Source organism: Amycolatopsis sp. NPDC052450, from assembly GCF_044547565.1.
GTDB lineage: Bacteria > Actinomycetota > Actinomycetes > Mycobacteriales > Pseudonocardiaceae > Amycolatopsis.
In genome coordinates, this window is record NZ_JBIUAQ010000003.1 from 155,133 (window position 1) to 211,969 (window position 56,837).

The 56,837-nt window shown below is 68.9% G+C and carries 47 protein-coding genes (1 of these 47 only partly in view); 27 read left to right on the forward strand and 20 right to left on the reverse strand.

Features of this window, described 5'->3' with window-relative positions:
• Positions 1 to 146: 146 nt before the first annotated feature.
• The 6 genes from ACIHAO_RS08070 to ACIHAO_RS08095 all read left to right on the forward strand — a co-directional run bounded on the left by ACIHAO_RS08070 (position 147) and on the right by ACIHAO_RS08095 (position 5,654).
• Positions 147 to 1,049: an ABC transporter ATP-binding protein gene (locus ACIHAO_RS08070; RefSeq protein ID WP_396555665.1), complete on the forward strand. Its 903-nt coding sequence runs from the start codon at positions 147 to 149 to the stop codon at positions 1,047 to 1,049.
• A complete protein-coding gene (locus ACIHAO_RS08075) occupies positions 1,046 to 1,777 on the forward strand; it encodes an ABC transporter permease (protein ID WP_396555667.1) in 732 nt (243 codons plus the stop codon). The genes ACIHAO_RS08070 and ACIHAO_RS08075 overlap by 4 nt, the downstream gene beginning before the upstream one ends.
• A gap of 20 nt (positions 1,778 to 1,797) precedes the next feature.
• Positions 1,798 to 2,427, forward strand: coding sequence for a hypothetical protein (locus ACIHAO_RS08080; protein ID WP_396555669.1), 630 nt, complete (start codon positions 1,798 to 1,800; stop codon positions 2,425 to 2,427).
• Positions 2,424 to 2,747, forward strand: coding sequence for a transcriptional regulator (locus ACIHAO_RS08085; protein ID WP_034320046.1), 324 nt, complete (start codon positions 2,424 to 2,426; stop codon positions 2,745 to 2,747). The genes ACIHAO_RS08080 and ACIHAO_RS08085 overlap by 4 nt, the downstream gene beginning before the upstream one ends.
• Positions 2,734 to 4,056: a DNA polymerase IV gene (locus ACIHAO_RS08090; protein WP_396555672.1), complete on the forward strand. Its 1,323-nt coding sequence runs from the start codon at positions 2,734 to 2,736 to the stop codon at positions 4,054 to 4,056. Before ACIHAO_RS08085 ends, ACIHAO_RS08090 begins: the two co-directional genes overlap by 14 nt.
• A 470-nt stretch (positions 4,057 to 4,526) precedes the next feature.
• Positions 4,527 to 5,654 (forward strand): CapA family protein, encoded by a 1,128-nt coding sequence (locus ACIHAO_RS08095; protein WP_396555674.1) that lies wholly within the window; start codon positions 4,527 to 4,529, stop codon positions 5,652 to 5,654.
• A 57-nt stretch (positions 5,655 to 5,711) separates the two neighbouring features.
• Here the strand turns inward: ACIHAO_RS08095 and ACIHAO_RS08100 are convergent, their stop codons facing one another.
• A complete protein-coding gene (locus tag ACIHAO_RS08100; protein WP_396555676.1) occupies positions 5,712 to 6,737 on the reverse strand; it encodes a family 2 encapsulin nanocompartment cargo protein polyprenyl transferase in 1,026 nt (341 codons plus the stop codon).
• Positions 6,738 to 7,222: 485 nt separating this feature from the next.
• Here ACIHAO_RS08100 and ACIHAO_RS08105 point away from each other — a divergent pair, with 485 nt between their 5' ends.
• The gene (locus ACIHAO_RS08105; RefSeq protein WP_396555678.1) at positions 7,223 to 7,987 is read left to right on the forward strand and encodes a hypothetical protein; all 765 of its coding nucleotides are present in this window, start codon (positions 7,223 to 7,225) and stop codon (positions 7,985 to 7,987) included.
• A 4-nt stretch (positions 7,988 to 7,991) separates the two neighbouring features.
• Positions 7,992 to 9,203, forward strand: a complete 1,212-nt coding sequence (locus ACIHAO_RS08110) for a DUF6923 family protein (RefSeq protein ID WP_396555680.1) — start codon at positions 7,992 to 7,994, stop codon at positions 9,201 to 9,203.
• Between the two features lies 1 nt (position 9,204).
• Here the strand turns inward: ACIHAO_RS08110 and ACIHAO_RS08115 are convergent, their stop codons facing one another.
• From ACIHAO_RS08115 to ACIHAO_RS08135, 5 genes are all read right to left on the reverse strand, one after another.
• On the reverse strand, positions 9,205 to 10,221 hold the full coding sequence (locus ACIHAO_RS08115) for an autoinducer 2 ABC transporter substrate-binding protein (RefSeq protein WP_396555682.1): 1,017 nt from the start codon (positions 10,219 to 10,221) through the stop codon (positions 9,205 to 9,207).
• 548 nt (positions 10,222 to 10,769) lie between these two features.
• Positions 10,770 to 11,990 (reverse strand): glycoside hydrolase family 88 protein, encoded by a 1,221-nt coding sequence (locus ACIHAO_RS08120; protein ID WP_396556048.1) that lies wholly within the window; start codon positions 11,988 to 11,990, stop codon positions 10,770 to 10,772.
• 94 nt (positions 11,991 to 12,084) lie between these two features.
• Entirely contained in the window at positions 12,085 to 13,470 is a 1,386-nt protein-coding gene (locus ACIHAO_RS08125; protein WP_396555684.1) for an FAD-binding oxidoreductase, read from the reverse strand.
• 149 nt (positions 13,471 to 13,619) lie between these two features.
• Positions 13,620 to 14,855 (reverse strand): hypothetical protein, encoded by a 1,236-nt coding sequence (locus ACIHAO_RS08130; RefSeq protein WP_396555686.1) that lies wholly within the window; start codon positions 14,853 to 14,855, stop codon positions 13,620 to 13,622.
• Positions 14,856 to 14,991: 136 nt separating this feature from the next.
• The gene (locus tag ACIHAO_RS08135) at positions 14,992 to 17,943 is read right to left on the reverse strand and encodes a BTAD domain-containing putative transcriptional regulator (protein ID WP_396555688.1); all 2,952 of its coding nucleotides are present in this window, start codon (positions 17,941 to 17,943) and stop codon (positions 14,992 to 14,994) included.
• Positions 17,944 to 18,086: 143 nt separating this feature from the next.
• Between ACIHAO_RS08135 and ACIHAO_RS08140 the strand changes: the two genes are divergently transcribed.
• Together ACIHAO_RS08140 and ACIHAO_RS08145 are read left to right on the forward strand one after the other, a co-directional pair.
• Positions 18,087 to 18,743 carry a hypothetical protein gene (locus ACIHAO_RS08140; RefSeq protein WP_396555690.1) on the forward strand — a complete coding sequence of 219 codons (657 nt, stop codon included), beginning with the start codon at positions 18,087 to 18,089 and terminating at the stop codon, positions 18,741 to 18,743.
• Between the two features lie 43 nt (positions 18,744 to 18,786).
• Positions 18,787 to 20,358, forward strand: a complete 1,572-nt coding sequence (locus ACIHAO_RS08145) for an alkaline phosphatase D family protein (RefSeq protein WP_396555692.1) — start codon at positions 18,787 to 18,789, stop codon at positions 20,356 to 20,358.
• Between the two features lie 494 nt (positions 20,359 to 20,852).
• Here ACIHAO_RS08145 and ACIHAO_RS08150 read toward each other — a convergent pair whose 3' ends face one another.
• Together ACIHAO_RS08150 and ACIHAO_RS08155 are read right to left on the reverse strand one after the other, a co-directional pair.
• Complete coding sequence (locus ACIHAO_RS08150) at positions 20,853 to 21,857, reverse strand: winged helix-turn-helix domain-containing protein (RefSeq protein WP_396555694.1); 1,005 nt, start codon at positions 21,855 to 21,857, stop codon at positions 20,853 to 20,855.
• Between the two features lie 54 nt (positions 21,858 to 21,911).
• Positions 21,912 to 23,090, reverse strand: a complete 1,179-nt coding sequence (locus ACIHAO_RS08155) for a glycoside hydrolase family 105 protein (protein WP_396555696.1) — start codon at positions 23,088 to 23,090, stop codon at positions 21,912 to 21,914.
• Positions 23,091 to 23,264: 174 nt separating this feature from the next.
• Between ACIHAO_RS08155 and folP the strand changes: the two genes are divergently transcribed.
• Positions 23,265 to 24,131, forward strand: a complete 867-nt coding sequence (folP, locus tag ACIHAO_RS08160; RefSeq protein WP_396555698.1) for a dihydropteroate synthase — start codon at positions 23,265 to 23,267, stop codon at positions 24,129 to 24,131.
• 15 nt (positions 24,132 to 24,146) lie between these two features.
• On the opposite strand, the gene ACIHAO_RS08165 is transcribed toward folP, so the two are convergent.
• On the reverse strand, positions 24,147 to 24,710 hold the full coding sequence (locus tag ACIHAO_RS08165) for a dihydrofolate reductase family protein (RefSeq protein WP_396555700.1): 564 nt from the start codon (positions 24,708 to 24,710) through the stop codon (positions 24,147 to 24,149).
• A gap of 141 nt (positions 24,711 to 24,851) precedes the next feature.
• On the opposite strand from ACIHAO_RS08165, the gene ACIHAO_RS08170 reads away from it, so the two are divergent.
• Positions 24,852 to 25,571 (forward strand): TetR/AcrR family transcriptional regulator, encoded by a 720-nt coding sequence (locus ACIHAO_RS08170; RefSeq protein ID WP_396555702.1) that lies wholly within the window; start codon positions 24,852 to 24,854, stop codon positions 25,569 to 25,571.
• Positions 25,572 to 25,577: 6 nt separating this feature from the next.
• Here ACIHAO_RS08170 and ACIHAO_RS08175 read toward each other — a convergent pair whose 3' ends face one another.
• Positions 25,578 to 27,098 carry a sensor histidine kinase gene (locus tag ACIHAO_RS08175; protein WP_396556050.1) on the reverse strand — a complete coding sequence of 507 codons (1,521 nt, stop codon included), beginning with the start codon at positions 27,096 to 27,098 and terminating at the stop codon, positions 25,578 to 25,580.
• A 215-nt stretch (positions 27,099 to 27,313) separates the two neighbouring features.
• Here ACIHAO_RS08175 and ACIHAO_RS08180 point away from each other — a divergent pair, with 215 nt between their 5' ends.
• The 4 genes from ACIHAO_RS08180 to ACIHAO_RS08195 all read left to right on the forward strand — a co-directional run bounded on the left by ACIHAO_RS08180 (position 27,314) and on the right by ACIHAO_RS08195 (position 31,076).
• Positions 27,314 to 28,375 (forward strand): ABC transporter substrate-binding protein, encoded by a 1,062-nt coding sequence (locus ACIHAO_RS08180; RefSeq protein WP_396555704.1) that lies wholly within the window; start codon positions 27,314 to 27,316, stop codon positions 28,373 to 28,375.
• A 16-nt stretch (positions 28,376 to 28,391) separates the two neighbouring features.
• Positions 28,392 to 29,174 carry an ABC transporter ATP-binding protein gene (locus ACIHAO_RS08185; RefSeq protein WP_396555706.1) on the forward strand — a complete coding sequence of 261 codons (783 nt, stop codon included), beginning with the start codon at positions 28,392 to 28,394 and terminating at the stop codon, positions 29,172 to 29,174.
• Positions 29,161 to 30,054 (forward strand): ABC transporter permease, encoded by an 894-nt coding sequence (locus tag ACIHAO_RS08190; RefSeq protein WP_396555708.1) that lies wholly within the window; start codon positions 29,161 to 29,163, stop codon positions 30,052 to 30,054. Before ACIHAO_RS08185 ends, ACIHAO_RS08190 begins: the two co-directional genes overlap by 14 nt.
• Before the next feature lie 89 nt (positions 30,055 to 30,143).
• The gene (locus ACIHAO_RS08195; protein ID WP_396555710.1) at positions 30,144 to 31,076 is read left to right on the forward strand and encodes an acyl-ACP desaturase; all 933 of its coding nucleotides are present in this window, start codon (positions 30,144 to 30,146) and stop codon (positions 31,074 to 31,076) included.
• Between the two features lie 247 nt (positions 31,077 to 31,323).
• Here the strand turns inward: ACIHAO_RS08195 and ACIHAO_RS08200 are convergent, their stop codons facing one another.
• Positions 31,324 to 32,961 (reverse strand): DEAD/DEAH box helicase, encoded by a 1,638-nt coding sequence (locus ACIHAO_RS08200; protein ID WP_396555712.1) that lies wholly within the window; start codon positions 32,959 to 32,961, stop codon positions 31,324 to 31,326.
• Between the two features lie 276 nt (positions 32,962 to 33,237).
• Here ACIHAO_RS08200 and ACIHAO_RS08205 point away from each other — a divergent pair, with 276 nt between their 5' ends.
• Together ACIHAO_RS08205 and ACIHAO_RS08210 are read left to right on the forward strand one after the other, a co-directional pair.
• Entirely contained in the window at positions 33,238 to 34,575 is a 1,338-nt protein-coding gene (locus ACIHAO_RS08205; protein ID WP_396555714.1) for a serine hydrolase domain-containing protein, read from the forward strand.
• 24 nt (positions 34,576 to 34,599) lie between these two features.
• The gene (locus tag ACIHAO_RS08210) at positions 34,600 to 36,330 is read left to right on the forward strand and encodes an acyl-CoA dehydrogenase (protein ID WP_396555716.1); all 1,731 of its coding nucleotides are present in this window, start codon (positions 34,600 to 34,602) and stop codon (positions 36,328 to 36,330) included.
• A 388-nt stretch (positions 36,331 to 36,718) separates the two neighbouring features.
• Here the strand turns inward: ACIHAO_RS08210 and ACIHAO_RS08215 are convergent, their stop codons facing one another.
• Complete coding sequence (locus ACIHAO_RS08215; RefSeq protein ID WP_396555718.1) at positions 36,719 to 39,091, reverse strand: Tex family protein; 2,373 nt, start codon at positions 39,089 to 39,091, stop codon at positions 36,719 to 36,721.
• 161 nt (positions 39,092 to 39,252) lie between these two features.
• Between ACIHAO_RS08215 and ACIHAO_RS08220 the strand changes: the two genes are divergently transcribed.
• Positions 39,253 to 40,746: a chitinase gene (locus ACIHAO_RS08220; RefSeq protein ID WP_396555720.1), complete on the forward strand. Its 1,494-nt coding sequence runs from the start codon at positions 39,253 to 39,255 to the stop codon at positions 40,744 to 40,746.
• Positions 40,747 to 40,883: 137 nt separating this feature from the next.
• Here ACIHAO_RS08220 and ACIHAO_RS08225 read toward each other — a convergent pair whose 3' ends face one another.
• The 3 genes from ACIHAO_RS08225 to ACIHAO_RS08235 form a co-directional block, all read right to left on the reverse strand.
• A complete protein-coding gene (locus tag ACIHAO_RS08225; protein ID WP_396555722.1) occupies positions 40,884 to 42,551 on the reverse strand; it encodes a GMC oxidoreductase in 1,668 nt (555 codons plus the stop codon).
• A complete protein-coding gene (locus ACIHAO_RS08230) occupies positions 42,548 to 44,005 on the reverse strand; it encodes a flavin-containing monooxygenase (RefSeq protein WP_396555724.1) in 1,458 nt (485 codons plus the stop codon). Before ACIHAO_RS08230 ends, ACIHAO_RS08225 begins: the two co-directional genes overlap by 4 nt.
• Before the next feature lie 130 nt (positions 44,006 to 44,135).
• On the reverse strand, positions 44,136 to 45,236 hold the full coding sequence (locus tag ACIHAO_RS08235) for a winged helix DNA-binding domain-containing protein (RefSeq protein ID WP_396555726.1): 1,101 nt from the start codon (positions 45,234 to 45,236) through the stop codon (positions 44,136 to 44,138).
• A 78-nt stretch (positions 45,237 to 45,314) separates the two neighbouring features.
• Between ACIHAO_RS08235 and ACIHAO_RS08240 the strand changes: the two genes are divergently transcribed.
• Positions 45,315 to 46,343, forward strand: a complete 1,029-nt coding sequence (locus tag ACIHAO_RS08240; protein ID WP_396555728.1) for an AraC family transcriptional regulator — start codon at positions 45,315 to 45,317, stop codon at positions 46,341 to 46,343.
• Here ACIHAO_RS08240 and ACIHAO_RS08245 read toward each other — a convergent pair.
• Positions 46,270 to 46,935 (reverse strand): TetR/AcrR family transcriptional regulator, encoded by a 666-nt coding sequence (locus ACIHAO_RS08245; RefSeq protein WP_125796024.1) that lies wholly within the window; start codon positions 46,933 to 46,935, stop codon positions 46,270 to 46,272. The genes ACIHAO_RS08240 and ACIHAO_RS08245 overlap by 74 nt on opposite strands.
• A 125-nt stretch (positions 46,936 to 47,060) precedes the next feature.
• Here ACIHAO_RS08245 and ACIHAO_RS08250 point away from each other — a divergent pair, with 125 nt between their 5' ends.
• Positions 47,061 to 47,339: a hypothetical protein gene (locus tag ACIHAO_RS08250; protein ID WP_396555730.1), complete on the forward strand. Its 279-nt coding sequence runs from the start codon at positions 47,061 to 47,063 to the stop codon at positions 47,337 to 47,339.
• 12 nt (positions 47,340 to 47,351) lie between these two features.
• On the opposite strand, the gene ACIHAO_RS08255 is transcribed toward ACIHAO_RS08250, so the two are convergent.
• Genes ACIHAO_RS08255 through paaI form a run of 3 tightly spaced genes read right to left on the reverse strand, consistent with a single transcriptional unit; the run spans position 47,352 to position 49,614 of the window.
• On the reverse strand, positions 47,352 to 47,945 hold the full coding sequence (locus ACIHAO_RS08255; protein ID WP_126737382.1) for a TetR/AcrR family transcriptional regulator: 594 nt from the start codon (positions 47,943 to 47,945) through the stop codon (positions 47,352 to 47,354).
• The gene (gene paaK / locus ACIHAO_RS08260) at positions 47,942 to 49,225 is read right to left on the reverse strand and encodes a phenylacetate--CoA ligase PaaK (protein WP_396555732.1); all 1,284 of its coding nucleotides are present in this window, start codon (positions 49,223 to 49,225) and stop codon (positions 47,942 to 47,944) included. The genes ACIHAO_RS08255 and paaK overlap by 4 nt, the downstream gene beginning before the upstream one ends.
• Positions 49,222 to 49,614: a hydroxyphenylacetyl-CoA thioesterase PaaI gene (gene paaI / locus ACIHAO_RS08265; protein ID WP_396556052.1), complete on the reverse strand. Its 393-nt coding sequence runs from the start codon at positions 49,612 to 49,614 to the stop codon at positions 49,222 to 49,224. Before paaI ends, paaK begins: the two co-directional genes overlap by 4 nt.
• Positions 49,615 to 49,833: 219 nt before the next feature.
• On the opposite strand from paaI, the gene paaZ reads away from it, so the two are divergent.
• The 6 genes from paaZ to paaE are packed head-to-tail and all read left to right on the forward strand — an operon-like array spanning position 49,834 to position 55,530.
• Complete coding sequence (gene paaZ, locus ACIHAO_RS08270) at positions 49,834 to 51,864, forward strand: phenylacetic acid degradation bifunctional protein PaaZ (protein ID WP_396555734.1); 2,031 nt, start codon at positions 49,834 to 49,836, stop codon at positions 51,862 to 51,864.
• Positions 51,861 to 52,823, forward strand: a complete 963-nt coding sequence (gene paaA, locus ACIHAO_RS08275; RefSeq protein WP_396555736.1) for a 1,2-phenylacetyl-CoA epoxidase subunit PaaA — start codon at positions 51,861 to 51,863, stop codon at positions 52,821 to 52,823. The genes paaZ and paaA overlap by 4 nt, the downstream gene beginning before the upstream one ends.
• A complete protein-coding gene (gene paaB / locus ACIHAO_RS08280) occupies positions 52,820 to 53,104 on the forward strand; it encodes a 1,2-phenylacetyl-CoA epoxidase subunit PaaB (protein ID WP_005168080.1) in 285 nt (94 codons plus the stop codon). The genes paaA and paaB overlap by 4 nt, the downstream gene beginning before the upstream one ends.
• Position 53,105: 1 nt before the next feature.
• The gene (gene paaC, locus ACIHAO_RS08285; protein ID WP_396555738.1) at positions 53,106 to 53,963 is read left to right on the forward strand and encodes a 1,2-phenylacetyl-CoA epoxidase subunit PaaC; all 858 of its coding nucleotides are present in this window, start codon (positions 53,106 to 53,108) and stop codon (positions 53,961 to 53,963) included.
• On the forward strand, positions 53,957 to 54,445 hold the full coding sequence (gene paaD, locus ACIHAO_RS08290) for a 1,2-phenylacetyl-CoA epoxidase subunit PaaD (protein WP_396555740.1): 489 nt from the start codon (positions 53,957 to 53,959) through the stop codon (positions 54,443 to 54,445). Before paaC ends, paaD begins: the two co-directional genes overlap by 7 nt.
• On the forward strand, positions 54,445 to 55,530 hold the full coding sequence (paaE, locus tag ACIHAO_RS08295; protein WP_396555742.1) for a 1,2-phenylacetyl-CoA epoxidase subunit PaaE: 1,086 nt from the start codon (positions 54,445 to 54,447) through the stop codon (positions 55,528 to 55,530). Before paaD ends, paaE begins: the two co-directional genes overlap by 1 nt.
• A 61-nt stretch (positions 55,531 to 55,591) precedes the next feature.
• Here paaE and ACIHAO_RS08300 read toward each other — a convergent pair whose 3' ends face one another.
• Positions 55,592 to 56,837, reverse strand: the 3' portion of a protein-coding gene (locus tag ACIHAO_RS08300) for an ABC-F family ATP-binding cassette domain-containing protein (protein ID WP_396555744.1). Its footprint extends 326 nt past the window's final position; only the last 1,246 of its 1,572 coding nucleotides appear in the window; its start codon lies beyond the right edge, outside the window; the stop codon is at positions 55,592 to 55,594.

Below are 56,837 nucleotides of genomic sequence, written 5' to 3' on the forward strand. Positions count from 1 at the left end.
ACCCCCCACTCCGCCCCCGACCTGGCTCGCCCCCCTGCCCCCCCCAGGTCCCCCTCCCCGCACTTCTGGGGTTTCCGCTACAGGGGACTTTGTGTTACAAAGTGCAAGTGAGCTTTGTGGTTCAGAGTGCTCGAAGGGGGAAAGTCATGGCGGACGCGTTCAGCCTCGAAGGGCTGGTGAAGCGCTTCGGTGACGTCTTGGCCGTCGACGACGTCAGCGTGCGGGTCGCGCCGGGGGAGGTGGTGGCGCTGCTCGGGCCGAACGGCGCGGGCAAGTCGACCACCATCGACATGCTGCTGGGGCTGACCAGGCCGGATTCGGGCCGGGTGCGGGTCGCCGGGCTCGGCGCGGCCGAGGCGATGGACCGGGGGATGGTCGGCGCGATGGCGCAGAACGGGACCCTGCTGAGGGACGCGACGGTCGCCGAACTCGTCGGCCTGTTCGCCTCGCTGCACCGGAATTCGCTGTCCGTCCGCGAGGTCCTCGAGCGCGCCGGAGTCACCGAATACGCGAATCGCCGCTGCGGGAAGCTCTCCGGTGGCGAGCAGCAGCGGGTGCGGTTCGCGCTCGCGCTGGTCGGCGATCCCGGCCTGCTGGTGCTCGACGAGCCGACCGCGGCCATGGACGTCGACGGGCGGCGCCGGTTCTGGGCGTCGATGCGCGAGTACACCGGGACGGGCCGCACGGTCCTCTTCGCGACGCATTACCTCGCCGAAGCCGAGGACTACGCGGACCGCGTCGTGCTCATGCGGCACGGTCGCGTCGTCGCGGACGGCCCGGTCGGCGAGGTGCGGGCCGCGGTCGCCGGACGGGTGCTGCGTGCCGTCGTCCCGGACGCCACCGAAGCCGCGCTGGCCGCGTTGCCCGGGGTGTCGCGCGCGGTACTCCGAGCCGGGCACGCGGAACTGGGGTGCGCCGATTCCGACGCCGCCGTCCGCGGCTTGCTGCGCGAGTTCCCGCTCGCCTCGAACATCGAAATCACCGCTGTGGGACTGGAAGAAGCCTTCATCGCGCTGACCGCCGATGCGGCCGAAGGAGCTTTGAAATGAACCTGAACTACCTGGTGCTGGAAATCAAACGCATCGTCCGCAGCCCCCAGTTCGCGTTGTTCACCATCGGCATGCCACTGGCGATGTTCCTGTTGTTCGGCGGGATCTTCGGCGCTCAGGAGATCGCTCCCGGGATTTCGACCGCGACCGTGACCATGGTGAACATGGCCGCGTACGGCGCCATGACCGCCGCGCTGTTCACCGGCACCCGCGTCGCCACCGAGCGCACCGACGGCTGGCAGCGCACCTTGAGGCTGACGCCGCTGCGAGCGCCGGGCTATCTGGGGGTCAAGGTGTCGGCGGGGATGTTCGTCGCGTTGCCCGTGCTGCTGGTGATCTTCGCGGCCGGGATGATCCGCGGTATCCGGCTCGAAACCGGGCAGTGGCTGACGATCTTCGGCACGCTCTGGCTCGGGACGCTGCCCTTCGCGGTGCTGGGCCTGATGATCGGCCTGTTCGGCAAGGGCGACACGGTCCAGGCGGTGACCGGCGCGCTGATGCTGCCGCTGGGCATGTTCGGCGGATTGTGGATCCCGCTGCAGGTCCTGCCCGGCTGGATGAACACCGCCGGGCACCTCATGCCGACTTACTGGCTCGGTGAAATCGGCCGCGCGCCGGTGCTCGGCGGATCGGGCACGGTGACCGCCGCCGGAGTGCTCGCGGCGTGGCTGGTGGTGCCCGCGCTCGTGGTGATGGCGAGGTTCCGGCTCGACACGGCGAGACTGTGAACCCGTGTTAGTTTTCCGAGGTGGTGGAGGATGAACGGGACGACGACGCGCGGTCGATGACGCCCGAGGAGTCGCTCGCGCTCATCGCCGCGCAGTCGGAGAAGACCCGGCGTGAGATCGGGCCGAATCCCGCGGTGCTGCTGGCCGTCTGGGGACTGGTGTGGCTGTTCGGTTTCGGGCTCGTCTACGTCTCCGCCCCGCCCACCGCGCTGACGCCGATGTGGGCCGCCGCGGTGATCGCCGGCGCCGGTTTCCTCGGGGCCATGGCGTATTCGGCGGTCTACGGCATCCGGGCGGGCCGCGGCGTGCGCGGGCCGTCCCGGCTCGTCGGGGCGATGTACGGGTGGAGCTGGATGATCGCGTTCGGCGGGCTGACGGTGGTGAACACCGCGCTGATCCGCCTCGGCCTCGACACCGAGCTGATCCCGTTGCTGTGGTCGGGGACCGCGCTCATGCTGACCGGGCTGATGTACCTCGCCGGCGGGATGCTGTGGCAGAGCAGACTGCAGTACGGCCTCGGCGTGTGGATCATCGCGTGCGGCGCGGCGAGTGTGCTGGCCGGGGGACCGTACAACTTCCTCGTGCTGAGCGTCGCGGGCGGCGGTGGCTTCCTGGTGGCGTCGCTGGTCTTCCTGGTGCGGGCGCGATGAGCGAAGACGGGCTGCCCCAGCTCGATCCGGTGATACACGCGCAGGCGCGGCTGCGGGTCACCGTGGCGCTGTCGAGCCTCGGGCCGGGCGACAGCATCACTTTCCCGCGTTTGCAGCAACTGCTGGACATGACACCGGGCAACCTGTCGACGCATCTGCGCAAACTCGAGGACGCCGGCTACGTCGAGATCACCAAGGCCTTCGAACACCGCACACCGGTGACGCTGGTCGAACTGACCACCCGGGGCCGGGCCGCGTTCGAGGAGTACACGAAGGCCCTGCACCGTCTTCTCGAGGTTCCGGGCGATGGGCGCGCATGACCGGTGGGTCATCCACCTCGACATGGACGCGTTCTACGCCTCCTGTGAACAGCTGACCCGCCCGACCCTGGCCCAGCGTGCCGTGCTGGTCGGCGGAGCGGGCCCGCGCGGCGTGGTCGCCGGCGCGAGTTACCAGGCGCGCGAACACGGGATCAAATCGGCGATGCCGATGTCGCAGGCCCGGCGGCTGCTGCCGCCGACCGGGGTCATCCTGCCGCCTCGGTTCAAACTCTACGAACTGCTGAGCACCCAGGTGTTCGACCTCGTCGCCCAGTACGCGCCGGTGCTGGAACGGATCTCCCTCGACGAGGCCTTCGCGGAACCGCCTTCACTCGCCGGGGCTTCCTCGGACGAGGTGCGGGAATTCGGTGCGCGCCTGCGGGAGCACATCCGGTCCGAAATCGGCCTGGTGGCGTCGATCGGGGCGGCGTCGGGGAAACAGGTCGCGAAGGTCGCCTCGGATCTGGCGAAACCGGACGGGCTGCTCGTCGTCGACCAGGGCACCGAACGCGATTTCCTCGCGCCGCTGCCGACCAGGGTGCTGTGGGGGATCGGCCCGGTGGCGGAAGGGAAACTGCGCGCGATCGGCGTCCGGACACTGGGCCAGCTGACCGCGCTCACCGACGCCGACGCGGTGTCCACTCTGGGCAGCGTGGTCGGCAGGGACCTGCGGCGGCTGGCCACCGGCGTCGACGACCGGCCGGTGTCCGACCGCGCGGAACTCAAGCAGGTCAGCGCGGAGACGACCTTCGACCGCGACCTGATCGACCTGGTGAGCCTGCGCCGCGAGGTCCGCGACCTCGCCGTGCACGCCCATCGGCGGCTCGTCAACGCCGACCGGGTCGCGCGGACGGTGGTGGTGAAACTGCGGCACACCGACTTCAGCACGGTGACCCGCTCGGAAACGATGGCCTCGCCGACCGACGAATTCGACCAGCTCGCCTCCATGGCGGAACGACTGCTGATCGACCCGACCGAATTCGGCGGAGTACGGCTCGCCGGGGTCGCGTTCTCCGGGCTTTCGGTGCCGCATCAGGATCCGCTGTTCACCCTCTCCGTCCCGGCTTCGGACGTGCCCGTGGTCTCGCGCGCCCCGGCTCCGGCGCCGGTTCCCGTGGTGTCGTCGAGCTGGCGACCCGGCGACGACGTCGTGCACGAGGCGTATGGAACCGGATGGGTGCAGGGGGCCGGGCACGGGCGGGTGACCGTCCGGTTCGAGACGCGGTCCAGCGGGCCGGGCGTGGCGCGGACCTTCCCGCAGGAGGATCCGGCGTTGCGCAAGGGGGAACCCGGGGACTGCCTGCTCTGACCGGTTCACGCGTGAGTGGCTCTTTGCGAGCCGGCGGGTGCTCCCGATGTGGCATCGGGGACGTTGAGTGACCCCAATGTCACATTGGGGGCACCTCTCTGCCGCGAGTGTGAGCCGCAAGCGCGCTGCTCGGCAGGCCCGTCGCCCTCGGCTTCTGATGAAAGGCAGGTAAAGCGGTGACGCTGAGTGAGGGGTGTGTGGAAATAGGGACGTTGAGTGTCCCTATTTCCACACACCCCTCCCGTAGCGGGCATCTCACGTCACGGCCCCGCACGGATGGCCGGCTCAGCCGCGGTCACCCAGAACGCCAGCATGACGAAACCGATCAGACCTGACCGGGAGAGCACAGTCATGGCGGAGATGATCCCAGGACCGCCGTGAACCGGGTGGCCGCGGTGACTTCGGGTGAGTGCCTTACCCGATCGGCGTAAGGCAGGATGGGAAGAACTGTCACCCGATCGAGGGAATCGATGTTCAGCTCCCGCGCCCGTCAGACCACCGCCCTCCTCGGCGCCGCCGTCCTGCTCGCCGCGTGCAGCACCACGCCTGACCAGCAGGAACAGCCGCCCGCCGCCGAGGCGCCGCCGTCGAGCCAGGCGCCGGCGGGGTCGTTCACCGTGGTCGCGACCGGGGACGTGCTGATCCACCCCGCGCTGACCGACCAGGCCAAGGAAGACGGCGACGGCAAGATCGACTACCGGCCGCTGCTGGCCGGGATCAAACCGCTGATCTCCGGGGCCGACCTCGGCATCTGTCACCTCGAGACCCCGCTCGCGCCGAAGGGCGGCCCCTACAGCGGGTACCCGTCGTTCAGCGCGCCGCCCGAGATCGTCGCCGCGCTCAAGGACACCGGGTACGACAACTGCTCGACGGCGTCCAACCACACGATCGACCAGGGGGTCGCCGGCGCGACCCGGACCCTCGACGAACTCGACGAGGCGGGGATCAAGCACACCGGTTCGGCCCGTTCGGCCGAAGAGGCCAAGAAGCCGCTCATCGTCGACGTCAACGGCGTCAAGGTCGCCCAGATTTCGTTCTCCTACGGGTTCAACGGGATCAAGGTGCCCGCGGGCAAACCCTGGCTGGTCAACCAGATCGACGCCGAAGACGTGATCGCCGAGGCCAAGGCCGCGCGGAAGGCGGGCGCCAAGGTCGTCCTCGCGAGCCTGCACTGGGGCACCGAATACCAGCACGACCCGACCGCCGAGCAGCGCACACTGGCGAAGAAGCTCCTCAACGACGACTCGATCGACCTGATCATCGGCCACCACGCGCACGTCGTGCAGCCCTTCGAGCGGATCAACGGCAAATGGGTCGCCTACGGCCTCGGCAACAGCGTCGCCCGGCATTCGGAGCCGAAGGGGTCGACCGAACAGGGCGCCGCCGCGCGGTTCCGGTTCGTGCGGGACGGCGAACGCTGGAAGGTCGACAAGGCCGAATACGTCCCGACGCTGGTCCAGCTCGGTCCGCCGATCCGGCTGCTCGACCTGACCGCGGGCCAGGGCGGGAACGCCGGCGCGGAAGCGCTCAAGGCCACCGACGAGGTCGTCCTCAGCCGCGGCGCGGGTGAACAGGGGCTGACCCGGCCCGGACGCTGACCCGGCGGGACAAGGATGGGCTCTTCCCAGCCCACCCTTGCCTCCCCGCGCCCGCCGTCAATATCGTCGCCGCACCACCAGTTTCGCGAGGGCCGCGAGTTCGGCGCCTGGGCCGGGCACCGGATTCGAGACGGCGAGATGATGCAGCGCGCCGGTCAGGAGCGCGTCGGCCTGCTCCTGACTCCACGTCCGGCCGCCCGCCCGTTCCACCAGCTCCGCCGCGTGGGGCAATTCCGCGGCGTCGAGGTTTTCCTTGCGGTACAAGGCATCCAACTCTCGACCGGCGTCCGTTCCGGAGTGGAGCGCGGCCACCACCGGCAAGGACTTCTTCCGGTTGGAAAGATCCGAGTGGACCGGTTTCCCGGTCACCGCCGGATCGCCCCAGATCCCGAGGAGATCGTCGATGTGCTGGAACGCCAGCCCGAGTGCCCTCCCGTACTCGGTCAGCCGGTCGACCTGATCCTGCCTCCCTTCCCCGGCGAGCGCGCCGAGCGTGCAGGACGCCCCGAGCAACGCGCCGGTCTTCCCCTCGGCCATGCGTACGCATTCGGCGGTGTCGACGTCACCGCGTTCCTCGAACTTCAGATCCGCGCTCTGTCCCTCCAGCAGGTCGATCACGGCCGTGCTGAGCACGCGCAGCGCGGTCTGCCCGAACGGGGACAGCACCTCGAAGGCCCGGCACAGCAGGGCGTCCCCGGCGAGGATCGCCGCGCCGGTACCGAAAACGGTCCAGGCCGTCGGGCGGTGCCGCCGGGTGGTGTCGGAGTCCATCACGTCGTCGTGCAGCAGGGAGAAGTTGTGCACCATCTCCACCGCGACCCCGACCGGGACGGCGATTTCGGCGTCCCCGCCGACGGCCTGCGCCGACAACAACGCCAGCGCGGGCCGTAGTGCCTTGCCACCGTCCGAAGTGGACGGTCGACCGTGTTCGTCCCACCAGCCGAAGTGGTAGCCGGCGATGAGCCGCATCGACTCGGGCAAACCGTCGACGGCCTCGCGCAGTGCCGGGTCGAGCAGGTTCCGGCTCCAGCTCAGCACTTCGACGGCGGGCCGGGCACCGGTATGGGTCTCGATGGTCGTCAACGGACTCCCTTTCGGTCTCGCAGTCGACGGGATGACACAACCGGGGGTCGACCAGGTGAACTGCCGCAACTCAATTCGTGGATACCCATTCGAGTGGAGTGGGTGCAAAGTCAACATAGCAAGCGGTAATGCCCGGACAAACAACTCGATCGGGTCTACGAAGAGGTTCACCTGTTTGCCGGACTGCTCCGGACGCGCCACTCCGGGGCGGCCGTTCGGGTGCCCGAGCTACGGGAAATGTCGGTATACGGTCACGTCGGTGACGTCTCGTGGTGACTGCTCACCCGGTCGTGAAGCCGCGTTCTCCGACTGGTGACGGCCCTTTCCTGGGTGTGTCGGAAATCGTTTCGCATTACGGGAAATTGGGCCGAGAAGGTGATGATCAACTTCGGCTCATCCGCCACCGGTATGAATTGATTCAAGTAGCCTTTTCCACTCGTCTCGGCGTGAACTAGTTTCAGCACTCTGCGCACGGAAGGAGTCGAATGGGTATTTACCTGACCGGCATCGCTTGGGTCGTCGGCGCGGCGGCCTTGGCGGGATTCGTCGGCTACCTCGTCCGCCGGTTCGGCTGGGACGAAGGACGGCCGGACAACAACGACGCCGCCGGCCAGGTGTTCACCATCGTCGGCGGCCTGCACGCCGTCATGGTGGCGTTCATCCTGATCTCCCTCTTCGACTCCGCGAGCGCCGCGCGCGAAGGTTCGTATCACGAGGCGGACAGCCTGGTCGCGACCGTCTGGGCCGCCGACTCCCTGGGGACCGAGGTCAAGGACGAGGTGCGGAAGCTGAGCGCGGAGTACATCGCCACGGTCGAACAGAAGGAATGGCCGCCGATGGCGGGCGGTAAGGAGACCGTCCCCGACATCGGCTGGACGCAGCTCGACCAGTTGCGCAAGGCGATCGACAAGGCTCCCACGGACGACGACTGGATCCGCGAGCGCAAGACCGAGGCGTCCACCCAGCTCTGGCAGGTCTACGAGGCCCGGCAGGAGCGGCTCAACGCGGTCGAGGGCGGCAAGGTCGGCGGCGTGGTCTGGTTCGCCCTGATCCTCGGCAGCCTCATCTCGGTGCTGCTGCCCAACCTGTTCGGCGGTACCCGGCTGGCCGCGCACCTGGTGATCGTGTCGACGCTGGCGGGCACGGTCACGCTGCTGCTGTTCGCGATCTACCAGCTGCAGAACCCGTTCGGCGGCGGCGTGGGGATCCCGCCCGACGCCTTCACCGCCGCGCTGGCGCGGATCTCTTGAGCCGGTGCGCACCGTGGACGGTGTGACGCGGACGGCGGCGACGGTGGCCGTCGCGGGGCTGGTGGGGGCGTCGGCGCTGCTGGCCCCCATGGCCGCGCGCGCCGCCGAGTCCTGCCTGGTGGTGCAGGCGGAGACCGCGTCGCACGGGAAGTCAAAGCTGCGCTGGATCGACGTCGGCTCGGGGGCCACGTCGAGAGTGACCGATTCGGGGTACCGGCTCAACGCGCTCGGCTACTCCGCGACGCGGGACCGGATCTTCGGTGTCGCCGAAGGACTCAGCCGGGGCGCGCACGCCGTCACGATCGATCGTGACGGCGACATCCAGGACCTCGGCCCGATCACCCGCGCCGGGAACCGGCTGCCGGTGTGGAGCCCGGTCGCGGGGGTGACCGCCGGCGCGATCGGCGGGAATTCCTGGTACCTGCTCAGGAACGGCACACTGTACACAGTGGATTTGACGCCGGGGGAGCGGTACCTGCGGGTGATCAAGACGGTGTTCCTGCGGCCGATCACCCTCGCCCACGACGTCAACGACTTCGCGTACCACAACGGACTGCTCTACGGCGTTTCCACCACCTGGCGCGGAAAAGGCGCCGTGATCACCATCGATCCGGCGTCCGGCAAGGTCCGCGAAGCCGAAGACGCGCGTTTCCCGCCTGCCGACGTCTACGGCTCGGTCGTGCTCGGCCGCGACGGTGCGCTGTACGCCACGGCGAACCGGATCGGCGGGCGCAGCGTGCTCTACCGGCTGGACCGGAGCGGGCAAGTGACCGTGGTGCGTTCGGGACCGCCGCTGGCGGGTTCGGACGCCGCGGGCTGCCTCACCGCCGTCGAGCTTCCCGAGCCGCCGAAACCGGAACCGCCCAAGCCGACACCGACGCCTACGCCGACCCCGGCTCCCACGCCTACTCCGTCTCGCACCCCGTCTCCCAGCGCGACTCCGTCGCCGAGCCCGTCCCCCAGCTCCAGCCCCGGTCCGACGCCGACACCGACTCCTTCGTCGAGTCCGGCGCCCACTCCCCCCGCGAAGGTGGTCCCGCCGCCCGTCGCCGTGCCGAAGCCGTCTCGTTCGGCGTCGCCGAGGGAACAGAAGGAAGAGGCGGCGGAGACCGATGCGCACGCCCGAACGAAGGAGAAACGACGGTGGGGCTTGACCGCGCTGGTGCTGATCCTCGGTGGTGGCGCGGCGGCGGGTGCCGTCCGGCGGGCCCGGTGAGTCAGTACTTGAACTGGTCCACGTTCTCGCGCGTGATCAGCAGCGGGTCGCCCAGCAGCACGGTCTTCGTGTCTTCCTCGTACTTGATCGCCGGGAGTTCGAGATTGACCTTGTTCGACGGGCCGAGCGGTTTGCCCTCGGCGATCTGCTTACCCGCCCAAGCGGTGAGATAGCCGAGCGATTCGACGTTCCACAGCACCGAAAGCGACGACGAACCGTCCAGCAGGTACGGCTTGATCGCCTGCGGCGTCCCTACCCCGACGGTGAAGACGCGGCCGATCTTCTGCTGCGAACGGACCGCCTCGGCGACCCCGGGCGCGGACGTCGTGCACTCGCCGACCAGACCGGTGAGGTCCGGGTACTTGGTCATCAGCTCTTTGGCGAGCGTGGTGGCGGTGTCCTTGTCCTCGCCCGCGTAGACCGTCTCGACCAGCTGAGCTCCCGGATACTGCGAAGCGGTATAGGCACGCTGGACGGCGATCCACGCGTTGAGGTTCTCGGCGGTCTCGCCACAGGAGACGATCGCGTACTTGCCCGCGTTCCCCATCTTCTTCATCAACGCGTCGGTGAGCGCCTTGCCGATGCCCTCCGGGGTCGCCTGGTTGACGAACAGTTCGCGATCGGTGCCGGGCGCGTCGGTGTCCGAAGTGATCACATGGACGCCTTTGGCCCGCGCGTCGGTGATCGCGGGGGCGATCGCCCTGGGATCGTTCGGCGCGATCGCGATGACGTCCACCTGCTGGTCGACGAGACCGCGGACGATCGAAACCTGCGCCGCGGGGTCCACCGTGGCCGGACCCGTCGAAGACCATTCGACACCGAGCTGCTTCGCCGCGGCCTGCCCACCGGTGTTCATCGCCTCGAAATACGGGATGCCCGCGACCTTCGGCACGAACGCGATCCGGATCGGCTTGGCCGCCAGCCCCGCCGGTTCCTCACCGGTGCAGCCGGTCAGCCCGAACACCATGCCCAAAACGAGCACAGTGGCAACGACGAGCGTCTTCGTCGGCCCTCGCATCTCCACCCCATAGTCACGGAACTACCTGAACCCAGCCGATCGGTCTGCGCGCGGTGGAGACCTCCGGCGAAACTAGGGTCTCCGGTTACCCCGGTCAACCGGATGAGCGCAAAGGGTTACTGAAGTGAGTTCATCGACCTGGCCTGATTACCGGGTCGGCCTACGGGGGTGACTTTGGGTGACGGTGGGTAACAGTCGCGGCGGCCGCGCGTGAAGTCCCCCTTCCCTCGGCTCAGCCGAGGAAACTCGACCTTCACGCCTTCCCCCAGTACCTGAAGGACTCCAGTCAGGCGCTCACGCGAGTTGTCAGGGTCGTGGGGATGTCGTGAAGGGTCCCTTTGAGACGTCGAAGGTCTCAAAGGGGCCCTTCACGACATGAGAGTTCGACGCCGGGCCGTCGGCGAGGGCCCCCTCCCTACCCTGAGAGCAGGCGAGGGGGCCTTCACGCGCAAAACACCAGTACATGAAGGACCCCATCCTTGCGCCTGGGTACAGGAAGGGGTCCTTCATGTACTCACGACCCACTGGACCGAGCACTCACCGCCGGGTCAGCCGCTCGACAGGTCGATCGCCTTGTCGATCTCCGACGGCATCAAGACCCGCAGGATGCCCTCCAGCAGGTAGTAGTCGCCGTAGGGCAAGGAAACTTCGACGCCGTCCTCGGCGCGGCGGTTGCGGGTTCCTCGCGCCATGATCGCGTCGGCGCGGGTGGAGCCGGTGGTCAGGCAGGTGTCGCACAACGCGGTGAGGATCCGGATCGCCGCCTCGCGGTACTGCGGCCGGTTCGCGACCTTCGCGAGGTCGAGCAGGCCGCACGCCATGACGGCGCCGGCGGAGGAGTCCTTGATGTCGTGCGGTGCCTGCGGAGCGAGGTAGTCCCACACCGGCACGTTGTCCGGGGTCAGTGAGCGCAGTGCGAAGTCGGCCAGGCGTTGCGCGGTCCGCAGGAACAGCGGGTCGCCGGAGCGCCGGTACATCGTGGTGAATCCGTAGATCGCCCACGCCTGACCGCGCGACCAGCACGACGTCGGGCTGTAGCCCTGCACGGTGTTCGGGCCGATCTCGGCGCCCGTGGCCGGGTCGAAGTCGAACACGTGCGGGGTCGAACCGTCCGGGCGCACGAAAACCCGTTCGGTGGTCTTCGCGTGTGAGACGGCGATGTCGAGGTACTTGCGGTCGCCGGTCTGCTTGCTCGCGAAGGTCAGCAGGTCCAGGTTCATCATCGTGTCGACGATGACCCGGCCGGCGTTGCCAGGGGTGCCGAGGGCGCCCCATGCCCGGATGAACTTTCCTTTTTCGTTGTAGCGCTGGATGAGCGACGCGGCGGCGGTGAGCGCGCCGGTGCGCCATTTCTCGTCGCCGGTGAGCCGCCAGCCGGTCACCCACGACGGATAGAACAGGAATCCGAGGTCGTGGTCCCGCGTCTCGTGCTGACGCGGTGCGAGCTTTTCCGCCGAAGCCATGGCGAGGGTGCCGAATTGCGGATCGCCGCTGTAGAGCGCGGCGAGCCACAAAGTTCCCGGCCAGAATCCGCCGATCCAGCCGCCGTTCTGCGAATAGGTCCATTTCTCGAACCGGGTGATCTCCGGAAAGGCCGTCACGCCGGGTGCGACGGCCCGCAGTTTGGTCACCGCGTAATCGGCCGTCCGGCGGAAAGTCCTCAGCCCGAAGGCTTCTTGCTCGGCCGCGGCGGCGGCCGGGGTGATCGCGGTGGCCGCGACGGCGGCAGTGGCGGCGGTGGTCAACAGGGTTCGCCGGGAAACGCTCACAATGCCCGCCATTCGTCAGTGGGAAATGCGTCACGGGAGTTTCGCACGACGATTACGGACTTGTGAAGAGCATTCATGGTTGTGAATAGCCGCGTCACTCAGCGGGACGGATGTTCGCATTGTGCCGGAACACGTTGTCCGGGTCGTACACCGCCTTGATCGCGGCCAGCCGCGCGTACTTCGCCGCGCCGAACGCCGTGCGCACCCGGTCTTCGTCGTATTCGTTCATGAAGTTCAGGTACCCGCCGTAGTTGTTGGAATGCGGCAGGAGTTCCTCCCAGAGCGCCCGCGCCCAGTCGCGGTCGGCGGCCAGCAGTTCCGGCGTCGGGGCGGTGGCCGCGAAACCGAGGACGAAGCCCGGTGTGCGCGGTCCGCCGAACGCGGTCGCGTCGTCGTGCACCGTCGAGAACGTGTCCTGCAGCGGCACGATCGGCATCACGGTCGTCGGTGACGCCTTCTCCGGCAGGCGCGCGGCGATCAGGTCGATGACCTTTTCGGACAGGCAGCCGACGTAGAGCGACTTCTCGTAGGCGAGGATGCCCCGCGGTGCCGTCGGGTCGAGCAGCTTCTGCAGATCCGCGTACGGCATCGGCGTGACCAGTTCGAACGCCGCGGGCAGCCCGCCGCGGATCCGTTCGATCAGCGGGGCGTGCCGTTCGGGACCGTCGAAGCCGGCGACGACCAGCGCGAGACCGGGCGCGAAATGGTGCTCCGGCGGGACGAACGGCGCGGGCGGCGCGGTGAGCCCGACGAGCATGGAACCGGTGCCCGACGGGAGCGACGCGATCACTTCCTTCGCGAAGCGCAGCACCTCCGCCGCGTTCTCCAGTGTCCAGAAGAACAATCCGACTTCGGTGAGGCCGACCCGGTGCAACCGGAACTCGAATTCCGTGACGATGCCGAAGTTCCCGCCGCCACCGCGCAGCGCCCAGAACAGGTCCGGATGTTCCGCTTCGGAGGCCCGCAGGATCCGGCCGTCGGCCGTCACGACCTCCGCCGACAGCAGATTGTCGATGGTGAGCCCGTGTTTCGCGGTCAGCCAGCCGAAACCGCCGCCGAGGGTGAGGCCGCCGACGCCGGTGTCGCTCACCGTGCCGCCGACGGTCGCGAGCCCGTACCGCTGCGTCGCCTCGTCGACGTCGGCCCAGACGGCGCCGCCGCCGACCAGCGCGGTGCGGGCGTCCGGGTCGACGGTGATCCGGCACAGCCCGCCGAGGTCGATCAGCACACCGTCGTCGGCCACCGCGGAACCGCTGAAACTGTGCCCGCCGCCGCGGACGGTGATCTCGAGGTCCTTTTCCCGGCCGAAGGCCACCGCGGTGACGACGTCTTCGCGCGTGGCGCATTCGACGACCACCGCCGGACGCCGGTCGATGTCCCCGTTCCACACGGCGCGGGCGGCGTCGTAACCCGGATCGGCGGCGGTGACCACCGCGCCGGACAGCTTCCGGCGCAACGCGGTCGTCTCGGACGGATTCATGGGACCCCCTCAGGTCGTGGCTACCGCACAGTGTCGATCGCGCACGGCCCCGCTCAAGGTCCGCCGGCGCGGGCGAAAGGGCGGCCGAAAGGGCGAAGGCCCGGCGCTATGGGGTGCGCCGGGCCTTCACGTTCAGGGAAATCAGCGGATCACGAGCACTTGGGCGCCACCGGCAGGTCCGATCCGGTCTGCAGGTAGGTGTCGGAGATGTAGTGTCCCGGGCCGATCCGGTCCCAGACGTTGCTGGTGCCGAACTTGCCGGTGACGGTCTCACCCTCGACATAGCACTCGATGTTGACCTTCGCGTAGTTCGCCGCGAGGCCCTTGATCGCCGCGCTGGTGCTCGCGGAGGCCCGGACGTTCATCGGGTCGCCCGCCGTGCTGACGACGCCGGTCGGGCCGGAGCCGGTCCACAGGTAGGAGACGTTGACCCAGCCGTTGTCGGTCATCTTCAGGCCGTCCCAGAAGGTGCCGTCCGCGAGGTCGATACCCGCCGGGTTGGCCACCTTGCGGCCGAACTCGTCCTTGCCGCCGTTGTAGCCGTCCTGGTACGCGGCCTGCGCTTCGGGCTTGCCCTGCGGCAGGTTCTTCCACATCTGGCGGGTGGCCGAGGGGTTCCAGTAGTCGTCCTTGGTGTTCCACGGGCCGACGTCCCACACCGGCGCGTATTCGCAGCGGCTGTTGTCGGTGCGGCAGATGCGCACGGTGTAGTTGCCGGTGTTCTTCGGCGCCAGGCCGCGGCCCGAGGGGAGGGCGACGAAGTGGTCGCGGGACTTGATCACGTGCCCGTTGGCCGTGGTTCCGCCGACGAGGCCTTCGCGGGTGCCGTAGACCTTGTACGTCAGCGGGGCGGCGGCCGCGCCGATCGCGTTCACCTGCGGGCCGAGCTCACCCTGGAGGGTGACGTCGCTGACCTTCGCGGTCACGCCGTCGTGCAGTGTGCGCAGTCCGATGCGGACCTGGACCGTGGAAACCGAAGCGGACAGCTGGGCGGCGCCCTCCTCGGCAGGCGCCCATTCGGTCCAGTCGTTGCCGTTGAGCTTGCCGCGGACGGCGACCTCGACCTCGGTGCCCTTCGGCGCGTCGGCGGTCACCTGGGCGGAGACCCGGTTCACCGGCTTCCCGAGCTTCTGCTCGGCCAGCAGCAGGTAACCCTGGCTGCCGATGGAGTCGGGTTTTCTGTGCCAGGCGGCGTTTTCCAGGCTGAGCACGCCGCCGTCGCTGCGGACGTTGACGTCGTCGCCGTCCACAGTGGACAAGTCGGCGCGCCAGCTTCCTTCGGGTGCGGCGTTCGCCGGGCTGGCGGCCAGCGCGGTGACCGCCCCCGATGCCAGCACAGCCAGCACGGCCGCCATCACCCGGCGGGCCTTAACGGTCCGGACCATTCCGGTCTCCCTTCGAGCACTCTCGGTTGCTACGAAGGGAGCTTCGCCGGGCCGTGTACACGATCGATACAAACGCAATTCGGCACCTGGTTGCGGTGGGTGAAACCCGCAATCAGGTGCCGAATTGCGAAAAGGGTCAGGCGCTGGCGGAGTCGCCGTACGAGGCTTCGGCTGATTCCTGCAGACGTGAAGCGAGCGCGGATTCCTGTGGCCGCGCGGAGAGTTCCCGCCACAGCGCCAGCGCGCGCTCCGAATACGTCCGCGACCGTTCGGGCTGGCTCAGCGCCTCGTGCAGTTCCCCGAGCAACTGCGACACCTCGGCCTCGGACCGGCGGTCCCCGTTGCGCCGGTGCACGCTCAGCGAATTGACCAGCAGCAGTTGCGCGTGGGCCAGGTCGCCGCTGTGCAGGTACAGCTCGCCGAGGTTCTGGTTCGCGTAGCCGACGCAATGGTCGTCGCCGAGTTCGTTGAAGATCGCGATCGCCCGGTCGACCCACTCCCGCGCGCCCGCGAGGTTGCCCTGGTGCTGCCGCAGCATCGCGAGCCGCTTCAGCGCGTGCGCCTCGCGGTGCCGGTCGCCGATGCGCGCGGACTGTTCGAGCGCCTCGGTGAACCAGCGTTCCGCGTCGGAGTACCGGCGCCGCGCCAGCCACACCGCGCCGATCGCGATCCGCGCGACCGCCTCGCCGTGCGGATCACCGGCCGCCGCGAACTGGTCGAGCGCCGCGTGACAATGCTCCAGCGCGACGGTGTCCTCGCCTTTGATCCGCAGCACCGTGCCGAGCCCGGCCAGCGCGATCGCCGCGCCCCGCGCGTCGCCGATCTTGTCGAACAGCAGTTGCGACTGCTCGAACGCGACCAGGGCTTCGGCGTAACTGTCCTGGTAGAGCTGGATCTGCCCGAGGTTGCGCTGGATGATCGCCTCACCGCGGACCTCGCCGGACCGGCGCGCGGCCGCCAGCGCGACGGCATGCGTGTGCAGCCAGTCGTCCTGGTGCCCTCGCTGGTCGAAATACGGCGCCAGCGCCGCGGCGAGCCGCCAGGCCAGCGCGTCGAAGCCGAGGTCGGCGGCCAGCGAGACGGCGGCGACGCAGGTGTGCCGTTCGGCGGCGAACCACGCGGCCGGATCCTCGATCAGCTGCGCGGTCCCCGGCGGGAGGGCGGGCTGGACGGCGGTGTCGTCCCGGTAGAGCCCGAAGAAGTGGATCGGCATCCGGTCCGCGGCTTCGACCGCGAGCGCGAGATAGCCCTCCAGCACCCGTTTCGTGGCGTCGTGCGCTTTCGCCGGGACGTCCTGCGCGCGCAGTTCGAGGGCGTAGCACCGCAACAGGTCATGCAGGCGGTAGCGGGGTTCGCCGGCGCCGTCCGAGCCGCTGAGCTCGACCAGATGGGCGTCCACCAGCACATCGAGGACGTCTTCACCGTGCGTGCGGCCGAGCAGCGCCGCGACCACCCAGCCGGGGAACTGGACCGAGCCGAGCCCGCCGAGGCCGCGGAACGCGGTCGCCGCCGACATGGGCAGCAAGTCGTAGCTGAGGGTGACACTGGCGCGGACGGCGAGATCGCCGACGCGGAGCTCGTCCAATCTTCGTCTCTCGTCCCGCAGCCTGTCCGCCAGCACGCGCAACGTCCAGCCCGGCCGGTGGGTCAGCTTCGCCCCGGCGACCCGGATCGCCAGCGGCAGGTATCCGCAGTGGCGCAGGATCGCGGCCGCGCACTCCGGCTCGGCGGCGACCCTGTCGGTGCCGACGATGCCTTCGAGCAGCGTCGCGGCCTCGGTTTCGGGCAGGAGTTCGACGTCGACCGGGGTGGCCCCGGCCAGATCCGGCATCCGCACCCGGCTGGTGATCAGGACCGCGCAGGAACCCGCGCCGGGCAGCAGCGGCCGGACCTGCGCCGCGCTGCCGGCGTCGTCGAGCACGACGCACATCCGCAGGGTGGTGAGCCGGGACCGCAGCAACGCCGCGCGTTCGGGAAGCTCACGCGGCAGCCCCGCGTCGGGGACGCCCAGCGCGCGGAGCAGCTCGGCGAGCACGGTCATCGGGGGCCGGGGTGAGGACGACGTCCCGGCGAGGTCGACGTGCAGCTGACCGTCCGGGAAATCGTCGCGGACCGCGTGCGCCACCCGGATCGCGACGGAGGACTTGCCGATCCCCGGCGCGCCCGAAAGCACCACGATCGCGGGTTTTCCCTGCTCGCGGCGGTCACGGAAGAGGTTGACGAGATCGCCGACCACCCCGTCGCGGCCGGTGAAGTCCGGCAGGTCCAGCGGCAGCTGGCAGACCGGCGCCATCGGCCGGGGGAGGGCGACGGCCACGGCGTCCGGGCTCACGGGCGGCGCCACGATCAGCGAAGCCCGCAGTTCCTTCAGCCGCGGCCCCGGTTCCGTGCCGAGTTCGTCGGCCAGCACCTTCTCGGCCGTTTCGTAGGCCTCGATCGCGTCGGCCGTGCGGCCGTCGGCCCGCAACGCGACGATCAGCTGCTGCCAGAGTTCCTCGCGCAGCGGATGTTCGGTGACCAGGCCGCGCAGTTCGGCGACGGCCTCGGCGGTCCGGCCGAGTTCGATCCTGGCCCGCAGCCGCTGTTCCTGGACCGCGAGCCGCAGTTCCGTCAGCCTGGCCACGGTCGCGCCCCAGCCGTGGTCGTGGGGAAGGCCTTCGAGCACTTCTCCGCGCCACAGCGCTTCGGCCTGATCCAGCAGGCTGAGCGCGGATTCGGCCTCACCGCGGCCGAGCGCGGACTGGGCGTGGGCGGCCAATTCGCCGAAGCGGATGTGGTCGATCTCCCCGGGGGTGGCCTTGAGGATGTACCCGGAGGCACGGCTCCCGATGCGTTCCCCGAGTTCGGGGTCGTGGTCGGCGAGGCGTTTGCGGAGTGAATGGACGTAGGTGCGGATGTTCGCCGCCGCCGAACGGGGCGCCGACGAAGGCCACAGGACCTCGATCAGCAGTTCGGTGGAGACGACGACGTTGGGCTGGAGCAGGAGAGCGGCCAGCAGCAGACGCGGTTTGGGGCCGCCGAGCGGCACCACCTGTCCGTCCACCGCCACTTCGAGCGGACCGAGAACGCGAAACCCGAGAATAGTCACCTAAACCGCCAATACGGCAGGAGCCCCATATCCGCCGATAATATTGCCGTCCCGCCATGGTTGGCTAGATCCATTCGCATGCATGTGCAGACACCTCGCCCGGTTTGTACGTGATGTGTACGACGCCGGTCGACGCTGAAGCCATGAAGCGTTCAAGTGTCCGGCGGCTCGCCGGTTTCTTTCTCGTGCTGGTGACGGCGGGCGCCTTGGGCCTCGCCGGAGCCACTCCCGCACTGGCCGCGGCCACCGGGACCGTGAAGACGGCGGGTGATCCGCTGAACGTGCGCCGCGCCCCGAGTACCACCTCGACCGCGGTGCGCACGGTGGCCAACGGGGCCACGGTGACCATCGACTGCCAGACGATCGGGACCTCGGTCGCCGGTCCGCTGGGCACGACGACGTTGTGGGACTACGTTCCCGCGCTCGGTGGTTACATCTCGGACGGATATGTCCAAACCGGCTCCGACCAGCGGATCGCGCCCGACTGCGGGGTCGGTTCCGGCAGCGCCGAATGTTCCACCGGCGTCTGCGCGGGCGAGGGCCAGTTCCGTTCATCGGATGCTCATTTCCTCGTCTACGACAAGGACGCCGACGGCAAGTCCGCCGTGGTCGCCTACTGGCTGAAGGGCGGCGCCGGCCCGTTCTACGTCTGGGCCTCCGGCGGCAACGGCACCCACGTCGACAAGGCCGTGCCGGTCGCGAAGGGATCGTGGGTCTATTACAAGGTCTGCGTCGCCAACGCCGCCGCGAATCCGACCCTCGAAGCCTGTAGTGGCGGCATCACCGATTACGCCGCGTGAAATCCCTCCCCGTTCTTTCCCCACTTCGAAAGGTTGAATTCTCATGGGTCAGGTGAACCGGCGGGCGGTACTCCTCGGTGGAGCCGCGGCGGTTTCGGCGGCTGCCTTGTCGTCGACGTTGCCTTCATGGGCGAACGCCAGAACGATGGCGGCGGCGCCCGCCATCCACGACCCGTTCCAGCTCGGTGTCGCCTCGGGTGATCCCCTCCCGGACAGCGTCGTGCTGTGGACGCGGCTCGCTCCCGCGCCGCTGAACCCCGACGGTTTCGGCGGTATGCCGGACGCTTCGTACACAGTGGACTGGGAGATCGCGAACGACCAGGCGTTCTCCTCGGTCGTCCAGAGCGGCACCGCGACCGCGGCCCGCGCCTCCGGGCACAGCGTGCACATCGAGCCGGTCGGGCTCCAGCCGGGCCGGGAGTACTTCTACCGGTTCAAGACCAGCGGCTACATCTCGCCGGTCGGCCGAACCCGGACCGCCCCCGCCGCCGGTGCCGCGGTGAACCAGCTGAAGTACTGCTTCTCCTCGTGTCAGCACTGGGAGGAGGGCTGGTACCACTCGTACAAGGGAATGCTCGCCGACAACCCGGAACTGGTGCTGTTCCTCGGCGACTACATGTACGAGCGGAAGTCCGGCCGCGCCGCCGCCGAACGGAACCCGCGCAGGCTGGCCTTCACCGACGACGTCACGACACTGGCCCAGTACCGCGCCCGGCACGCCCAGCACAAGACCGACGCCGACCTGCAGAACGCGCACGCGATGGCGCCGTGGGTCGTGGTCTTCGACGACCACGAGGTGATGAACAACTGGAACGGCACCGCCAGCCCGGCCACCGCGGACCGCAAGGCCGCCGGTTTCCAGGCGTTCTACGAGAACATGCCGATCCGGTCCACCGCCAAGCCGAGCGGTGCGTCGATCCGGCTGTACCGGCAGTTCGGCTGGGGCAACCTCGCCCGGTTCCACATGCTCGACACCCGCCAGTACCGCAACGCGCAGGTGACGGACCCGTCCGGTACGGCCGGGCCGTCGTGCACCGACATGCGGTCGACTTCGCGCAGCATCCTGGGCACGACACAGGAGGCTTGGCTGCTGAAGGCGCTGGAGACGCATCCGGCGAAGTGGGACTTCCTCGGCCAGCAGGTCTTCTTCGCCACCCGTGACGGCGACGGCAACAAGGCGACCTGCGAGAGCCCCGACTCCTGGCAGGGCTACGAGGCCTCCCGCGACCGGATCGCGAAGGGCATCGTGGCCCGCAAGGTGCCGAACCCGATCGTGCTGACCGGCGACGTCCACCGGCACTGGGCCGCCGACCTGCGCCGCGACTACTTCAACCACAGCGACCCGGTGTTCGGTTCGGAACTGGTGACGACCTCGGTCACGAGCAACAGCGACACCGCGACCGACCCGTCGTCGACGTGGCTCTCGAACAACCCGCACGTCAAGTACTGCCGGGGAAAGCGCGGCTACGTCCGGGTGACGGCGTCGCAAACGCAGATGCGGGCCGACTTCATGACGGTTTCGGACACCAGCGAGTACGACTTCTCGAAGGTGACCCTGGCCGCGGACCGGTCCTACGTCGTCGAGGCGGGGAAGCCTGGGTTGCAGCGGGTGTAGAGGGCGGCGGTTGGGTTTGCATGATGCCTGGTTTGAGGTACATGAAGGCCCCCTTCCTGTACCCAGGCGCAAGGAAGGGGGCCTTCATGTACCTGGCGAGGGGGTGAAGGTCGAGTTTCCTCGGCTGAGCCGAGGGAAGGGGCCTTCACGCGCTGTCGCTGTAGCGGCGCCACTCCAGGTGGCGTTCCTGCCCGCCCGCAGCCTCGGCCGGGCTGAGCTCAGCCCGGCATGCCGTGAGGGCCTCCTTCCCTACCCTGAGAGTAGGGAAGGAGGCCCTCACGGACCTGCTGTTCCTACAGTGCTTCCGATGGGCCCCGCGTCGAGCTCTGATGTCGTGAAGGGCCCCTTTGGGACCTTCATCGTCTTAAAGGGGCCCTTCACGACATCCCCAGGATCGCTGAGTTCCCGGCGGGTGAGGGGAACTTTGGGGGACCCTAGGTCCCTCAAGGAGTCCTTCACGGACCCGCGATACCGGCTCACCCACGGCGCGCGAGTCAGGACAGCAGGTCCACCAGCGCGTCACCGCGAGGCGTCCGGACGACGAGGACGACCTGGCCCTCGCGGTGCCGCTGGATCAGCCCGGCCGAAACGAGCTGTTCGCAGTGATAGGTCGCGGTGCTGGCGGCACACGACAGCAGATTCGCGATCTCGCCCATCCGGGCGGGCTTTCCCAGATGCCGCAACAGTTTCGCGCGGTGGGCGCCGACCACGAGGTCGAGCCCTTCGACGCCGGGGGCGGTTTCTGGCCTGCCGCCCTCGAGCAGGCCGTCCAGCCCCGGCAGCGGGTAGCCGATCCAGATGGCGTCCTCTTCGTCGAAGTTGGACACCACCGAGCGGGCGCCCGCGACCATCGGGACGAGGATCAGTTTGCGGCCGCGCGTGGTGTACCGCGCCGGTTCCGCGTCGGGTAGCAGCAGGCAGCCGTTGCTGAACCGGAAATGCGGCCGCAGCAGGCCGAGTACCGCGTCCGTCCCGCCTCGGACGGAGGCGACGCCGATCCGTTCGATCTCACGGTCGAGCAGGGGCCGGGCCTTGGTCCAGAGGTTTTCGGTCGCCACCCTGGTCGCGGTGAAGGCGTCCGCGAGCGAGGCGACCCAGCGTCTCGGATGGTCTGCGGCCTGCCGCCACTGCGCGGGCAACCGGTCGCCGAAAACCTCTTCGAGGCCTTTCAGGACGTCGGTTTCCGTGAGGTCGCGCAGCATTTCCGCCTGGGCGGCGGCGGAAGAGTCCTCGCCGGGGCTGATCGGGACGATGAAATCCGGTTGGACCGAGGTGCCCCGGCGGGCGAGCGCGCTCGCCGCGCGGTAGCCCTGTTCGGGGATCGCCGAGCCCACCTGACGGCGCCAGGCGGCGGGCATACCTCGGTCGTACCCGCCGACGACCTCGACGAGCATCGAAACCAGCGAAACGTGCGGGGAAACCGTCACCCCGATCGGGATCGTGCTGGTGTCACCGAGTTCGAGCCGGGTATAAGAAGCCGGGGGCGGCGTCTCGCGCATCCGGTCGTCCCTCCTGGGAGTGGGCGTCGCAGCACGCGATGTTAGCGCCTCCCGTCAATACCCGGCACTGCCAGGGAAACCCGATTGCTCATTCATGATGAGGAACGCGCCGAGACCGTGGAAATCGTTGGTATTGCGTTTGCGTGCGTAGTAATACGCGGTGTCGCCGACATTGGTGCCTTCGGAGATGTTTGCGATATCGGTCAATCCGCCGGCTCCGGTCGAAACCTGGGACAGGACCCCGCGATAGCCCTTCGCCGCCACGGGTCCGTACTCCGCGCCGACGTAGTGGCGCTCCACCGCTCGGGAGAGCAGGAAGGTGTACATCGCCGAAGCCGACGTCTCCAGCCAGTTGTCCTTGTCGCCGCCCCGGTCGACGACCTGGAACCAGCGGCCGGTGGCCCGGTCCTGCCAGCGGGTGTAGCCCGCCGCGAGGAACCCGACGACGTCGACGAGCCGCTTTCGGCGCGGATGGTCGCGGGGCAGGATCTCGAGGAGGTCGATCGCCGTCATCCCGAGCCAGCCGATCGCGCGGCCCCAGTGGTACTTCGAATGCCGCCCGGGGCCCGAAGCCCACGGTTCCGAGCCGTCCTCGTCGTAGGCGTGGTAGAGCAGGCCCTTCGCGGGTTCCTTGAGCCGGTCGAAGTAGACGCTGACGTTCTTCGCGGCCTCTTCGTAGCAGTAGGCGGCGTCACCGAAGGTCTTGCCGTACAGGGCGAGGAACGGCTGCGCCATGTACACGCCGTCCGCCCACAGTTGCCCGGCCCTGCTCGTGGCGTGGAACATCCCGCCGTCGGACGTCCGGGGGTATGACGGGAACCGCCCGCGCAGCTGCTCCGCCGCGGTCTTGTACTTCGCCTGCCCGGTTTCGTTGTACAGCAAGGGGAACATCTGCCCGGAGCGCATCGCGTCCAGGTTGGTGAAGCCGTTGGAGATCCCGCTCTCGGTGACGAACCGGTCGTACCAGGCGAGGATGTAGTCGAGATAGGACTTCTCGCGGGTGCGCCGGTACACCAGGTACTGGCCGTAGAGGTAGAGGCCGCGGGTGTAGCCCCAGCCGCCGAGGGTGGCCGGGGTGAAGCGTCGCATCGTCGAGTCGACGATCGCCCGCGACCAGTCCACCGGCGCCGCGGTGGCCACGCCGGGCAGGGTGAGCGCGCCGAGGGCGCCCGCGGTTCCCGCCAGTACCGTGCGCCGGGAAAGCCGTGCCGGGTGAAGAGGATCCGATGACATTCGAGGCCCTTCCTGCACGGGGAAACCGGGGAGGCGACTCGCCGGGCTGAACTTCCTTGCGGGACAACGTCTACTCGGGTGTTCGACGGCGAGTCAATGAATGCTCCCGGTGTCCGGGACGGTCCCGATGGGCGGCACTCTCCGCGGAAGGCTCCGCTCGCCTACGATCAGTTCGTGAACGAGCTGACCTTCCGCGGGCGCCGCGTCGCCCGGGACCGCGCCCTGGTCATGGCGATCGTCAACCGGACCCCCGATTCCTTCTACGACAAGGGTGCGACCTTCTCGGATCCGGACGCGCTCGCCGCCGTCGCCAAGGCGGTGGCCGAGGGCGCGGACATCGTCGACATCGGCGGGGTCAAGGCCGGACCCGGTGCGGAGGTCGACGTCGAGGAAGAGATCCGGCGGGTCGTCCCGTTCGTCGAGCGGATCCGTGAACTGCACCCCGACCTGGTGATCAGCGTCGACACCTGGCGCCACGAGGTGGGCAGGCGTTCGGCGGAGGCGGGTGCGGATCTGATCAACGACACTTGGGCGGGGGCCGATCCGAAGCTGGCCGAGGTCGCCGCGGAGTTCGGCACCGGCTACGTCTGCTCGCACACCGGGAACGCCGTCCCGCGCACCCGCCCGTTCCGGGTGAACTACCCGGACATCGTCGCGGACGTCGTCGCGGAGACGACGGCGCACGCCGAGGCGGTCGTGGCGCTCGGTGTCCCGCGTGAGGGGGTGCTGATCGACCCGACCCACGACTTCGGCAAGAACACGTGGCACAGCCTGGCGCTGCTGCGGCACGCGCGGGAACTGGCGGGCACCGGGTGGCCGGTGCTAATGGCACTGTCCAATAAGGACTTCGTCGGGGAGACGCTCGGCGTGGAGCTCGCGGAGCGGGTCGACGGGACCCTCGCCGCGACGGCGTGGGCGGCGGCGGAGGGGGCGCGGGTGTTCCGGGTGCACGAGGTCAGGCGCACCCGGCAGGTGCTGGAGATGGTCGCGTCGATCCAGGGGGTGCGGCCGCCCGCGCGCGCGATCCGCGGGCTGGCCTGACACCCTCCGTGGTGATCAGGAGCTCTTCGGCTCCAGGTGCAGTGCGGTGATCCCGCAGTCGAACGTCTTGGACCGCACCAGCCGCAGCGGCTGATTGCCGCCGAGCGCGGGGAACACCGGCAGGCCGGCACCGATCGCGGTCGGGTTGACGAACAGGTGGATCTCGTCCAGCAGCCCCTTGGCGATCAGATCCGCGGCGAGCCGGGCGCCGCCCGAGGTGATGATGTCGCCGCCCGGCTGGTCCTTGAGCTTGTGCACGATCTCGGCGAGATCCCCGCCCGCCACGGTGGCGTTCTCCCAAGGCGACTCGGTGAGGCTGTTCGAGATCACCACCTTGGGCGTGTTGTTCATCTTGTCGATGGTCTCCTGCGTCTCGCCCTCCATGCCCGACTGCCAAGCCGGGATGAACCCTTCGGCGAGGTTGCGGCCCAGCACGATGCAGTCGACCGGGTCCCAGAGCGGGCCGACGTAGGCGTTGACGTCGTCGGTCCACGGCATGGTCATCCAGTCCATCTCGCCTTCCGGGCCACCCATGTAGCCGTCGACGGTGGTCTGGACCTGCAGCTTGAACTTGCGCATGGCGCTGTTCCTTCCCAGTGAAGTATCTCTTGGACGCTCTTGTGTCCCCAGGAGAGCGATGTGTCCGCCGGACACATGGTGTACGTTAGACACATCCGAGACCGGATGACAAGTCCCGAATGTCCGAAAACGGAGTGCACGATGGCGACCTCGACGGGAGCCGGCCCGGATCCCGGTGCCGGCAGTACCGAGCTGCTCTGGGGGCTGTCCCAGCGCGAGCCGAAACCCACTCGCCCGGTGCTGACGATCGAGCGGATCGCCGACGCCGCGACCGGGATCGCCGACGCCGACGGCATCGCCGGTGTCTCCATGCACCTGGTCGCGAGCAAGCTCGACGTGACGAAAATGGCGCTGTACCGCCACGTCAGGAACAAGGCGGAACTGCTCGCGGTGATGACCGAACTGGCCATCGGCCCCGCGCCGGACCTCCTCGCGCTGCCCGGCGACTGGCGTTCCCGGCTCGAAGAATGGACGGTCCGGATGCGGGAGACCTGGCAGCGGCATCCGTGGCTGCCCGACGCCACGGTCGGCGTCCGGGCGACCGGGCCCCGGGAGATCGGCTGGACCGAATCCGCCGTCGCCGCGCTGGCGGGCACCGGCCTGACCGGCGCCGAACGGATGGACGCGGTCTTCCTGATCAGCGGGCATCTGCGCAACACCCATTCGACGAACAACGCCGGGACCCAGCCCTGGGAAGGCGACCGCGGCCTGCGCGGGCACGTCGCGGCGAACCCGGACATGTTCCCGGCTCTGCACGAAGCGGCGAAGTCGATAGAAGACGCCCCCGCGGACAACGGTTTCGAGTTCGGGCTTCAGCGGATCCTCGACGGACTCGCCGCGCTCATCGAGCGACGGCGCTGACTCGCGTCAGCCGTCCAGCGGGATGACGGCTGAGACCGTCGTGCCCGACCCGGGTTCGCTCGCGACGGTCAGTTCGCCGCCGAGCGCCCGGACCCGGTCGCGGAGGCCGTGCAGTCCGGAGCCGCCGTCGATGTCGGCCGTGCCGGTGCCGTCGTCGTGGACGTCCACCCGCAGGCCGTCTTCCTTGACGCGGATGACCACGCGGACCTCGTGTGCCCGCGCGTGTTTCAAGGCGTTGGTGACCGCTTCCGAGACGACGAAGTACGCCGTCGCCTCGACGGCGCCGCTGAGCCGCGGCACGTCCGCCCCCGCGAGGTCGACGGCGAGCGGAACCCGGTCCAGCAACGACCGGACCGCAGGAATCAGCCCGGCCTCGGTGAGGATCGCGGGCCGGAGCCCGCGCGCGAGTTCACGCAGTTCGGTGATGGTGGCCTGGAGTTCGTCGATGGTGCCGGTCAGCAGGGCCGCGACCGGCGGCGTGAGGTCGCTCCCGAGCCGCCGTTCCGCCATCCTCAGCAGCAGCACGACACTGACCAGCCGTTGTTGCGCCCCGTCGTGCAGGTCCCGTTCGAGACGTCGCCGCTCATCGTCGGCGGCGGCCACGATGCGGGCGCGCGACGCCTGGACCTCGACGAGGCGTTCCTCCAGTTCCGCGGCGAGCCGCTGGTTGTCCAGCACCAGCCCGGCGGCGGCGTTGAGCGCGTCGATCGACCGGCTGTCCTTCCACACCTCGTCGTCCTGCACGAGCGCGGCCAGGCTGGAACCGTCGCGTTCCAGCAGGAGCCGGATCATCTCCGCGTTGCCGACCCGCGCCCGCAGCACCCCGATCAGGAAGGTCAGCGGCCACAGGCAGAACGAGATCCGGTAGACGTCCAGCAGCGGTCCGGAGAACGGATGCGCGGAGCCGAGCGCGCTGCCGACCGTGGTGCTCACCGCGCCGACCACCGCGATCGCGACGACGGGGGAGAGCAGCCGCCGCTGCGGAAGCCGCCCGGCGAGCCAGCGGTAGAGCAGCACGACCAGCACCCCGGCGCCGATCAGCGCGCCGACCAGCTCCAGCAGCCGCTTGACCAGCTGTTCGGCCTCCGTCGAGGCGGCGACCGCGGCGAGGTTCTTCGGATCGTCGTTGACGAGCAGACCGAGCACGGCCGCTCCGAAGACCACGGTGTACGCGGAAAGCACGAGCACGCGTTCCCAGCGGGACCGGAGCTTCCCATGCGGGAAGACGACCACGAGATGGGCGATCACCGGACTGGACGCGGCGGTCAGCGCCAAGCCGGCGGTGTGCGCGAGCGGCTCGTTCGCGAACTGCAGGTCCTCGGCGAACAACGCGAGCCCGGCCAGCGCGATGAGCAGGCCGATGGGGTTCGAAGCGCGGCGCACGTGCGCGACGGCACCGGCGAGGAGGAAGAGGAACCCGGTCGTGGACGAGAGGGTGGTGTCGAGCACGGTGTGCGTGCCGTCGGCGATCTTGAGCGTCGTCGCTACGACACCCATGCCGATACCGGCGGTCAGCACGCCCGCCATCGCGACGGTTCGAGGGTGCTTCACCACTAAGCGTGATTCGCCCGTTCGGCCCGAACCGTTACACCGGTCCTGAAATGTGGAACAGGAGTTCCGCCGGGTGTCAAGGATTCTCAGCATCTTTCCCGTCATTCGGATGGCGATGCAGGCACGTGGGTGAACATGCGACTCTCGCGCCACCACCCGAGCCGAGTCGTATCTCCGAAAGGCGACCTCCCGTGCGCACCCACCACAGAGCCCGCTTACTGGCCGCGGCCTTCGCCGCCTTGACCTTGGCCGGTGGGATCGCGGGGTGTTCACGCGCGGACAGCGGCGCCGCCCCGGCGGAGCAGAAGAGCCAGGGCGCCGCGGGCGAGGTGCGCGTCGGCTACTTCCCGAACGTGACGCACGCGCCCGCGCTGCTCGGGGTCAAGAACGGCTTCTTCGCCAAGGAACTCGGTTCGACGAAGCTCACCACCCAGACGTTCAACGCCGGCCCCGAAGAGGTCAACGCGCTGCTCGGCAACTCGCTCGACATCGCGTTCATCGGCTCCGGCCCGGCCATCAACGCCTTCACCAAGTCCAAGGGCGCCATCCAGCTGGTCTCCGGCGCGGTCACCGGCGGCGCGCAGCTGGTGGTGAAGCCGGAGATCACCGCGCCGGAGCAGCTCGCCGGCAAGAACATCGCGACGCCATCGCTGGCGAACACCCAAGACGTCGCGCTCAAGAAGTTCGTCGCCGAGAAGAAACTGCCCGACGTCAAGGTCACCAACCTCGACAATCCGAAGACGTTCGACGCCTTCAAGAAGGGCGAACTCGACGGCGGCTGGCTGCCGGAGCCGTGGTCCTCGCGGCTCGTGCTGGACGCGGGCGCGAAGGTCCTCGTGGACGAGAAGTCCCTGTGGCCGGAAGGCAAGTTCCCGACCACGGTCGTGATCGTCCGCAGTGAGTTCCTGCAGCAGCATCCGGAGACCGTCACCGCCATCCTCAAAGGTGAACTCGCCGCCATCGAGTGGGCGAAGACCAACCCCGCCGAGGCGAAGAAGGTGGTCAACGGAGAACTCAAGGCGCTCGCGGGCAGCACACTGAACGAGGCCGTCCTCGACCGCGCGTTCTCCGGCATCGAACTGGGCATCGATCCGGTGGCGTCGACCTTCACCCAGCTCGCGCAGGACTCGGTGACCGCGGGCGTGGTGAAGTCCGCGGTGGACCTCAAGGGGTTCGCCGATTTCGGCCCGCTCAACGCCGTGCTCGAAGAGCAGGGCAAGCCCGGCGTGAACGCGCCAGGGCTGACGAAGTGACCGGAGGGGATCAGCGATGACGACCACCTTGGAGCCCGGCCTGTCCACCGGTGTCGCCGTGCGGCTCGACGGGGTCCGGAAGGCGTTCGGGCCGACCGGCCGCGCCGTCGTGGCCCTCGACGGGATGGACCTGACGGTCGCCCCCGGCGAGTTCGTCTGCCTCCTCGGCGCCTCCGGCTGCGGCAAGAGCACGCTGCTGAACCTGGTCGCCGGCCTCGACCGGCCGACGTCGGGCACGATCACCCTCGAGACCTCCCGGCCCGCGGTCATGTTCCAGGAGGCCGCGCTGATGCCGTGGCTGACCGCGGCCCGCAACGTGGAACTGCCGCTGCGCCTCGCCGGTTTCGGCCGGTCGGAACGTCGCGAGAAGGCGGCCGAACTGCTCGACCTCGTCCGCCTCGGCGGTGCGGGCGACAAGCGGCCGCACGAGTTGTCCGGCGGGATGCGGCAGCGCGTCGCGCTCGCCAGGGCGCTGGCCGCGACCCTGCGCGTCGGCGGTGACCCGGAACAGTCGCTGCTGCTGATGGATGAGCCGTTCGCCGCGCTCGACGCCATCACCCGCGACGTCCTGCAGGGTGAACTGCTGCGCGTCTATCGCAGCACCGGCACCTCGGTGCTGTTCGTGACCCACGACGTCCGCGAGGCCGTGCGGCTCGGCCAGCGGGTCGTGCTGCTCTCGTCGCGGCCGGGCCGGGTCGTGCGGGAATGGCGCGACGTCCAGGCCTCCGACGCCGAAGAGCTGACCTTGGAGATCACCGGTCACCTCCGGGAGGTGATCAGTACCCATGCCGCGGCTTGACCGCCCTGACGTAGAGGCAGCAGCGGCGGACGAGGCCGTCGGCGCGGGGCTCGACTCGCTCGACACCCCCACGGGGGAACGCCGGGAAAGCCGGGGGAAGCGGTTCCTGCGCGGCTTCGTGCCGCCGTTGGTCTTCCTGGCGTTGCTGGTCGCGCTGTGGCAGGCCTTGTGGGCCGCTGCGTTCTGGCCGGAGGCCATGCTTCCCTCGCCGCTCGCGGTCTGGGACGAAATCGTCGGCATTACCGTCGACGGCGAGATCTTCGAATTCGTCTGGACGTCGGTGCACCGGGCCGCGCTGGGCTTCCTGATCGGCGTGGTCATCGGGACCCCGCTCGGACTGCTGGTGGCGAAGGTCCGGGTCGTGCGTGCCGCGGTCGGGCCGTTCCTGACCGGGCTGCAAAGCCTTCCGTCGGTGGCCTGGGTGCCTGCGGCGATCCTGTGGTTCGGGCTGAACGACGCTTCGATCTACTTCGTGGTCCTGCTGGGTTCGGTGCCTTCGATCGCCAACGGCCTCGTCGCCGGTATCGACCAGATCCCGCCGATCCTGCCGCGCGTCGGCCAGGTGATGGGGGCGAGCCGGCTGTCGTCGGCCCGGCACATCCTGCTGCCCGCCGCGCTGCCCGGTTTCCTCGCCGGACTCAAACAGGGCTGGGCGTTCTCGTGGCGTTCGCTGATGGCCGCCGAGCTGATCGCGCTGTCCCCGGCGCTCGGCAAGGGACTCGGCGCGTACCTGCACGAGGGCTCGTCGTTCAACAGCATGGAGGCCGTGATGTCGGCCATCTTCCTGATCTTGCTGGTCGGCGTCGGCATCGAGCTGGTGCTGTTCCGTCCGCTGGAGCGTTCGGTCCTGCGTGCACGGGGGCTGACGGCCTCGCTTTAGCGTTCACCTTCCGGAGGTGGCAAACCTACGACACCGTAAGTTACGGTGTCGTAGGTAGGCGTTTTCCGTACCCTGAAAGGACGAAACGCATGACGGTCCCCGAAAGCACCCGGCTGATGCTCGAGCTGGAGGGAACGGTCGAGGAAAACCTCAACCGGCATCTCTCGGTCGCCAAGGAATGGATGCCGCACGAGTACGTGCCGTGGAGCGAGGGCAAGAACTTCGCCGAACTGGGCGGCGAGCCGTGGGATCCCGAGCAGTCACGGGTGTCGCCCATCGCGCGGACCTCGCTGGAGGTCAACCTCCTCACCGAGGACAACCTGCCGAGCTACCACCGCGAGATCGAGCGGGCGTTCGGCCGCGACGGCGCGTGGGGCACCTGGGTGCATCGCTGGACGGCCGAGGAGGGCCGCCACGGCATCTGCATCCGCGACTACCTGCTGGTGACGCGCGCGGTGGACCCGGTCGAGCTGGAGCGGGCGCGGATGCAGACCATGCAGGCCGGGTACGACAGCGGCGACAAGGCGCTGCTGAACGTCTTCGCGTACGTGTCGTTCCAGGAACTGGCGACGCGGCTCTCGCATCGCAACACGGGGAAGTACACGCAGGATCCGATGTGCGAAAAGCTGCTCTCGCGGGTCGCGATGGACGAGAACCTGCACATGGTCTTCTACCGGAACCTGGTGCAGGCCTCGCTGGAGCTTTCACCCGACGCGATGATGCGCGCCATCACCGACGAGGTCGTCCAGTTCCAGATGCCGGGCGCGGTGATCCCGAGCTTCGTGCGGAAGGCCGCGCTGATCGCGAAGGCGGGCATCTACGACCTGCGGATCCACCACGACGAGGTGATCTGGCCGTTGCTGCGGCAGTGGAAGATCTTCGAGCTCGAAGGGCTCGGCGAGGTGGGGGAGAAGGCGCGGGACGAACTCGACCAGTTCCTGAAGGCCCTCGACACCCAGGCTTCCCGCTTCGAAGAGCGTCGCGCGGCCGCCGCGGCCCGCGCCGCCGCCCGAACCGCGTGATACGCCCCCGATCACGCGAGTTCCGCTCCTAGACACGCGAGTTACGCCCCCGATCACGCGAGTTACGCCTCCAGTCACGCCGGGCCGGACTCGCCGATGTCGGGACGGAAGCCGTAACTCGCGTGACGGGAGGCGTAACTCGCGTGATTGAGGGCGGAACTCACGTGATGGAAGGCGTAACTCGCGTGATTGGAGCCGTAACTCGCGTGACGGCCGCCGGATCACGCGTGGCGGCCGTCAGGGTGAGCTAGCGCGAGCGGCGCGAGCCGGCGCGGGTTCCCGAGGAGAACGCGGCGGCACCGCCCCGGCGGGCCGGAGCCCCACCGGACTGGGCCTTGCCCGCACCGGAAGCCCGGCGCGGCTGGGAGTCGGCGGCAGCGCGACGGCCCTGGCCGCCGCCCTTGGGCGCGCCTTCGCGACGTCCGGTGGACTCGGCCGCGCGACGGCCGCCCTGGCCGGCGGGAGCGCCGCCACGGCGATCGCCCTCGACGCGGGGCTGACGTGCACGGCCTTCCGAGGAACCGCCGCGACGCGAGCCGCCACCGGAAGCACCCCTTCCACCGACGGAAGGGCCTCGGCCGCGACCGGCGCGGCTGCCGCGGCCACGGCCGCCTGCCGGACGGTCTTCGTCCTCACCCTTGCCCTGGATGGCCTCGCCGCTGGCGCTGACGCGCTTCGGCCGCGTGTCCACGATCGGCCGTCGCGGCGACGCGGTGAACGAACGCTCGCCGGGCGCAAGCTCCGACAGCAGCGGGTGGCCGGGGCCGAGCTGCGTCGTCGTCGGCTTGATGCCTGCCTTGCGGGTGAGGTCGCGGACGTCGCCGACCTGCGCGTCGGTCATCAGCGTGACGACGGTGCCGGACGCCCCGGCCCGCGCGGTCCGGCCGGACCGGTGCAGGTACGCCTTGTGCTCGACGGGCGGGTCGGCGTGGATGACCAGCGTGACGTCGTCGACGTGGATTCCGCGGGCGGCGATGTCGGTCGCGACCAGTGTCTTCGCCGCGCCGGAGGAGAACGCCTCCAGGTTGCGCGTCCGCGCGGTCTGCCCGAGGTTGCCGTGCAGTTCGACGGCCGGCACGCCGGAGGCCATGAGCTTGCGCGTCAGCTGCTTGGCGCGGTGCTTCGTGCGGGTGAACACCAGCGTGCGGCCGGGCGCGGCGGTGAGGTCGATCAGCACCGCCAGCCGGTGGGTCTCCTCCAGGTGCAGCACGTGGTGCTTCATGGTCGAGACCGGCGACTGGGCCGAGTCGACGCTGTGCGTGACCGGGTTGTGCATGAAGCGTTTGACCAGCACGTCGACGCCCGCGTCGAGGGTCGCGGAGAACAGCAGCCGCTGCCCGCGCTCGGGGGTCTCGGCCATGATGCGCCGGACGTCGGGCAGGAAGCCGAGGTCGGCCATGTGGTCGGCCTCGTCCAGTACGGTGATCTCGATGTTGTCGAGCTTCACCTCGCCCGAACGCATGTGGTCGGCGAGCCTGCCGGGGCAGGCGACGACGATGTCGACGCCGTCACGCAGCCGGGTGATCTGCGGGTTGGGGCTGACGCCGCCGAAGATGGTGGTGACCTTGAGGCCGAGCGGCTTGGCCAGCGGCAGGAACGACGCCTCGATCTGGGTGGCCAGTTCGCGGGTCGGCGCCAGGACCAGTGCGCGCGGGCGGCCGGGGCGGCGCCGGGTCGGGCCGGCGGCGAGCCGGGCCAGGACGGGCAGCACGAAGCCGTAGGTCTTGCCGGAGCCGGTGCGGCCGCGGCCGAGGACGTCGCGGCCCGCCAGCGAATGCGGCAGCGTGGCGGCCTGGATGGGGAACGGGCTGGTGACGCCCTGTTCGGCGAGCGAGTCCACGAGGGTCTTGGACAGGCCGAGTTCGGTGAAGGTAGGTGTGCTCATAAGCGTGTGGGCACAGGTGCGCCCTGGTATCTCCGTAAGGATAGGAAGGGTTGTCCTGCCCGGCGCAGACCTCGGGGGGCCGCGGCGCGTGGTCATTCGACAACGAAACGCGGCCCGAGGCAGAACTGAGCGGACCGCGTTGTCCAGTGTACTGGGTCGTGATCTCCGGGGCTACGTGATATCGCCCGCACCGGTCCGCCGATGTTCGTCGGTTCGGACGAGCCGGCCGCGGCGTCGCGGTGAAACGCTGGCCTGACCGGACGAAAGGGGACACGGGTGTCGAACGTTCAGGAGCTGCGAGGCGTGCTCGAAGAGGAGGCGCGCGGGGCGGGTGTGCCTGGAGCCGTGGTGGGGGTGACACATCGCGGCGAGGAGTCGGTGTTCGCCACCGGTGTGTCCAGTGTGGACACCGGGCTTCCGGTCGATCCCGGCACTTTGTTCATGATCGGCTCCACCAGCAAGACCTTCGCCGCGGCAACGGTGCTTGCCCTCGTCGAAGACGGTGCGCTGGACCTGGACCGGCCGGTCGTCGAGTACCTTCCCGACCTTCCCTTGGCGGATCCGGTGGCGCGGAAGACGGTGACGCTGCGCCATCTGCTCACGCACTCCGCCGGGTTCCTCGGTGATGTGGACTTCACCACCGGGTGGGGTGACGACGCGCTGGCCCTCGCGATCGCGAAGTTCGGCGACCTGCCGCAGAACTTCCCGCCCGGTGAGGTGTTCTCCTACTGCAACGCCGGCTTCCAGCTGGCAGGCCGGGTCGTCGAGGTGGTGGCGGGTGAACCTTTCGAGGACGTGGTCCGCGCCCGGCTGCTCGAACCGCTGGGCATGACCGAGTCGTATTACCTGCCGTGGGAGGTGCTCACGCGCCGTCACGCCGTCGGGCACGTGCTGCGCGACGGCGGACCGGCGGTCGAGCACACCGTGGGCCTCACCCGAGCGGACAGCGCGAGCGGCGGACTGTGGTCGACGGCGGGCGACCAGCTGAAATGGGCCCGGTTCTTCCTGACCGGCGAGGCCGAGGGCAAGCCGCCGATCAGCGAAGCCACCCGCGACCTCATGCGCGCGCCGCAGCGCAAGGCCGCGCTGCGGTTCGAAGAGGTCGGGCTGAGCTGGCTGCACACCACCCACGGCGCTGCCCGGCTGGTCCGGCACGGCGGCAACGTGAGCAATCTGCAGCTGTCGGAGTTCGTGACCATTCCGGAGGAGGACTTCGCCGTCACGGTGCTGACCAACAGCGCGGGCGGGTCCGCGCTGGGCGCGAAGATCGTCGACTGGTGCCTGGAGAAGCTGATCGGGCTGCCTCCGCTCGCGAACGTGGCTCCCGTGCCCCAGCCGGACGTCGCCGAGTACCTCGGCCGCTACCAGACCGGTGACCTGGCGTTCGTGGTCAGCGACCGCGACGGCGCGCTGTGGGCGCAGCTGGTCGCCGACATCGAGGACTTCCCGTCGCCGCCGCCGTTCGAGGCCGTTTTCGTGGGCGGCGACGCGATCGCCCCCGCCGCCGACACCCGCAAGCCCACCGCGCGTTTCCTGCGGAACGACCACGGGGAGGTGACTTCGGTCGAGTTCGGTGGCCGGACGGCGAAGCGGCGCGCTACGGTTACCGGGTAGTAACTTCGGCGACCAGGAGTGACGATGAGCGAAAAGGCGACCGCGTTGTTGCTGAACCCGGGTGGGTACGACCCACGGCAGTTCGACCCGGAGACGCGTCGCCTGCTGCGTGCCACCATCGAGTGGTTCGAACAGCGCGGCAAACGCAAACTCGTCGAGGACTACCACGACCGGACCTTCTACGCGGACTTCATCGAGTTCGCGGGCAAGGAAGGGCTCTTCTCGACGTTCCTCACTCCCGGCGCCAACGCCGAGGGGAACCCCGACAAGCGCTGGGACACCGCGCGGGTCGCGGCCCTGTCGGAAATCCTCGGCTTCTACGGCTTGAATTATTGGTACCCGTGGCAGGTCACCATCCTCGGCCTGGGCCCGGTGTGGCAGAGCGCGAACGAGGCCGCCCGCAAACGCGCGGCGGACTCGCTCGCGGCCGGCGGCGTCGCCGCGTTCGGACTGTCCGAAAAGGAGCACGGGGCCGACATCTACTCGTCGGACCTCGTGCTCACCCCGGACGGTGACGGCGGCTACCGCGCGAACGGGTCGAAGTACTACATCGGCAACGGCAACTGTGCGCGCACCGTGTCCGTGTTCGGTCGCATCGACGGCGTCGAGGGCCCGGACCAGTACGTGTTCTTCTACGCGGACTCGGAGCACCCGAACTACCGTGTGGTGAAGAACGTCGTCCCGTCGCAGATGTACGTCGCCGAGTTCGAGCTCAACGACTACCCGGTGTCCGAAGAGGACATTCTGCACGTCGGCGCCGACGCGTTCTCCGCGGCGCTGAACACGGTCAACATCGGCAAGTTCAACCTGTGCTTCGGCGGCATCGGGATGTCGACGCACTCGCTGTACGAGGCGATCACGCACGCGCACAACCGGGTGCTCTACGGCAAGAAGGTCACCGATTTCCCCCACGTGCGCCGGGAATTCGTCGAGGCGTACGCGCGGCTCGTCGCGATGAAGCTGTTCTCCGACCGCGCCGTGGACTACTTCCGCAGCGCGAACGCGGACGACCGCCGGTACCTGCTGTTCAACCCGATCACCAAGATGAAGGTGACCACGGAGGCGCAGAAGGTCATCGGCCTGGTCGCGGATGTGGTGGCGGCCAAGGGTTTCGAGGCCGACACCTATCTCGCGATGTCCAAGAACGACATCGACGGCCTGCCGAAGCTGGAAGGCACGGTGGCGGTGAACCTCGCGCTGATCGCGAAGTTCGTGCCCGCGTACCTGTTCGCGCCGCAGGCCTACGAGCCGGTGCCGACCCGGTCCGACGCGGCCGACGACGAGTTCCTGTTCCGCCAGGGCCCCGCGCGCGGTCTGTCCAAGGTGCGGTTCCACGACTGGCGTGAGGCCTACGCCAAGGCGTCCGCGATCCCGAACGTCGCGCGGTTCACCGAGCAGGCCGAGGCGCTGGTGAAGCTGTTCACCGAAGCCGCGCCGGATGAGGCTCAGCAGCAGGACATCGACTTCGGCCTCGCGCTGACCGAGCTGTTCACGCTGGTCGTCTACGGGCAGCTGGTGCTGGAGCAGGCGGAGATCACCGGCATCGAAACCGAGGTCGTCGACCAGATCTTCGCCATCCTGGTGCAGGACTTCAGCGTCACCGCGATCGATCTGCACGGGAAGTCTTCCTCGACCGAGGCGCAGCAGGCGCTCGCGCTGGCTTCGATCCGGAAGCCCGTCGTCGACGCGGCGCGCTTCGACCACGTGTGGTCGCTGGTGCGGGAACTCTCGGGCGCCTACGCCATGAACCCGTAGCCGCCGGCTGCAATGAAGGGGCCTTTCATAGCAAAATTTGCTATGAAAGGCCCCTTCATTGCACGCCTGAGGGAGCTTTCCTCGCATCGCATGCGGGGAAAGCGCCCTTCAGTAGCTTCTATTGAGGGGTAGGGCAAAGGTGGCAGGTTGCGAAAGCCACTTTCGCAACCTTCAAGGTTGCCAAAGTGGCTTTCGCAACGTCGGGAGCAGTGAGCGGTAGCGAAGAGGGGCGTTCGCTACGCCAATGCCGTCGCTGAGACCCATGGTCGAGGTGCGTCGCGAAAGCCACTTTCGCGACGCCTGATGTCCCGAAAGTGGCTTTCGCGACACCGTCGCCCCATAGCCGCGGGCGAATCCCCGCGACTCGGCACCGCTGCGTGCCCAACTCTTACTTGCCGAAGCCGGCCTTCCGGAGCGCGTCCGCCATGGCGCCACCGCCGCCGGAGTTCCCGCCCCGGTTGCCACCGCCGCGTCCGCCCTGACGCTGCCCGCCACCCTGACGCTGACCGCCCTGGCCGCGGTCACGACCGCCGCCACCGCCGCCGCCCTGCTCACGAGCAGGCTTGCCGGGCTCGTCGTCCAGCCGCAGGGTCAGCGAGATCCGCTTGCGCGGCACGTCGACTTCCAGCACCTTCACCTTGACGATGTCGCCGGGTTTCACGACCTCACGCGGGTCCTTGACGAAGTTCTTCGACAGCGCCGAGACGTGCGCGAGCCCGTCCTGGTGCACGCCGACGTCGATGAACGCGCCGAACGCGGCCACGTTCGTCACGACGCCTTCCAGCCGCATGCCCGGCTTGAGGTCGCCGATCTTCTCGACGCCGTCGGCGAAGGTCGCGGTCTTGAACGCCGGACGCGGGTCGCGGCCCGGCTTTTCGAGTTCGGCGAGGATGTCGGTCACCGTCGGGAGGCCGAAGGTGTCGTCGACGAACTCCGTGGGCTTCAGCGCCTGCAGGGTCCGCGAGTTGCCGATCAGCGCGCGGATGTCCGTGCCGGTCGAGCTCAGGATCCGCCGCACCACCGGATAGGCCTCGGGGTGCACCGAGGACGAGTCGAGCGGGTCGTCGCCGTCCGGGATCCGGAGGAAGCCCGCGCACTGCTCGAAGGCCTTGGGGCCGAGCCTCGCGACCTCCTTGAGCCCGGTCCGCGTCTTGAACGGGCCGTTCTCGTCGCGGTGCGCGACGATGTTCTCCGCCAGCGTCGTCGTGATGCCCGAGACGCGGGTCAGCAGCGGCGCCGACGCGGTGTTGACGTCCACGCCGACCGCGTTCACACAGTCTTCGACAACCGCGTCGAGTGACCGCGACAGCGAGATCTCCGACAGGTCGTGCTGGTACTGCCCGACGCCGATCGACTTCGGGTCGATCTTCACCAGTTCCGCCAGCGGGTCCTGCAGCCGCCGCGCGATGGAGACCGCGCCGCGCAGCGACACGTCCATCCCCGGCAGTTCCTGCGACGCGAACGCCGACGCCGAATACACCGACGCGCCCGCCTCGGAGACGACGGCCTTGGTCAGCTTCAGTTCCGGGTGCTTCTTGATCAGCTCGCCGGCGAGTTTGTCGGTCTCGCGGGACGCGGTGCCGTTGCCGATCGAGATCAGGTCCACCTTGTGCCGGGCGCAGAGCGCGGCGAGTTCGGCGATGGACTGGTCCCATTTGTTGGCGGGCTGGTGCGGGTAGATCACGTGGGTGCCGACGACCTTGCCGGTGTCGTCGACGACGGCGACCTTGACGCCGGTACGGAAACCGGGGTCGAGACCCATCGTGGCGCGGGTGCCCGCCGGGGCGGCGAGCAGCAGGTCGCGCAGGTTCGCGGCGAACACGCGGACGGCGTCGTCCTCGGCCGACTGACGCAGCCGCATCCGCAGGTCGATGCCCAGGTGCAGCAGGATCTTCGTGCGCCACGCCCAGCGGACGGTGTCGCCGAGCCACTTGTCGCCGGGGCGGCCTTCGTTGGAGATCCCGAACTTGTGCGCGATGCGGTTCTCGTATTCGGTCGGGCCGGTGCGCGGCTCTTCCGACGGCTCCTCCGACTCCATGGTGAGGTCGAGGATCTCCTCCTTCTCGCCGCGGAACATCGCGAGGATCCGGTGCGAGGGGAGCTTGGTGTAGGGCTCGGAGAACTCGAAGTAGTCGGAGAACTTCGCGCCCTCTTCGGCCTTGCCGTCGCGGACCTTCGAGGCCAGACGGCCTTCCGCCCACATCTTCTCGCGCAGCTCGCCGATCAAATCGGCGTCCTCGGCGAAGCGTTCGACGAGGATCGCGCGGGCGCCGTCGAGCGCGGCCTGCGCGTCCGCGACGCCCTTGTCGGCGTCGACGAACACCGCGGCCGCGGCCTGCGGGTCGGTGTTCGGGTCGTTCAGCAGCCCGTCGGCGAGCGGCTCCAGACCGGCCTCGCGGGCGATCATCGCCTTCGTCCGCCGCTTGGGCTTGTACGGCAGGTAGATGTCCTCGAGACGGGACTTGGTGTCGGCCGCCATGATCGACGCTTCGAGCGCCTCGTCCAGCTTGCCCTGGCTGCGGATCGACTCCAGCACCGCGACCCGGCGCTCGTTGAGTTCCCGCAGGTAGCGGAGGCGTTCTTCGAGGGTGCGCAGCTGGGTGTCGTCCAGCATCCCGGTGACCTCTTTGCGGTACCGGGCGATGAACGGCACGGTCGATCCGCCGTCCAGCAGGTCGACGGCCGCCTTGACCTGCCCTTCGCGCACACCGAGTTCTTCGGCGATCTTCTGCTCGACTGTCTGCAGGCCCTGCACGCTCACTCCCACGCTCCTGAATCCGCCCTCGGGTGCTCTCGGACCCTGCATTCTGCCGCTTCCGCCGAGCCGACTTTCGTATGGCCTCCTCTAACCGAACCCTTGACAGTTGTATTGGTCTAGTCCATTTTGATGTGGCCGACATCACCCGTCCGTGGAGGCCAGTCGTGAAAGTGAAGCCGAAACACGCGTTCCTCGCCCTGCTGTCGTCACTGGCCGTGTGCCTGGGGGTGACTTTCGCGGTCTCGGGCAGTGCCTCGGCCGCCAACATCCTGACCAACCCGGGCTTCGAACTCGGAACCACGAGCGGCTGGACCTGCTCCGGCGCGAACGCGGTGGTCACCACGCCGGTCCACTCGGGCACCCGCGCGCTCAGCGCCACTCCGGCGGGTCAGGACAACGCCCGCTGCTCGCAGAGCGTGGCCGTGAAGGCCAACACCGCGTACACGCTTTCGGCGTGGGTGCAGGGCAGCTACACCTACCTGGGCGTCACCGGCACCGGGACGGGTGACAAGAACACCTGGACCCAGGGCGGGGCCAACTGGTCGCAGCTCTCGCTGAGCTTCACCACCGGCGCGTCCACCACGAGCGTCCAGATCTACCTGCACGGCTGGTACGGCCAGCCCGCGTACTTCGCCGACGACGTGAACCTCGACGGTCCCGGCGGCTCCCCGACGACGACCCCGACCACGCCGACGACGTCCACGAGCCCGACGACGACCACCACCAGCAGCTCGCCGACGACCACGACGACCAACCCGAACCCGGGCGACCTGCCGAAGCACGTGATCACCGGCTACTGGCAGAACTTCTACAACGGCGCGAAGGCGCTCAAGCTCGCCGACGTCCCGACGAAGTACAACATCATCGCGGTGTCCTTCGCCGACGCGACGGCCACGCCGGGCGCGGTCACCTTCACCCTCGACTCGGGTCTTTCGAGCCAGCTCGGCGGCTACACCGACGCGCAGTTCAAGGCCGACATCAAGACGGCGCAGGCACGCGGGCAGAAGGTCATCCTGTCCGTCGGCGGCGAGAAGGGCACGATCCGCGTCGATTCCGCGGCCGCGGCCACGAACTTCTCCAACAGCATGAAGTCGCTCATCGCGAGCTACGGCTTCGACGGCGTTGACATCGACCTGGAGAACGGCGTCAACGCGACCTACATGGCGCAGGCGCTGCGCAGCATCCACGCCGCGGGCGGCACGGTCATCACGATGGCGCCGCAGACGATCGACATGCAGAGCCCGGCGGCCGAGTACTTCAAGCTGGCGCTGAACGTCAAGGACATCCTGACGATCGTCAACATGCAGTACTACAACAGCGGCACGATGCTCGGCTGCGACCAGAAGGTCTACTCGCAGGGCACGGTCGACTTCCTCACCGCGCTGGCCTGCATCCAGCTGCAGAGCGGTCTGCGGGCCGACCAGGTCGGGCTCGGCCTGCCCGCGTCGGGCTCGGCGGCCGGTGGCGGCTACCAGGCGCCCGGCAACACGGTCAACGCGCTGAACTGCCTGGCGAAGGGCACGAGCTGCGGTTCGTTCAAGCCGACGACGACGTATCCGACGATCCGGGGCGCGATGACCTGGTCGATCAACTGGGACGCCTCGCAGGGCTACGCGTGGTCGAACACGGTGAGCGCGGGCCTGGCCGGCCTCCCGTGATGATCCGCTAGACCGGGGCGGGGCACCGTCGTCGCGCGGGCGACGGTGCCTCGCCCTTTCCACACCCCGCAATTCGTCATCTACTTGCGATATTTGCGCCACGCAAAGGATCGCAAGTAGATGACGAATTGCGGGGGTCAGAGCGGGGTGAGGGGGAGACGCAGGGCGCCGGGGGCGTGGGGCGGCACGACGGGCTTGAGCGGGGCGACGGGGTTCAGGCGCCGGTAGGGGGAGCCGAGCGGCGGCCGCGGGTCGGCCTCGCCTTTGTTGGGCCACAACGACATCGCGCGTTCCGCCTGCGCGGTGATGGTCAGCGACGGGTTCACGCCGAGGTTCGCCGAGATCGCCGAACCGTCCGCGATATGCAGCCCGGGACAGCCGTGAACGCGCTGGTACGGGTCGACGACGCCGGTCTCGGCGCTGTCGCCGATCGCGCAGCCGCCGATGAAATGCCCGGTGATCGGGATGTTCGCCAGATCCGTCCACGCGCCCTGCGCCAGCCCGCCGATCTTGTCCGCCACCCGCCTGGTGACTTCGTGCCCAGCCGGAATCCACTCGGGGTTCGGCTCGCCGACGCCCTGCTTCGTGGTCATCCGCCTGCCGAAGAGCCCGCGTTTCGTGTACGTGGTCACGGAATTGTTCAACGTCTGCATCACCAGCAGCCCGACCATCCGCTCGGACCACCGCCGCGGGTTGTGCAGCCGCACCAGCCGCCGCCGGTTCCGCCACAGTTCCCGCGCGCCGAGCACCCACCGGCGTTTGCCCGGCTCGGCGTCGACGAGCACCGTCGTCAGCAGGCCCATGAAGTTGCTGCCCTTGCCGTAGCGCACCGGCTCGACATGCGTGACGGCATCGGGGTGGATCGACGACGTGATCGCGACGCCGCGGGTGAAGTCCGTGTCCTTGCGCAGGGAGCGAGCGGCGAGCACGGCCTCGGAGTTCGTCCGGGCGAGCAAGCCCAGGCGCGGTGACAGCTCCGGCAGCGTGCCGGAGTCCTTCAGCGAGTGCAGAAGCCGTTGCGTGCCCAGGGAAGCGGCGGCGAACACGACCTCCGAGGCGGTGAAGGTCCGCTTGCGTTTGCGCACCCATCGTCCTGTTCGGACGGTGTCGACCGCGTAACCGCCGTCGACCGGCCGGACCGACACGGCGGTGGTCAGCGGATGGACCTCCGCGCCCGCCTTTTCCGCCAGGTACAGGTAGTTCTTGACGGTCGTGTTCTTCGCGCCGACCCGGCAGCCGGTCATGCACTCGCCGCAGTGCGTGCACGGCTTCCGCAGCGGGCCTTCGCCGCCGAAGAACGGGTCGACGTCGCGCTTGCCGAAGTGGACGCCGACCGGCGTCGGCCGGTACGTGTCCGCGATGCCCATGTCCTCGGCGACCTCGCGCAGTACCCGGTCGGCCGGGGTGACCAGCGGGTTCTCCACCACGCCCAGCATCCGTTTCGCCTGGTCGTAATGCGGGGCGAGTTCGGCCTTCCAGTCGGTGATGTGCGCCCACTGCGGGTCTTCGTAGAAGGTGTCCGGGGGTTCGTAGAGCGTGTTCGCGTAGACGAGCGAGCCGCCGCCGACGCCAGCACCGCTCAGCACGAAAGTGTTCTTCAGCAGGGTCAGTCGTTGGATGCCGTAGCAGCCCAGTTTCGGGGCCCACAGGTACTTCCGCAGTCGCCACGACGTCTTCGCGAACTCGTCGTCGGCGAACCGGCGGCCGGTCTCCAGCACGCCGACGCGATAGCCCTTCTCGGTGAGCCGCAACGCGGTCACACTGCCGCCGAAACCGGAGCCGATCACCAGCACGTCGTAGTTCATCGCGCACCCACCGTCCGGTAGTCGCCTAGGTCGAGCTTCTTCGTCCGCCGGTCGTATTCGGTGACCAGACCCGGCCAGTTCGTGCTCACGCGGCCGTTCTTTTGGCGGTACCAGCTGGCGCAGGTCGTCCAGACACTGCGCCCGAGGCGTCGCTGGATCTCCTCGTCGTACCGCTGCTCGACCTCCGGGACGACGTCCATATAGGACACTTCGGGCCTGGCGAGGTGTTCCACGGCTTGGCGGATGTAGCGGGCCTGCCGTTCGATCATGTAGATGATGGAGCCCGCGCCGAGGTTCGTGTTGGGCCCGTAGACGCAGAACAGGTTCGGGAAACCCGGCACGGTCATGCCGAGGTACGCCCGCGCGCCGCCCTTCCACGCGTCGGACAGCGCCCGTCCGCCGAGACCCTCCACCTTGAGCTCGCCGAGGAAGTCGGTCGCCGCGAAACCGGTCCCGTAGACGATGACGTCGGCTTCGTGTTCGACGCCGTCCTCGGTGAGCACCCCGGACGGCGTGATCGCGCTGATGCGCCGCGTCTCGACGGCGACGTTGTGCTGCGCCAGCGCGGGCAGATACTCGTTGGTGAACAGGATCCGCTTGCAGCCCAGCGGATAGTCCGGGGTGAGTTTCTCGCGCAGCGCCCGGTCTTTGATGTGACGGCGGCGCAGCTGGGCCGTCCGCATTTCGAAGACCTTGGCCAGCAACGGATGTTTCGTCATCGCGTAGGTCGCGTACTCGGCGAGGAGGAAGATCCGCAGCCTGCCGAGCAGCTGGGTGGCGGGCAGATGCCGGAACAACCGTTGCTGCCAGCGCCGGTAGCGGGTGTCCCGTTTGGCCATGATGTAGGGCGCGGTGCGCTGGAAGACCGTCAGTTCACCCGCCTGGCGCTGGAGTTCGGGCACGAACTGGATCGCGCTCGCGCCCGTGCCGATCACCGCGACCTTCTTGCCGCGCAGATCGACGTCGTGATCCCAGTGCGCGGAGTGGAAACTGGCGCCCTCGAAGGTTTCCTGGCGGGGGATGTCCGGCTGGACCGGCCGCGAGAGCTGGCCGACGGCGGGGACGAACACGGTGGCCTCGAACGTCTCGCCGCCCGCGGTCTCCACCCGCCAAAGCCCGCGCTCCTCGTCGAAGGCCGCGGCGGTGACGCGGGTGCCGAACCGGATGTGCGGTTCGAGCCCGTAGCGGCGCACCACGCGTTTGAGGTACTCGTGGATGTCCGGTTGCAGCGAGAACCGCTTCGGCCAGTCGGGATTGGGCTCGTAGGAGAACGAGTACAGCGGCGACGGGATGTCGCAGCCGGCGCCGGGGTAGGTGTTCTCCCGCCAGACGCCGCCCGGTTCGGCGGCGCTCTCCAGGATGGTGAAGTCGTCGAAGCCGGCGCGTTTGAGCTCGATCGCCGTCCCGACCCCGCCGAAGCCCGTCCCTACGATCAGCACGCTCGTCTTGCCCATGCCGATCGAAGTTACGCACCCGTCAGTCCTGGTGGAAGTACACGACCGGCCACTCAATCGAGATTTCCGGCCACATACCTACCGCAATTCGGCACCTGGTTGCGGTAGTTGGCAGTGCGAACTGACGCAATCAGGTGCCGAATTGCACCGCGTGAGACTCGGCCTTCGGGTGGGCCCAGGTCAGGAGCCGGTGAGCGGAGCTTTCGAGGGCGTCCAGATCCCGCTTCGGGACGCGCTCGAACGGCGTGATCACCACCGAAGCGGCCTTCTTCGCCATCTTGATCTCCCAGAAGCCCTTCACGGACCCGTCGACCAGGATGGTGCCCTTGACCAAACCGTTCTGCGTGATGACGACCTTGCGATGCTCGTCGCTGATCACGCGGGTGCGGTCGGCGTAGGACAGGACGGTCTGGTCGAACGGCCCCAGCAGCCTGGCAGGCGCGGGCGTGTCCGGGTCCGGGCGCGGGGCGTCTTCGAGGTCGAAGAGTTCGCGTCCGTTCTCGTCGCGGAACGTCCGCAGTTCCGGTCGCAGCCGCTCGGCGACCTCGCCGAGCTTCGTGATCCCGGCCCACGCCTGCGCGTCCTGCACGCTGGCTGGCCCGAACGCGGCCAGATAGCGGCGGAACATCGCTTCCGGGGACGGCGTCGCGTCCGGCTCGGCGCCCAGCCAGTCCCCGGTGGTCTGATAGGTCGGCTGTCCGGACTTGCCCCAGATCCCGCGCGGCGGGATCTGCACCAGCGGCAGCAGCGCCCGCGCGACGTGTACCAGCGCCGACGGTCCCGCGCTGTCCCACCGCTTCGCCAGTTCCGTGCCGAGTTCGGCGGACGACAGCGGCCGCTCACCGAGCAGTTTGCGGGCGGTGCGGGCGATCTCCTGGTGGTCGAGGCCCTTGATCTCCGGGGTGAACTGGGTGTTGTCCATCGAACGGTCGTAGAGCGGCTGCACGATCGGCCGCCACGCCAGCGCGTCCGCCGGTTTCACCAGGTGCACCGTGCCGCGCATGAGCGCGATCCGCACGACACTCTTGTCCAGCAGCAGGCTCGCCAGCTCTTCCTGACGGAAGCCGTGCAGCCGTGTCCACAGCGCGAAGTACGGCGGATTCGGTGCCTGCGCCTGCAATCCGGCCAGCTGCTCGACCGCTTCGAGCGCGGTCATCTTCGAACGCCGGAGCAGCAGCTGCCGGTCCAGCATGGCGCGGTTCAGCGCGCGCCTGCTCAACGTGTCGGACATGCCGCTCACCCTAAACGGGGTCGAGGACAGTTACGGTCCTCAATGCGCCGATCGCCGCCGCGATCCATAATCCCGGCCATGGAACTACCGCCGCCGGTGATCCGGGACTGGGACTACCCGCGCGGCACGGCGAGCATCGTGCTCATGGCGCGCTTCGCCGCCGAGAACGGCGTCACGGGGCTGGAGTCCTACGAGTACGCGCCCGTGGACGGCCAGGTCGACGCGCGTCAGGAGCTCGCGGTGGTCCGGGCACTGGTCCGCGGGCTCGGCGCCGGGGACGACGTCGCGCTGCGGCTGAGCAGGCGGTACCGCGTGAGCGCGTTCGGCATCTTCGGGTTCGCGTGCATCAGCAGCCCGACGCTCGGGGACGCGATGCGCTTCGCCCTGCGATACCTGGACCTGAGTTTCACCTTCTGCATCCCGCATGTGACCGTCGAGGCCGGGCGGCTCGGGCTGGCCATGGACGACAGTCGCGTACCGGGCGACGTCGCCCGCTTCCTGCTGTTGCGCGACCTCGGCGCCATCCACACCGTCATGCGCGACATCCTGCCGGACATCTCTCTGCGCTCCTTGGCCTTCCGTCACGATCGACCCTCCACAGTGGACGAATACGTCCGGACCTTCGGCCTGGCGCCGTCGTTCTCCGCACCGTCACACTTGGCCACCTTGGACCCGCTGTACCTCGACAGACCGCTGCCGCAGGCCAACGACCAGACGGTCGCGGTGTGCGCCGCGCAATGCGACCTGCTGGTGTCGCGGAAACGCGAACGATCCGGGATCGCGCAGCAGGTCCGGGAACGGCTGGTGCGGCTCGGCGGCGTCGACGCGGGGATGGAGGAGGTCGCCCGGCAGCTCGCGCTCAGCCCGCGCACGCTGCGACGGCGGCTGTTCGAGGCCGGGACCGGCTACCGGGCGCTGCTGGACGAGGTCCGTCAGACCCTGGCGGAGGAAATGCTCGACACCGGCGCGCTCAGCGTGGAGGACGTCGCGCTGCGGCTGGGCTACGCCGAGGCGTCGAGCTTCATCTATGCGTTCAAACGCTGGAAGGGGATGACGCCGGCGGCGTACGCCCGGCGGAACGCGTTGCGAGCACGGCCGGGTAGGTGACCCGCAGCAGGTGCAGGATCGACTCGGTGAGGAAGACCCGCAGCTCTTCGCGGCCGAGCGTGCCCCGGATCAGCCATTCGCGTGACGCGGCCCGCAGCATCCCGCCGTACGAACGGATCATCGCGCGCAGTTCCTCGCGACCCTCGGTGACGTCGCTCATCAGCGCGGCCGCGAGGACCCGATCGGCGGCGATCTCGTCGGCCTCCCGCATGATCCGCTCGATCTCCGGATCGCGGCCCACCGCCTCCGGTCCGATCGCCGTCAGCCACGCCTGCTCGTTGCGCTCCACGACCTCGATCCAATGCCGGACGCTGATCGCGAGCCGCTCCTCGGCGGTCGTGTCGGGCAGGTTCTCGATCACCGGCGCCGGCACGATCATCATCTGCCGGACGACCTCCAGATACAGCTCCCGCTTGCCGCCGAAGTAGTGGTTGATCAGCGGCCTGGCCACCCCCGCGGCCTTCGCGATGTCCGAGGTCGAAACCGAGGCGTACGTGCCCGCGCCGAACAACCGCCGGGCCGCGGTCAGGATCTCGGCCCGCCGGGCGGCCGGTTCGAGGCGGCGCCGCCGGATCTCCGGATCGGTGCTCATGGGCCGAGCGTAACCGTTTCACGTGACCGCCTGCCGTTACGCATTCGGAACAACCCGCCGGTAACCCCAGGGGCCCTCGCGGCGACGTTGGGGGCGGGGGGACCGGGCGTTATGGGTAGGGACGAATGGCCAGTGCCGAACGCGAGCCGGTTTGCCGTACCGGCCGGTGGGTCAGTGTGCGGCTGCAGCATCGTGACGTCCGGATCCACGGTGAGAGCGGGTCGGAGTCCGTCTCGTACGCGGGGATCGTGATCACCAGCTTCGAGAACGGTGCCGAGGTCGGCGAACGCTGGATCCCGCTCGGGGTCGATCCGTCGGAGGCCGACGACGAACAGCTCATCCAGCAGTTGCGCGACGCGCTGATCTGGCAGGCGCGACGGCCGCCCAAGGCCGCGGGTGAGTAACGACCCGCGCCCTCACTGGGTCCGGAGGCCGTCGAAGGCGATCTTGCACACCGCGTCCGCCAGTTCCGTCCCGGCCGAGCCTCGCCGCGGCCGGTACCACTCGATGAGCGAGTTCACCATGCCGTACAGCAGCCGCGCGGTGACCGCGGGATCGATGTCGGGCCGCACGTCGCCTTCGGTTTCGGCCTGTTTCACCAGTTCCGTGACGAGCCGGTCGAATTCCCGCCGCCGCGCCAGCGCCGCGCGCTCGATCTTGGTGTTGCCACGCACCCGCAGCAGCAGCGTCACGAACGGCAGCTGCTCGACCAGCACGAGGACGCTGCCCCGCACCAGATGCTCCAGCTTCTCGATGGCCTTGCCCTCGAACGATTCCGTCTCGGCGGCGACGGCGAACAGGCCGTTCAGCGCGCGGTCGACGGCGAGCCGCAGGAGTTCCTCTTTGCTCGGCACATGGTGGTAAATCGCGGACTTCGTGATGCCGAGTTTGCGGGAGAGGTCTTCCATGCTGGTGCCGTCGTAGCCGCGTTCGTTGAACAGTTTGACCGCGACCTGCAGCAGCGACTCGAGGTCGTAGCCGGGGCGCCCCCGGCGGGCGGGGGTGCTCAACCGCGGTCCCGTTCGTCGAGTACGCGGCGCATCTTGCCCAGCGACCGTTCGAGGGTGTCCGGGTCGACGACCTCGACGCCGACGCTCACGCCGACCCCGTCCTTGACGCCGGCGATCAGCCGGGCGGCGGCCTCGGCGCGCTGCTCGGTGGTCGCGTCCGGACGCGCTTCGACGCGGACCGTCAGGTGGTCCATCCGGCCCTTAGTGGACCGGATCAGCTGGAAATGCGGCGCGAGCGCGGGGGTCACCAGCACGACTTCCTCGATCTGCGTGGGGAAGACGTTGACGCCACGCAGGATGATCATGTCATCGGTGCGCCCGGTCACCTTCTCCATCCGCCGGTACGCCGGCCGCGCGGTGCCTGGCAGCAGCCGGGTGAGGTCGCGCGTGCGGTAGCGGATGATCGGCAGCGCCTGTTTGGTGAGCGACGTGAACAGCAGTTCGCCCTCGGCGTCGGTGGGCTTCTCGGTGAACGGGTCGATCACCTCGGGGAAGAAGTGGTCCTCCCAGATGTGCAGGCCGTCCTTGGTCTCGACGCATTCCTGCGCGACACCGGGGCCCATCACCTCGGACAGGCCGTAGATGTCGACGGCGTCGATGCCGACGCGGTCCTCGATCTCCGCGCGCATTTGTTCGGTCCACGGCTCGGCGCCGAAGATGCCGACCTTCAGCGAACTCGTCCGCGGGTCGACGCCCTGCCGTTCGAACTCGTCGAGCAGCGTGAGCATGTACGACGGCGTGACCATGATGATCTCGGGTTCGAAGTCGGTGATGATCTGCACCTGGCGCGCGGTCATGCCGCCGGACGCCGGGATCACCGTGCAGCCGAGCTTTTCGGCGCCGTAATGTGCGCCGAGGCCGCCGGTGAACAGGCCGTATCCGTAGGCCACGTGGACCTTGTCGCCAGGACGCCCGCCCGCCGCGCGGATCGAGCGCGCCATCACCGTCGCCCAGGTGTCGATGTCTTCGGCCGTGTACCCGACGACGGTCGGTTTGCCGGTGGTCCCGCTGGACGCGTGGATGCGGCTGACCTGCGCTTCCGGCACGGCGAACATGCCGAACGGGTAGTTGTCGCGCAGGTCCTGTTTGGTGGTGAAGGGGAACTTCGCCAGGTCTTCGAGCGCCTTGCAGTCGTCCGGGTGAACGCCCGCCTCGTCGAACTTCCGGGTGTAGAACGGCACGTTGTCGTAGGCGTGCCGCAGCGTCCACCGGAGACGCTTCAGCTGCAGCGCCTGGAGTTCGTCGATGGTCAGGTTCTCGGCGTCGTCGCTGAAGCTCATCGTTGGGGTGCCTTCTGGATGGTGCGGCTGCGGCCGCGGAATTCGGCGACGACCTCCGGCCCGTCGGGGGTCTCCCGGTGCACGGTGACGTCGTAGATGCCGTTGCGGCCGTAGCGGGTCCGCTCGGTGGCGGTGGCGATGAGGTGGTCGCCGAGTTCGCCCGCGGCGACGAAGGAGATCTCCGCGCCGGAGGCGACGGTGACCGGGCCGTGGCTGTTGCAGGCGCAGGCGAACGTCGTGTCGGCCAGCAGGAAGACGTAGCCGCCGTGGGCGATGCCGTGCCCGTTGACCATCGTCTCGGTGATCCGCATGGTGGCGACGGCGTGCCCTTCGGCGGCCTCGACCAGCTCGATCCCCAGCGCGCTCGACGCCAGGTCGTCGGCGAACATCGCGTGCGCCGCGTTGGTCGTCATCACACCACCTGTTACTGACCGAATGGACGGTTGCTAAAGGGTGCCGCAAGTAAAGGCGCGCTTCCGGGTGGATGTCAAGGATCCGCCGCCGTCCGGGGGTTTGCAAGACCCCGGACGCGAGCTACAGTGAATTACTGAACGGACGGTCTGTTAATCACTCAAAGTATCCAGCCCACCATCGAAGGGTTCGGCCCCATGGCATTGCTGCGCAGCTACGTCTCCGGCGGATGGCACACGGCGGACAACGACGGCGTACCGCTGCACGACGCGTCGACCGGCGAGGAGGTCGCCCGGGTCTCGTCCGAGGGCATCGACTTCGCCGCCGCGCTGGAGTACGGCCGCCGCGTCGGCGGCCCCGCGCTGCGCGAGCTGACCTTCCACCAGCGCGCCGCCCTGCTGAAGGCACTGGCCTCCCACCTGCGTGAACACCGCGACGAGCTCTATGCGCTCTCGGCGCGCACCGGTGCGACCAAGACCGACTCGATGGTCGACATCGACGGCGGCATCGGCGTGCTGTTCGCCTACTCCAGCAAGGGCAAGCGCGAACTGCCGAACGACACCGTCTACGTCGACGGCAACGTCGAGCCGCTGAGCAAGGGCGGCACCTTCGTCGCCCAGCACATCGCCGTCCCGCTGCGCGGCGTCGCCGTCCAGATCAACGCCTTCAACTTCCCGGTCTGGGGCCCGCTGGAGAAGTTCGCGCCCGCGTTCCTCGCCGGGGTGCCGAGTCTCGTCAAGCCCGCCAGTCAGACCGCGTACCTCACCGCGCGGCTGGTCGAGATCATCATCGAGTCCGGCATCCTGCCCGAGGGCACGCTGCAGTTCGTCGCGGGCAGCGTCGGCGATCTGCTCGACCACGTCACCGCGCAGGACCTCGTCTCCTTCACCGGCTCCGCGTCGACGGCGCAGAAGCTGCGCGCGCACCCCGCGGTCGTACGCAACTCCGTCCGGTTCAACGCCGAGGCCGACTCGCTGAACCTGTCGATCCTTGGTCCGGACGCCAAGCCCGGCACCACCGAGTTCGACCTCTTCGTCAAGCAGCTGACCACCGAAATGACGGTCAAGGCAGGCCAGAAGTGCACCGCCATCCGCCGTGCCTTCGTCCCCGCCGACCTGCTGGACGACGTCGCCGAGGCCGCGAGCGCGCGGCTGGCGAAGGTCACCATCGGCAACCCCACCGCCGAAGGTGTCCGGATGGGCGCGCTCGCGAGCCTGGAGCAGCGTGAGGAGGTCCGGCGGTCGCTCAAGGCGCTGCTGGACGTCGGCACGGTCGTCTTCGGCGACCCGGAGCAGGTCGAGGTCGTCGGCGCGGACGCCGAGCGTGGCGCGTTCATCTCGCCGGTACTGCTGAAGGCCGACCCGGAGCGTTCCGAGCCGCACGAGGTCGAGGCGTTCGGCCCGGTGTCGACGCTGCTGCCGTACACCTCCACCGAACAGGTCATCGAGCTCGCCGCACGCGGCGGCGGCAGCCTCGTGGGTTCCGTGGTTTCCGCGGACCAGGAGTTCGTGCGCGAGGTCGTCCTCGGGGTCGCGCCGTTCCACGGCCGCCTGCTGGTGCTCGACGCCGACGACGCCAAGGAGTCCACCGGCCACGGTTCGCCGATGCCGCAGCTGGTGCACGGCGGTCCCGGCCGTGCCGGCGGTGGCGAGGAGATGGGCGGTATCCGCGGCGTGCTGCACCACATGCAGCGCACGGCCGTCCAGGGCAGCCCGAAGGTGCTCAGCACGGTCACCGGCCGCTGGGTCGCGGGCGCCCCGCGCACCGAAGGCGACGTCCACCCGTTCCGGAAGTCGTTGGCGGAGCTGAAGATAGGTGACTCCGTCGTCGCCGGACCGCGTGAGGTCCTGCAGTCCGACGTCGACCACTTCGCCGAGTTCACCGGCGACACCTTCTACGCCCACACCGATCCCGAAGCCGCGGCGGCGAACCCGCTGTTCGGCGGGATCGTGGCGCACGGGTACCTCGTGGTCTCGTTCGCCGCGGGCCTGTTCGTCTCGCCGGAGCCCGGTCCGGTGCTGGCCAACTACGGCCTGGAGAACCTGCGGTTCCTCACCCCGGTCAAGGTCGGCGACTCGCTGACCGTGACCCTGACCGCGAAGCAGATCACCCCGCGCATCGACCAGGAGTACGGCGAAGTCCGCTGGGACGCCGACGTCACCAACCAGGACGGTGACTCGGTCGCCAAGTACGACGTGCTCACCCTGGTCGCCAAGGAGCAGTCATGACGGCCACTCTGCCTCAGGAAGACCTCGAAAAGCACTTCGAAGCGACCATCGCGCGTGATCAGCGCATCGAGCCGCGCGACTGGGTGCCCGAGGGCTACCGCAAGACGATGATCCGGCAGATCGCGCAGCACGCGCATTCGGAGATCATCGGCATGCAGCCGGAGGGCAACTGGATCACCCGTGCGCCTTCGTTGCGGCGCAAGGCGATCCTGCTCGCGAAGGTGCAGGACGAGGCCGGGCACGGACTGTACCTGTACTCCGCGGCGGCCACGCTCGGCGCCGACCGCGCGGATCTGACCGACAAGCTGATCAACGGCAAGCAGAAGTATTCGTCGATCTTCAACTATCCGACGCTGACCTTCGCCGACGTCGGCGTGATCGGCTGGCTGGTCGACGGCGCGGCGATCTGCAACCAGGTTCCCTTGTGCCGCAGCTCGTACGGGCCGTACGCGCGCGCCATGATCCGCATCTGCAAGGAGGAGTCCTTCCATCAGCGGCAGGGTTTCGAGCTGCTGATGACGATGATGCGCGGCACGGACAAGCAGCGGGAAATGGTGCAGGAGGCGGTGAACCGCTGGTGGTGGCCGTCGCTGATGATGTTCGGCCCGCCGGACGCGGACTCGCCGAACACCGCGCAGTCGATGGCGTGGAAGGTCAAGCGGCACACCAACGACGAGCTGCGCCAGCGTTTTGTCGACATGTCCATCCCGCAGGCCGAGGCGCTGGGCGTCACCTTCCCGGACCCGGACCTCAAGTGGAACGCCGAGCGCGGGCACTACGACTTCGGCGCCGTCGACTGGGACGAGTTCAAGAACGTGTTGAAGGGCAACGGCCCCTGCAACGCCCAGCGCGTCGCGCACCGGCGGCGGGCCCAGGAAGACGGCGCGTGGGTGCGGGAAGCCGCCACGGCACACGCGGCAAAGAAGCTTGTCTCTGAAGAAGAAGGAGCCTCGGCATGAAGCACGACTGGCCGTTGTACGAGGTGTTCGTCCGGGGCAAGCGCGGCCTGAACCACGTGCACGTGGGTTCGCTGCACGCCGCCGACGACGACATGGCGCTGCACCACGCCCGGGATCTGTACACCCGCCGCAACGAGGGCGTGTCGATCTGGGTCGTGCGCGCGTCGGACATCACGGCGTCCTCGCCGGACGAGAAGGACCCGTTCTTCGCGCCCAGCGGCGACAAGGTGTACCGGCACCCGACGTTCTACGACATCCCCGACAACGTTCCGCACATCTGACATGAGCTTCGACAACGCCTACGAGGCGATCACCGAGGAGAACGACTCCCGCTGGGCCTTCGGCACCGGGTTCGAGGATCCGCTGTCCGGTGTGGACACCACGGTTCCGTCCGGTGTGGACGGTGCACGGCTCGCGGCCTACTGCCTGATGCTCGGCGACGACGCGCTGATCTTCTCGCACCGGCTGCAGGAGTGGTGCACGAACGCGCCCGAACTCGAGGACGAGGTCGCGATCGCGAACATCGCGCTCGACCTGCTCGGGCAGGCCCGGCTGTTGCTGGCGCGTGCGGGCAAGGCCGACGGCAGCGACCGCACCGAGGATTCGTACGCCTTCTTCCGGAGCGAGCTGGAGTACCGCAACGTCCGGCTCGCCGAACTCGACGGCGGGCACTTCGGGCATCTGATCGCGCGGCTGCTGGTGTTCTCGATCTGGCGGCTCGCTTTGTTGCAGCGGTTGCAGACCAGCGTGGACCCGGTGCTCGCGGCCATCGCGGACAAAGGTGTCAAGGAAGTCGCGTACCACCGCGACTACGCCGCCCAATGGGCCGTGCGCCTCGGCGACGGCACCGAGCTGTCGCACTCGCGGATGCAGGAGGGTCTGGACGCGGTCTGGCCGTACGTCGGCGAGCTGTTCACGGCGCACGAAGTCGAGTTCGTCGAGTCGCCGTCGCTGCGGCCGGAGTTCGACGCGATCCTGGACCAGGTGCTGGCCGTCGCGAAGCTGACCCGTCCCGAAATCGGCGCTCTCGCCGGGGTTTCCGGCCGGATGGGCCGTGACGGCGTGCACACCGAACGGATGGGCTTCCTGCTGGCGACCCTGCAGAGTGTCGCCAGGGAACACCCGGACGCGACATGGTGACCGCGTACGCCGTGGCGGCCACGGTCACCGATCCGGAACTGCCGATGCTCACCCTCGCCGACCTCGGCGTGCTGCGTGAAGTGTCCGAATCCGGCGGTCGGGTGGTCGTCGCGATCACCCCGACCTACACCGGCTGCCCGGCGATGGACACCATGCGCGACGACCTCGTGCACGCGCTCACCGGCGCGGGCTACGGCGAGGTCGAAGTCCGCACGGTGCTCCAGCCCGCCTGGTCCACGGACTGGATCACCGAGGACGGCAAGCGGAAGCTCGCCGAAGCGGGCATCGCGCCGCCGGGTGCCGCGCCGCGCCGGACCGGCCCGATCCCGCTGACGCTGAGCCCGGCGGTGTCGTCGGTCCGCTGCCCGCGCTGCGGCTCGGCGGACACCGAGGAGCAGTCCCGGTTCAGCGCGACGGCGTGCAAAGCGTTGCGCCGCTGCCGGTTCTGCCTCGAACCGTTCGAACACGTCAAGGAGATCTAGTGACAGCGACATCTCTTGTCACAGCGCAGCGCCGCACGGGTTTCCACACCCTCACGGTGTCCGACGTCCAGCGCCTGTGCGACGACGCCGTCGCGGTGACCTTCGACGTGCCCGAAAACCTCGCGGACACCTTTCGCTTCAAGCCCGGCCAGTCGCTGACCCTGCGCCGCCAGATCGGCGGCCGCGACGAGCGCCGTTCGTACTCGATCTGCGCGCCCGCCGGCGCGGCACCGCGCGTCGGTGTCCGCGAAGTTCCGGGCGGGCTGTTCTCGTCGTGGCTCGTGCACGACGTGAAGCCCGGCGACGAGATCGAAGTCGCGCCGCCGACCGGCAACTTCAGCCCCGATTTGGCGGCCGCCGGGCATCACGTGCTGATCGCGGCCGGATCCGGGATCACGCCGGTCCTGTCGATCGCGTCTTCGCTGCTCAGCGACTCCGACGCCACGGTGACCGTGCTCTACGGCAACCGCCGGACGGACACCGTCATGTTCGCCGACGACCTCGCGGACCTGAAAGACCGTCACCCCGCGCGGCTCGAACTCGTCCACGTGCTCTCCCGCGAGCCGCGCGAGGCCGAACTGTTCACCGGACGGCTCGACGTGGAGAAGCTGCGGCGCCTGTGCACCGTGCTGATCCCGGTCGAGGACGTCGCGCACTGGTGGCTGTGCGGGCCGTTCGACATGGTGACCGGGGCGCAGGAACTGCTGCGCTCGCTGGACGTCTCCGACGATCGTGTCCACCAGGAACTGTTCTATGTGGACACTCCGCCGGAGCCGGTGCACCACATCGATCCGGCCGTCGTGGGGGCGTCCAGCGAGGTCACGCTGGTCCTCGACGGCCGGTCGACGACGATGACGCTGCCGCGAAGCTCCTCCCTGCTCGACGGTGCGCAGAAGTACCGCCCGGACCTGCCGTTCGCCTGCAAGGGCGGCGTATGCGGCACCTGCCGGGCGAAGATCTGCGACGGCAAGGTGGACATGCGGCGCAACTTCGCCCTGGAGAAGGCCGAAGTCGACGCCGGTTTCGTGCTCACCTGCCAGTCGGTGCCGATCTCCGACGCGGTGACGGTCGACTTCGACGCCTGACCGCCCCGCGTTTCGTCCTCTGAATGCGGTAGTTGCACACGCAAGTACCGCATTCAGAGGACTAATTGCGGAGAGGTAGCCAGCGGGTGATGCCGATGTCGGCGAGGAACGGGCGGTCGTGGCTCGCCACGATCAGCGTGCCCCGGTAAGCCAGTAGCGCCTCGGTCAGGCGCCGCACGCTCGCCAGGTCGAGGTTGTTCGTCGGCTCGTCGAGCAATAGCAGGCGCGGCGTGGGCTCGGTCAGCAACAGGGTCGCCAGCGCCGCCCGGAAGCGTTCCCCGCCGGACAGCGACGCCACCTCGCGGTCGGCCGCCTTGCCGCGGAACAGGAACCGCGCCAGCCTCGCGCGGATCTCGTTGTCCGTGAGTGACGGCGCGACCAGCCGCACATTGTCCACAATGGATAGTGACTCGTCCAGCACGTCGATCCGCTGGGGGAGCAGCCTGGCCGGCACGAACAAGCCCACCTCGCCCGACTCCGGCGGGAGCTCGCCGGTGATCGTGCGGAGCAGGGTGGTCTTACCCGAACCGTTGGGGCCGACGAGCGCGATCCGCTCGGGCCCCATGACGTGCAGGTTCACCGCGGGGCCGAAGCGGGGCACGGCGTCGATCCGCAGCACGTCCGTTCCGCGCGGGACCGTGGTCTCCGGCAGCTCGACGCGGATCTCGGCGTCCTCGCGCAGCAGGCCTTCGGCGGCCTTCAGCGTCTCGACGGCGTTCTCCAGCCTGTCGGTGTGCAGATTCCGGTACTTGCCCGCGGCGATCTGCGCGTCCTCCTGACGTTTGCGCATCCGCACCTTGGGTTCGCGTTTCCGGTCCCACATCTGCTGGCCGTAGCGGGCGCGCCGGGCGAGTTTGATCCCGGCCTCGACCAGTTCCCGCTTCTGCCGTTTGACGTCCGACTCCGCCGCGCGCACGTGCCGCCGCGCGGCTTCCTGCGCGACCTCGACGGCGTGTTCGTAGTCGTCGAGATTGCCGCCGTACAAGGTGACCTCGCGGTCACGGACCTCCGCGATCCGATCGACCAGCCGCAGCAGCTCGCGGTCGTGCGAGACCACCACCAGGACGCCGCCCCAGCTCTCTACCTCGCGGTGCACGAGTTCGCGTGCCCGCAGGTCGAGATTGTTGGTCGGCTCGTCGAGCAGCAGCGCGGCGGGACGGCGCAGGAGCAGCGCGGCCAGCCCGAGCAGCGTGAGTTCGCCGCCGGACAGCTCACCCGCCCGCTGGTCCAAGCTGACGGCGTCGAGGCCGAGCCTGCCGAGGATCGCGTGAATGCGTTCCTCGACGTCCCAGTTGTCGCCGACGGTG

Excerpts from the sequence above, each read along its gene's own strand:
- ACIHAO_RS08200 (WP_396555712.1), bottom strand. The coding sequence starts at position 32,961 with ATGAGCACACCTACCTTCACCGAACTCGGCCTGTCCAAGACCCTCGTG.
- ACIHAO_RS08185 (WP_396555706.1), top strand. The coding sequence starts at position 28,392 with ATGACGACCACCTTGGAGCCCGGCCTGTCCACCGGTGTCGCCGTGCGG.
- ACIHAO_RS08105 (WP_396555678.1), top strand. The coding sequence starts at position 7,223 with ATGGGTATTTACCTGACCGGCATCGCTTGGGTCGTCGGCGCGGCGGCC.
- ACIHAO_RS08115 (WP_396555682.1), bottom strand. The coding sequence starts at position 10,221 with ATGCGAGGGCCGACGAAGACGCTCGTCGTTGCCACTGTGCTCGTTTTG.
- paaK (WP_396555732.1), bottom strand. The coding sequence starts at position 49,225 with ATGAGCTTCAGCGACGACGCCGAGAACCTGACCATCGACGAACTCCAG.
- paaI (WP_396556052.1), bottom strand. The coding sequence starts at position 49,614 with ATGTTCGCCGACGACCTGGCGTCGAGCGCGCTGGGGATCGAGCTGGTC.
- ACIHAO_RS08125 (WP_396555684.1), bottom strand. The coding sequence starts at position 13,470 with ATGAATCCGTCCGAGACGACCGCGTTGCGCCGGAAGCTGTCCGGCGCG.
- ACIHAO_RS08225 (WP_396555722.1), bottom strand. The coding sequence starts at position 42,551 with ATGAACTACGACGTGCTGGTGATCGGCTCCGGTTTCGGCGGCAGTGTG.
- paaZ (WP_396555734.1), top strand. The coding sequence starts at position 49,834 with ATGGCATTGCTGCGCAGCTACGTCTCCGGCGGATGGCACACGGCGGAC.
- ACIHAO_RS08195 (WP_396555710.1), top strand. The coding sequence starts at position 30,144 with ATGACGGTCCCCGAAAGCACCCGGCTGATGCTCGAGCTGGAGGGAACG.
- ACIHAO_RS08150 (WP_396555694.1), bottom strand. The coding sequence starts at position 21,857 with ATGCGCGAGACGCCGCCCCCGGCTTCTTATACCCGGCTCGAACTCGGT.
- paaA (WP_396555736.1), top strand. The coding sequence starts at position 51,861 with ATGACGGCCACTCTGCCTCAGGAAGACCTCGAAAAGCACTTCGAAGCG.
- ACIHAO_RS08095 (WP_396555674.1), top strand. The coding sequence starts at position 4,527 with ATGTTCAGCTCCCGCGCCCGTCAGACCACCGCCCTCCTCGGCGCCGCC.
- ACIHAO_RS08230 (WP_396555724.1), bottom strand. The coding sequence starts at position 44,005 with ATGGGCAAGACGAGCGTGCTGATCGTAGGGACGGGCTTCGGCGGGGTC.
- ACIHAO_RS08170 (WP_396555702.1), top strand. The coding sequence starts at position 24,852 with ATGGCGACCTCGACGGGAGCCGGCCCGGATCCCGGTGCCGGCAGTACC.
- ACIHAO_RS08165 (WP_396555700.1), bottom strand. The coding sequence starts at position 24,710 with ATGCGCAAGTTCAAGCTGCAGGTCCAGACCACCGTCGACGGCTACATG.
- ACIHAO_RS08250 (WP_396555730.1), top strand. The coding sequence starts at position 47,061 with ATGGCCAGTGCCGAACGCGAGCCGGTTTGCCGTACCGGCCGGTGGGTC.
- ACIHAO_RS08190 (WP_396555708.1), top strand. The coding sequence starts at position 29,161 with ATGCCGCGGCTTGACCGCCCTGACGTAGAGGCAGCAGCGGCGGACGAG.
- ACIHAO_RS08090 (WP_396555672.1), top strand. The coding sequence starts at position 2,734 with ATGGGCGCGCATGACCGGTGGGTCATCCACCTCGACATGGACGCGTTC.
- paaC (WP_396555738.1), top strand. The coding sequence starts at position 53,106 with ATGAGCTTCGACAACGCCTACGAGGCGATCACCGAGGAGAACGACTCC.
- paaB (WP_005168080.1), top strand. The coding sequence starts at position 52,820 with ATGAAGCACGACTGGCCGTTGTACGAGGTGTTCGTCCGGGGCAAGCGC.
- ACIHAO_RS08245 (WP_125796024.1), bottom strand. The coding sequence starts at position 46,935 with ATGAGCACCGATCCGGAGATCCGGCGGCGCCGCCTCGAACCGGCCGCC.
- ACIHAO_RS08070 (WP_396555665.1), top strand. The coding sequence starts at position 147 with ATGGCGGACGCGTTCAGCCTCGAAGGGCTGGTGAAGCGCTTCGGTGAC.
- ACIHAO_RS08175 (WP_396556050.1), bottom strand. The coding sequence starts at position 27,098 with ATGGCGGGCGTGCTGACCGCCGGTATCGGCATGGGTGTCGTAGCGACG.
- paaD (WP_396555740.1), top strand. The coding sequence starts at position 53,957 with ATGGTGACCGCGTACGCCGTGGCGGCCACGGTCACCGATCCGGAACTG.
- ACIHAO_RS08235 (WP_396555726.1), bottom strand. The coding sequence starts at position 45,236 with ATGTCCGACACGTTGAGCAGGCGCGCGCTGAACCGCGCCATGCTGGAC.
- ACIHAO_RS08155 (WP_396555696.1), bottom strand. The coding sequence starts at position 23,090 with ATGTCATCGGATCCTCTTCACCCGGCACGGCTTTCCCGGCGCACGGTA.
- ACIHAO_RS08145 (WP_396555692.1), top strand. The coding sequence starts at position 18,787 with ATGGGTCAGGTGAACCGGCGGGCGGTACTCCTCGGTGGAGCCGCGGCG.
- ACIHAO_RS08240 (WP_396555728.1), top strand. The coding sequence starts at position 45,315 with ATGGAACTACCGCCGCCGGTGATCCGGGACTGGGACTACCCGCGCGGC.
- ACIHAO_RS08075 (WP_396555667.1), top strand. The coding sequence starts at position 1,046 with ATGAACCTGAACTACCTGGTGCTGGAAATCAAACGCATCGTCCGCAGC.
- ACIHAO_RS08140 (WP_396555690.1), top strand. The coding sequence starts at position 18,087 with ATGAAGCGTTCAAGTGTCCGGCGGCTCGCCGGTTTCTTTCTCGTGCTG.
- ACIHAO_RS08210 (WP_396555716.1), top strand. The coding sequence starts at position 34,600 with ATGAGCGAAAAGGCGACCGCGTTGTTGCTGAACCCGGGTGGGTACGAC.
- ACIHAO_RS08085 (WP_034320046.1), top strand. The coding sequence starts at position 2,424 with ATGAGCGAAGACGGGCTGCCCCAGCTCGATCCGGTGATACACGCGCAG.
- ACIHAO_RS08130 (WP_396555686.1), bottom strand. The coding sequence starts at position 14,855 with ATGGTCCGGACCGTTAAGGCCCGCCGGGTGATGGCGGCCGTGCTGGCT.